Source organism: Streptomyces sp. NPDC001502 (genome assembly GCF_042894785.1).
In the GTDB taxonomy this organism is placed as follows: domain Bacteria; phylum Actinomycetota; class Actinomycetes; order Streptomycetales; family Streptomycetaceae; genus Streptomyces; species Streptomyces kutzneri.
In genome coordinates this window covers 397165-452906 of sequence record NZ_JBIAVW010000002.1, presented here as the reverse complement: position 1 = coordinate 452906, position 55742 = coordinate 397165, and the positions used below count along the sequence as shown (strand labels likewise).

At 73.1% G+C, this 55742-nt stretch carries 49 protein-coding genes and 1 pseudogene (2 of these 50 only partly in view); 18 read left to right on the top strand and 32 right to left on the bottom strand.

Annotation, left to right across the window (positions count from 1 at the left end):
- The 7 genes from ACFY0D_RS04445 to ACFY0D_RS04415 form a co-directional block, all read left to right on the top strand.
- Nucleotides 1-26: the 3' portion of a DUF3224 domain-containing protein gene (locus ACFY0D_RS04445; protein ID WP_390796894.1), read on the top strand. 400 nt of this gene lie to the left of the window's left edge; only the last 26 of its 426 coding nucleotides appear in the window; its start codon lies off the left edge, out of view; its stop codon occupies nucleotides 24-26.
- A gap of 58 nt (nucleotides 27-84) precedes the next feature.
- Entirely contained in the window at nucleotides 85-489 is a 405-nt protein-coding gene (locus ACFY0D_RS04440) for a hypothetical protein (RefSeq protein WP_390796893.1), read from the top strand.
- A 248-nt stretch (nucleotides 490-737) separates the two neighbouring features.
- Nucleotides 738-2021: a phenylacetate--CoA ligase family protein gene (locus ACFY0D_RS04435; protein WP_390796892.1), complete on the top strand. Its 1284-nt coding sequence runs from the start codon at nucleotides 738-740 to the stop codon at nucleotides 2019-2021.
- Nucleotides 2018-3358: an MFS transporter gene (locus ACFY0D_RS04430; RefSeq protein WP_390796891.1), complete on the top strand. Its 1341-nt coding sequence runs from the start codon at nucleotides 2018-2020 to the stop codon at nucleotides 3356-3358. Before ACFY0D_RS04435 ends, ACFY0D_RS04430 begins: the two co-directional genes overlap by 4 nt.
- A complete protein-coding gene (locus ACFY0D_RS04425) occupies nucleotides 3355-4497 on the top strand; it encodes a GNAT family N-acetyltransferase (RefSeq protein ID WP_390796890.1) in 1143 nt (380 codons plus the stop codon). Before ACFY0D_RS04430 ends, ACFY0D_RS04425 begins: the two co-directional genes overlap by 4 nt.
- Nucleotides 4498-4502: 5 nt before the next feature.
- Nucleotides 4503-5660 (top strand): acyl-protein synthase, encoded by a 1158-nt coding sequence (locus ACFY0D_RS04420; RefSeq protein WP_390796992.1) that lies wholly within the window; start codon nucleotides 4503-4505, stop codon nucleotides 5658-5660.
- Nucleotides 5657-8173, top strand: coding sequence for an acyl-CoA reductase (locus ACFY0D_RS04415; RefSeq protein ID WP_390796889.1), 2517 nt, complete (start codon nucleotides 5657-5659; stop codon nucleotides 8171-8173). Before ACFY0D_RS04420 ends, ACFY0D_RS04415 begins: the two co-directional genes overlap by 4 nt.
- Nucleotides 8174-8238: 65 nt before the next feature.
- Here the strand turns inward: ACFY0D_RS04415 and ACFY0D_RS04410 are convergent, their stop codons facing one another.
- Complete coding sequence (locus tag ACFY0D_RS04410) at nucleotides 8239-10971, bottom strand: DNRLRE domain-containing protein (RefSeq protein WP_390796888.1); 2733 nt, start codon at nucleotides 10969-10971, stop codon at nucleotides 8239-8241.
- A 185-nt stretch (nucleotides 10972-11156) separates the two neighbouring features.
- A complete protein-coding gene (locus tag ACFY0D_RS04405) occupies nucleotides 11157-11744 on the bottom strand; it encodes a helix-turn-helix domain-containing protein (RefSeq protein WP_033213866.1) in 588 nt (195 codons plus the stop codon).
- Between the two features lie 77 nt (nucleotides 11745-11821).
- Between ACFY0D_RS04405 and ACFY0D_RS04400 the strand changes: the two genes are divergently transcribed.
- A complete protein-coding gene (locus tag ACFY0D_RS04400; protein WP_390796887.1) occupies nucleotides 11822-13348 on the top strand; it encodes an MFS transporter in 1527 nt (508 codons plus the stop codon).
- On the opposite strand, the gene ACFY0D_RS04395 is transcribed toward ACFY0D_RS04400, so the two are convergent.
- Nucleotides 13272-15203: a glycoside hydrolase family 5 protein gene (locus ACFY0D_RS04395; protein ID WP_390796886.1), complete on the bottom strand. Its 1932-nt coding sequence runs from the start codon at nucleotides 15201-15203 to the stop codon at nucleotides 13272-13274. The genes ACFY0D_RS04400 and ACFY0D_RS04395 overlap by 77 nt on opposite strands.
- Nucleotides 15204-15474: 271 nt before the next feature.
- On the opposite strand from ACFY0D_RS04395, the gene ACFY0D_RS04390 reads away from it, so the two are divergent.
- Both ACFY0D_RS04390 and ACFY0D_RS04385 read left to right on the top strand, forming a co-directional pair.
- Nucleotides 15475-15783: a hypothetical protein gene (locus ACFY0D_RS04390; protein ID WP_189742644.1), complete on the top strand. Its 309-nt coding sequence runs from the start codon at nucleotides 15475-15477 to the stop codon at nucleotides 15781-15783.
- A gap of 141 nt (nucleotides 15784-15924) precedes the next feature.
- Nucleotides 15925-16386 (top strand): Crp/Fnr family transcriptional regulator, encoded by a 462-nt coding sequence (locus tag ACFY0D_RS04385; protein WP_189742646.1) that lies wholly within the window; start codon nucleotides 15925-15927, stop codon nucleotides 16384-16386.
- Between the two features lie 175 nt (nucleotides 16387-16561).
- Here the strand turns inward: ACFY0D_RS04385 and ACFY0D_RS04380 are convergent.
- Nucleotides 16562-16693, bottom strand: a pseudogene (locus ACFY0D_RS04380) (ATP-binding cassette domain-containing protein); the annotation flags it as partial.
- A gap of 412 nt (nucleotides 16694-17105) precedes the next feature.
- On the opposite strand from ACFY0D_RS04380, the gene ACFY0D_RS04375 reads away from it, so the two are divergent.
- Nucleotides 17106-17549, top strand: coding sequence for an SSI family serine proteinase inhibitor (locus tag ACFY0D_RS04375; RefSeq protein ID WP_390796885.1), 444 nt, complete (start codon nucleotides 17106-17108; stop codon nucleotides 17547-17549).
- A gap of 201 nt (nucleotides 17550-17750) precedes the next feature.
- Here ACFY0D_RS04375 and ACFY0D_RS04370 read toward each other — a convergent pair whose 3' ends face one another.
- From ACFY0D_RS04370 to ACFY0D_RS04360, 3 genes are read right to left on the bottom strand one after another with little or no spacing between them, the layout of a single operon-like run.
- Entirely contained in the window at nucleotides 17751-18593 is an 843-nt protein-coding gene (locus ACFY0D_RS04370; RefSeq protein WP_390796884.1) for a GNAT family N-acetyltransferase, read from the bottom strand.
- Nucleotides 18590-19546: an ATP-grasp domain-containing protein gene (locus ACFY0D_RS04365; RefSeq protein WP_390796883.1), complete on the bottom strand. Its 957-nt coding sequence runs from the start codon at nucleotides 19544-19546 to the stop codon at nucleotides 18590-18592. The genes ACFY0D_RS04370 and ACFY0D_RS04365 overlap by 4 nt, the downstream gene beginning before the upstream one ends.
- A 42-nt stretch (nucleotides 19547-19588) precedes the next feature.
- A complete protein-coding gene (locus ACFY0D_RS04360; RefSeq protein ID WP_390796882.1) occupies nucleotides 19589-20017 on the bottom strand; it encodes a hypothetical protein in 429 nt (142 codons plus the stop codon).
- 152 nt (nucleotides 20018-20169) lie between these two features.
- Here ACFY0D_RS04360 and ACFY0D_RS04355 point away from each other — a divergent pair, with 152 nt between their 5' ends.
- Nucleotides 20170-20898: an NAD-dependent deacetylase gene (locus tag ACFY0D_RS04355; protein WP_390796881.1), complete on the top strand. Its 729-nt coding sequence runs from the start codon at nucleotides 20170-20172 to the stop codon at nucleotides 20896-20898.
- Nucleotides 20899-20919: 21 nt separating this feature from the next.
- Here ACFY0D_RS04355 and ACFY0D_RS04350 read toward each other — a convergent pair whose 3' ends face one another.
- The 9 genes from ACFY0D_RS04350 to ACFY0D_RS04310 form a co-directional block, all read right to left on the bottom strand.
- Nucleotides 20920-21405 (bottom strand): VOC family protein, encoded by a 486-nt coding sequence (locus ACFY0D_RS04350; RefSeq protein WP_390796880.1) that lies wholly within the window; start codon nucleotides 21403-21405, stop codon nucleotides 20920-20922.
- A 125-nt stretch (nucleotides 21406-21530) separates the two neighbouring features.
- On the bottom strand, nucleotides 21531-25109 hold the full coding sequence (locus ACFY0D_RS04345; protein WP_390796879.1) for a CDP-glycerol glycerophosphotransferase family protein: 3579 nt from the start codon (nucleotides 25107-25109) through the stop codon (nucleotides 21531-21533).
- Nucleotides 25110-25304: 195 nt separating this feature from the next.
- Nucleotides 25305-25679, bottom strand: coding sequence for a hypothetical protein (locus ACFY0D_RS04340; RefSeq protein WP_150255694.1), 375 nt, complete (start codon nucleotides 25677-25679; stop codon nucleotides 25305-25307).
- Nucleotides 25680-25803: 124 nt separating this feature from the next.
- Nucleotides 25804-26223: a roadblock/LC7 domain-containing protein gene (locus ACFY0D_RS04335; RefSeq protein ID WP_390796878.1), complete on the bottom strand. Its 420-nt coding sequence runs from the start codon at nucleotides 26221-26223 to the stop codon at nucleotides 25804-25806.
- Nucleotides 26224-26294: 71 nt separating this feature from the next.
- Nucleotides 26295-27092, bottom strand: coding sequence for a transcriptional regulator (locus ACFY0D_RS04330; protein ID WP_390796877.1), 798 nt, complete (start codon nucleotides 27090-27092; stop codon nucleotides 26295-26297).
- Complete coding sequence (locus ACFY0D_RS04325) at nucleotides 27089-27529, bottom strand: hypothetical protein (RefSeq protein WP_189966848.1); 441 nt, start codon at nucleotides 27527-27529, stop codon at nucleotides 27089-27091. Before ACFY0D_RS04325 ends, ACFY0D_RS04330 begins: the two co-directional genes overlap by 4 nt.
- 161 nt (nucleotides 27530-27690) lie before the next feature.
- Complete coding sequence (locus ACFY0D_RS04320) at nucleotides 27691-27933, bottom strand: helix-turn-helix domain-containing protein (RefSeq protein ID WP_189742670.1); 243 nt, start codon at nucleotides 27931-27933, stop codon at nucleotides 27691-27693.
- Nucleotides 27934-28076: 143 nt separating this feature from the next.
- Entirely contained in the window at nucleotides 28077-28697 is a 621-nt protein-coding gene (locus ACFY0D_RS04315; RefSeq protein WP_390796876.1) for a DUF6461 domain-containing protein, read from the bottom strand.
- Nucleotides 28698-28753: 56 nt separating this feature from the next.
- The gene (locus ACFY0D_RS04310; protein ID WP_327387162.1) at nucleotides 28754-29317 is read right to left on the bottom strand and encodes a TetR family transcriptional regulator; all 564 of its coding nucleotides are present in this window, start codon (nucleotides 29315-29317) and stop codon (nucleotides 28754-28756) included.
- Between the two features lie 128 nt (nucleotides 29318-29445).
- On the opposite strand from ACFY0D_RS04310, the gene ACFY0D_RS04305 reads away from it, so the two are divergent.
- Nucleotides 29446-30747 carry a helix-turn-helix domain-containing protein gene (locus ACFY0D_RS04305; protein ID WP_390796875.1) on the top strand — a complete coding sequence of 434 codons (1302 nt, stop codon included), beginning with the start codon at nucleotides 29446-29448 and terminating at the stop codon, nucleotides 30745-30747.
- On the opposite strand, the gene ACFY0D_RS04300 is transcribed toward ACFY0D_RS04305, so the two are convergent.
- From ACFY0D_RS04300 to ACFY0D_RS04290, 3 genes are all read right to left on the bottom strand, one after another.
- The gene (locus tag ACFY0D_RS04300; protein WP_390796874.1) at nucleotides 30665-32605 is read right to left on the bottom strand and encodes an APC family permease; all 1941 of its coding nucleotides are present in this window, start codon (nucleotides 32603-32605) and stop codon (nucleotides 30665-30667) included. The two genes, ACFY0D_RS04305 and ACFY0D_RS04300, sit on opposite strands and share 83 nt — an antisense overlap.
- 126 nt (nucleotides 32606-32731) lie before the next feature.
- Nucleotides 32732-33187 (bottom strand): (2Fe-2S)-binding protein, encoded by a 456-nt coding sequence (locus tag ACFY0D_RS04295; protein ID WP_390796873.1) that lies wholly within the window; start codon nucleotides 33185-33187, stop codon nucleotides 32732-32734.
- Nucleotides 33188-33208: 21 nt separating this feature from the next.
- Nucleotides 33209-35437 (bottom strand): molybdopterin cofactor-binding domain-containing protein, encoded by a 2229-nt coding sequence (locus ACFY0D_RS04290; protein WP_390796872.1) that lies wholly within the window; start codon nucleotides 35435-35437, stop codon nucleotides 33209-33211.
- 489 nt (nucleotides 35438-35926) lie between these two features.
- Here ACFY0D_RS04290 and ACFY0D_RS04285 point away from each other — a divergent pair, with 489 nt between their 5' ends.
- Nucleotides 35927-37348, top strand: coding sequence for a PP2C family protein-serine/threonine phosphatase (locus ACFY0D_RS04285; RefSeq protein WP_390796871.1), 1422 nt, complete (start codon nucleotides 35927-35929; stop codon nucleotides 37346-37348).
- A gap of 154 nt (nucleotides 37349-37502) precedes the next feature.
- On the opposite strand, the gene ACFY0D_RS04280 is transcribed toward ACFY0D_RS04285, so the two are convergent.
- Complete coding sequence (locus tag ACFY0D_RS04280; protein WP_390796870.1) at nucleotides 37503-38999, bottom strand: hypothetical protein; 1497 nt, start codon at nucleotides 38997-38999, stop codon at nucleotides 37503-37505.
- Between the two features lie 231 nt (nucleotides 39000-39230).
- Here ACFY0D_RS04280 and ACFY0D_RS04275 point away from each other — a divergent pair, with 231 nt between their 5' ends.
- From ACFY0D_RS04275 to kstD, 3 genes are all read left to right on the top strand, one after another.
- The gene (locus ACFY0D_RS04275; protein ID WP_390796869.1) at nucleotides 39231-40355 is read left to right on the top strand and encodes an aminoglycoside phosphotransferase family protein; all 1125 of its coding nucleotides are present in this window, start codon (nucleotides 39231-39233) and stop codon (nucleotides 40353-40355) included.
- 130 nt (nucleotides 40356-40485) lie between these two features.
- Nucleotides 40486-40878: an MmcQ/YjbR family DNA-binding protein gene (locus ACFY0D_RS04270; protein ID WP_390796868.1), complete on the top strand. Its 393-nt coding sequence runs from the start codon at nucleotides 40486-40488 to the stop codon at nucleotides 40876-40878.
- Between the two features lie 126 nt (nucleotides 40879-41004).
- Nucleotides 41005-42798: a 3-oxosteroid 1-dehydrogenase gene (gene kstD / locus ACFY0D_RS04265; protein ID WP_390796867.1), complete on the top strand. Its 1794-nt coding sequence runs from the start codon at nucleotides 41005-41007 to the stop codon at nucleotides 42796-42798.
- A gap of 25 nt (nucleotides 42799-42823) precedes the next feature.
- On the opposite strand, the gene ACFY0D_RS04260 is transcribed toward kstD, so the two are convergent.
- The 11 genes from ACFY0D_RS04260 to ACFY0D_RS04210 all read right to left on the bottom strand — a co-directional run bounded on the left by ACFY0D_RS04260 (nucleotide 42824) and on the right by ACFY0D_RS04210 (nucleotide 53610).
- On the bottom strand, nucleotides 42824-43324 hold the full coding sequence (locus ACFY0D_RS04260) for a hypothetical protein (RefSeq protein WP_390796866.1): 501 nt from the start codon (nucleotides 43322-43324) through the stop codon (nucleotides 42824-42826).
- An 88-nt stretch (nucleotides 43325-43412) separates the two neighbouring features.
- Complete coding sequence (locus tag ACFY0D_RS04255) at nucleotides 43413-44174, bottom strand: maleylpyruvate isomerase family mycothiol-dependent enzyme (protein WP_390796865.1); 762 nt, start codon at nucleotides 44172-44174, stop codon at nucleotides 43413-43415.
- A 34-nt stretch (nucleotides 44175-44208) separates the two neighbouring features.
- Entirely contained in the window at nucleotides 44209-47076 is a 2868-nt protein-coding gene (locus ACFY0D_RS04250) for an ATP-binding protein (RefSeq protein ID WP_390796864.1), read from the bottom strand.
- Nucleotides 47077-47178: 102 nt separating this feature from the next.
- The gene (locus tag ACFY0D_RS04245; RefSeq protein WP_390796863.1) at nucleotides 47179-47586 is read right to left on the bottom strand and encodes an ACT domain-containing protein; all 408 of its coding nucleotides are present in this window, start codon (nucleotides 47584-47586) and stop codon (nucleotides 47179-47181) included.
- 112 nt (nucleotides 47587-47698) lie between these two features.
- Nucleotides 47699-48016 carry a hypothetical protein gene (locus ACFY0D_RS04240; RefSeq protein ID WP_390796862.1) on the bottom strand — a complete coding sequence of 106 codons (318 nt, stop codon included), beginning with the start codon at nucleotides 48014-48016 and terminating at the stop codon, nucleotides 47699-47701.
- A 144-nt stretch (nucleotides 48017-48160) separates the two neighbouring features.
- Entirely contained in the window at nucleotides 48161-48619 is a 459-nt protein-coding gene (locus tag ACFY0D_RS04235) for a hypothetical protein (RefSeq protein WP_390796861.1), read from the bottom strand.
- 363 nt (nucleotides 48620-48982) lie between these two features.
- On the bottom strand, nucleotides 48983-49210 hold the full coding sequence (locus tag ACFY0D_RS04230; protein WP_202505543.1) for a DUF397 domain-containing protein: 228 nt from the start codon (nucleotides 49208-49210) through the stop codon (nucleotides 48983-48985).
- Between the two features lie 145 nt (nucleotides 49211-49355).
- Nucleotides 49356-50522: a thiolase domain-containing protein gene (locus ACFY0D_RS04225; RefSeq protein ID WP_390796860.1), complete on the bottom strand. Its 1167-nt coding sequence runs from the start codon at nucleotides 50520-50522 to the stop codon at nucleotides 49356-49358.
- Entirely contained in the window at nucleotides 50519-51577 is a 1059-nt protein-coding gene (locus ACFY0D_RS04220) for a thiolase domain-containing protein (RefSeq protein WP_390796859.1), read from the bottom strand. The genes ACFY0D_RS04225 and ACFY0D_RS04220 overlap by 4 nt, the downstream gene beginning before the upstream one ends.
- Complete coding sequence (locus ACFY0D_RS04215; RefSeq protein WP_390796858.1) at nucleotides 51577-52536, bottom strand: Zn-ribbon domain-containing OB-fold protein; 960 nt, start codon at nucleotides 52534-52536, stop codon at nucleotides 51577-51579. The genes ACFY0D_RS04220 and ACFY0D_RS04215 overlap by 1 nt, the downstream gene beginning before the upstream one ends.
- A 273-nt stretch (nucleotides 52537-52809) precedes the next feature.
- The gene (locus ACFY0D_RS04210) at nucleotides 52810-53610 is read right to left on the bottom strand and encodes a crotonase/enoyl-CoA hydratase family protein (protein ID WP_390796857.1); all 801 of its coding nucleotides are present in this window, start codon (nucleotides 53608-53610) and stop codon (nucleotides 52810-52812) included.
- Nucleotides 53611-53808: 198 nt separating this feature from the next.
- Between ACFY0D_RS04210 and ACFY0D_RS04205 the strand changes: the two genes are divergently transcribed.
- The gene (locus tag ACFY0D_RS04205) at nucleotides 53809-55437 is read left to right on the top strand and encodes an acyl-CoA synthetase (RefSeq protein WP_390796856.1); all 1629 of its coding nucleotides are present in this window, start codon (nucleotides 53809-53811) and stop codon (nucleotides 55435-55437) included.
- A gap of 66 nt (nucleotides 55438-55503) precedes the next feature.
- On the opposite strand, the gene ACFY0D_RS04200 is transcribed toward ACFY0D_RS04205, so the two are convergent.
- Nucleotides 55504-55742, bottom strand: partial view of a hypothetical protein gene (locus ACFY0D_RS04200; protein WP_390796855.1) — the final stretch only. 289 nt of this gene lie beyond the right edge of the window; 239 of the gene's 528 nt are visible here — the last part of the coding sequence; its start codon lies off the right edge, out of view — the gene reads right to left on this strand; the stop codon is at nucleotides 55504-55506.

The window sequence follows — 55742 nt, the reverse complement described above, 5'->3', positions numbered from 1 at the left end:
ACTTGGGGGAGATCCGGTCCCGCTGAGGGACCCGGGCGTACCCGGGTGTCACCGGCCCCCCGGCCGGTGGCACCGGCGTTGTCAGTGGGTCCCTCCAGCGTCTCGGACCTGACGCGGACCGCACATGCCTTCACCTACGCACGCCCCTCCTCGCTGACCGCCTCCGGGGCGGGTCAGGCCCTCGACCTGGAGACGGCGGGCGGGCTGACCCCGGCCGGGGCCGATGCCCACCCCCAGTTCTTCACCGGGTTCCTGAGTGCCCCTCAGGCGCCCGCGCGGGCCCTGCTCGCCGTCGCGGACGTGGCCTCGGCGCGCTACCAGGAACCCGCACAGCGCCGGGCGCTGCTCGCCGGGCTGAAGGGGCTGCGCGGCGAACTGCGTTCCTCGCGGTGGGAGCGCTGGGGGGCGCGGCCGCCCACCGCCGCGCTGCTCGACGTACTGTCCGGCCACCTCCGCCGCAACGAGGAGGTTCCCGCCGCGGGCAACTGAACGGGTTGCCGTAACGGAAAAACTGTTGAACTTTGTCCCACTGTCCGTAAATATGCGGCCAATTTGGCGATGACGGGACTGATGTTTCATCATCATGACCGCACGTCAGCTTTCGGCGTGCGTCAGAGGGAGACGGGGGCGCCGGGGGGTCCCCCGTTCACACCGGCCCGACTCCGCAGGCGAGTTCCGTCTCTCGCCGCGCCCCGCCGCGATTCCCGTTCCCGTTCCCGTCATCCAGGCAAAGGCTCATGTCCGCCCAGCAGCTCTCGGACCTCATACGTTTCGCCCGCAACAACTCGCCCTACTACCGGGACCTCTACGCATCCCTGCCACCACACGTCGACCGCCTCACCGACCTGCCAGTGGTCGATCAGGAGGAGTTCTGGGCGGCCAACGCCCTGCACGACAGCCTCGTGCTGACCGGCCCGCTCAGTGAGGCCACGGTCTACAAGACCGGCGGCACCACCGGGTCCCCCAAGTTCTCCGTCTACACCCGGGACGAGTGGCGCACGTTCGTCACCGCCTTCGGCCAGGGGCTCGTGGACACCGGTCTGCGCCCGGGACACCGCGTCGCCGACCTCTTCTACGCCGGGGAGCTGTACGCCAGTTTCCTCTTCGTCCTCGACTCGCTCGCCCACGCGCCCGTGGACAACGTCCGCCTGCCCATCGGCGGCGGCGCACCGCTGGAATCGACGATCCCGACGCTGCGCGATCTCGCCGCCCAGGTACTGACCGGCACGACCACCACCCTGTGCCGGCTCGCCGAGCAGGTCCTCTCCTCCGGCGTCCCGCTCGGTTCGGTGGAGTTGCTCCTCTTCGGCGGCGAGGCCCTCTTCGACGACCAACGGCGGCTGCTGGCCGCCGCGTTCCCCGGCGCCGAGGTCCGTTCCGTCGGATACGCCAGCGTCGACGCGGGCCTGCTCGGGCGCCCGGTACCCGGCCCCGACGCCCGGGTGCACCGGGCCTTCACCCCGTACGCGGTCGTCGAGATCCTCGACGACTCCACCGGTGAACCCATCACCGAACCGGGGCGGCCCGGCCGGGTCGTCGTCACCAGCCTCTTCCGCCGCCTCATGCCGATCATCCGCTACCCGGCCGGCGACCGGGCCGAGTGGACCGGCACCGGGCCCGGCCACTTCAGGATCCTCGGGCGCGCCGAGGAGGGCGTGCGCGTGGGCCCCGTCTCCCTCTACACCCAGGACGCCCAGGACGCCGTGGCCGCGGCGGACACCGAGGGCCGCGTGGTCGGCATGCAGCTCGTCGTCCGCCGCTGGGACGGCCGCGACGGGCTCGTCCTGCGGCTGGCGACGGCCCCCGGTGACGACGCCGGCGACCAGGTCGCGGGCGGGCGGGCGGCGCTGGCCGAAGCCGTCGTCACGGAGCTGGAGACCGTACGGCCGCTGTATCCGGACAGTGTGCGTGCCGGGTTCGTGCACCCGCTGTCCGTGGAGTGGGCACGCCACCGCGACCTGGCCGTCAACCCGCGCTCGGGCAAGCTCGTCCGCGTCCTCGACGAGAGGCCGACCGCGTGACCGCCGCACCCATGGCCGACACGGCCGACATGGCCGAGTCGGAGACCGAGACGCAGACGCAGCCGCGGACCGGGGCCGGCCGCCGGCGCGCTCCGCTGATCCTGCGCAACCGTGCCTTCGCCGCGGTATGGCTCGGGCAGGTCCTCACCCAGGCCGCCGTGCGCATGTTCCAGGTCGGCGTGTCCTGGTGGATCGTCGCCTACGCCGTGCCCGAAGCCCGGGGCCTGGCCTCGGGGCTGTTCATGGCGGTCTGCACGCTGCCCGCCGTGGCGCTCGCGCCCGTCGTGGCCGGGGCCGTCGCCCGCATCGCGCACCGCTCGGTGCTGCGGACCGCCGCCGCCGTGGCCGGGGCCGCCTCGGCCGCCCTCGCGCTGTGGGCGTACGGCGGCGGCCTGCCGCTCACCGCCGTGTACGCCGCCGGTCTCGCCCTGGCCACCTGCCAGGCGTTCTTCGACCCCTGTCTGACCACTTCGGTCCCCGAACTCGTCGACGACGCCGACATCGAGACGGCCACCGGCTTCGAGCTGTCCACCCAGTCCCTGGCCGGCCTCGCGGGAGCGCTGCTCGGCGCCCTGACCGTCGACCGGGCGGGCGTGTCCGGGCTGGCCGCCGGCTGCGCGGCCGCCTACCTGGGCGCCGCCGTGCTCGTCGCGAGCGCCCGGTTCCGTACCGCCGCCGCAGACGCCGCAGACGGCGCGGACGGCGCGGCGGCCCCGCCCCGGCGGCGCCCGCTCCGCCGCATCCTGGCCGAACTGCCCTCCGTGCGACGGATCCTGATCTGCTTCACCGCGGCGAACCTGTTCACCGCCGCCGTGTTCGTCGTCATCCCCCTCTACACCCGCTCGGTCCTCTTCGGCGGGGGCGGCACCGTGGCCCTGCTGGAGGCCTCCCTCGGCACCGGTGCGCTCGTCGGGGCCTTCACCGGCACCCGCGTGCCGGGACGGCCCACGGTCGCCGGCGCCTGGTGCCTGGGTCTGATGGCCCTCGCCCTGGCGCTGCCCGGGCTGTTCGCACAGCGTCCGGTCGTCGCGGGCTGCCTGGCCGTGGCCGGCTGGTGCGCCGGGGCCGTGAGCGTGCGCTTCGTCGCCCTGTTCCAGCGGATGGTGCCGACGGCGGACAAGCCCGGCTTCTTCGCCGTGATGCAGGCCGTCCTGGGGGCCTCCCTGCCGGTGGCTTCCCTGGTGTTCGGCTCCGCCGGTGACTTCCTCTCCCCGCAGACGCTCTGCCTCGTACAGGGCATCGGTCTGCTCCCGGCGGCCTGCGCCCTGGCCCTGCTCGGGTCCCGTACGCCCGACCCGGCCGTGGCGGAACCCGCGCCGACCGGAGGCGAGCGATGAGCCCCGTGATCACCCCGGCCGTCCGCGCGGACATCGCCGAACTGCGCCAGCTCTACTACGCCGTCTACGGTCCGCACTACCCCGTGGCCCTCGGCACCGACCCGGCCGAGATGGCCCGGCTCATCGCGGACCCGCACTCCCTGTGGCTCGTCACCCGCTGCGCCGACACCGGGGCCCTGACCGCGTCCGCCGCCATCCACGGCGAGGCGGGCAGCCGCACCGGCCGCCTGGAGGGCATCGCCGTGCACCCCGAGCACCGCTCGGCGGGCCTGGCCGCCGCCCTCACCGAGGCCCTGTGCGCCGGGATGCTGGACACCGGCCGCCTGGACTCGGTGTACGCGACCGTACGCACCGTCAGCGCCGGCCCCCAGCGCGTCGTCGCCCGCAACGGCTTCCGTCCGCTGGGCATCCTGCCCAACGCGGTGGATCTCAGCAGCCGCGAAAGCCTCGCACTCTACGCGCGTCACGCCGCCGGAGTGCTCGACCGCCGGATCCCCGTCACCGAAGTACCGGCCCCGCTGCTGCCGTTGCTGCGCACGGCCGAGGCCGCGCTCGGCATCGGCTACCCCGGGGTCAGGGCCGCCGGCCCGCTCCCGGCGCCCTCGCCGCCCGCGGCCGCCGAACGGCTGGAGGTGATCGAGGCGCCGGCCTTTGTCCGCCGGCGCTTCCGTGAGCGGTTCCCGGGCGCCGAGGGCTGGTTCTACCCGCTGCACACCCCGAACGTGCTGCTCACCCCCGAGGACGGCCGGTTCGAGGTCTACGCCTACCTCAACCGTGCCGGCGGGTACGGCTCCCTGCTGACGGCCCATCCCGACCCGGCCGCCGCGGCGGCCCACCTCGAACCCGTCACCCGGGCCCTGGCCCGCGCGGGCGCCGGCTACGTCGAGGCCCTGGTGCCGCTCGCGCACCACGAGGCCCTCTCCGCCTTCCTCGCCCAGGGGTTCGTCGCCGGGGCCCTCTACCCGGCCATGCGCGCGGACGGCGACGGCTTCCACGACTACGCCGTCCTGTCCCGTTCGGGCGAACGCATCGACTTCCGCGGCGTCGCCGTCGAACCGCCCCTCCAGCCGTACCTGGACTGCTACGTGTCGGCCTGGGCGTCGACACACCTGCCCACATCATCCGAGGTTTCCTCATGAGCCCCATGGACCCCATGAACCCCCATCTCGCGCCGGTCTCCGTACCCGACCCGGCCCTGCTGCCGCACGTACAGGAGCTGTGCGACCTGACCGACCCGTACGCCTTCGGACCCGCGCAGGACGAACTGTTCGCCGCGGCCATGGCGGAGACCAACGCCTGGCACACCGAGCGCTCCGCGTTCTTCCGCTCCCTGTACGAGGCCACTCCCCCGGCCGAGCCGTACCGTACGCCGCTCGTCCACGCGAACTTCTTCAAGCGGCACGAGGTGCTCTCCGTCCCCCGCGAGGACGTCGAGCTGCACCTGACCTCCTCCGGCACCACCGGCCAGAAGTCGCAGATGTTCTTCGACCGGTGGACCATCCGCTCCGCCCAGCGCATGGTCGCCCGGATCTTCGAGCGCAACGGCTGGATCACCCCCGGCCAGGAGGTCAACTACCTCCTCTACAGCTACGAACCGGCCCCCTCGCTGAACCTCGGGACCGCCTTCACCGACAACTACCTGTGCGATTTCGCGCCCGCGCGCAGCGTCGCGTACGCGCTGCGCAACACCGGAGGCGAGCACGAGTTCGACCCCTTCGGCTGCATCGCCGCACTGCGCCGCTTCGAGCGGGAGGACGCCCCGGTCCGCATCCTCGGCTTCCCGGCCTTCCTCTTCTTCACCCTGGAGCGGATGCGGGCCATGGGACTGCCTCCGCTGCGCCTGCCCGAGGGCTCCCTGGTCGTCCTCGGCGGCGGCTGGAAGGGGCACGCCGACCGGCGCATCGGCAAGGAGGAGCTGTACTCCCGCGTCACCGAGCAGCTCGGCATCGCGGGTGAGCGGATCCGGGACACCTTCGGGTCGGTCGAGCACTGCATCCCGTACATCGAGTGCGACCACCACCGGCTGCACGCTCCCGTCTGGTCGCGGGTGACGATCCGCTCCACCCGCACGCTCGAACCCCTGCCCTACGGGGAGCGGGGCTACCTGCACCTCGTGTCGCCGTACATCACCTCGGTGCCGGCGCAGAGCGTGGTCATGGGCGACCTCGCCTCCCTCCAGCCCGGCAGCGCGTGCGGGTGCGAGCTGGAGACCCCCTGGTTCACCGTCCACGGCCGTGCCGGGGTGAGCCGCAACCGCAGCTGCGCGGTGGCCGCAGCGGAACTGATGAAGGGAATGGCGTGACCGTGAGCGTGCACCACCACTACTGGCAGGGCGAGTTCATCGGCGACGAGGAGGCCGGCCGCCGGCTCGCCGAGCTGCCGGCCGCCGTCGAGGCCGCGCTGTCGGAGGGCCTGGAGACCGAGACCGTCCTGGCCGCGTGCGACGCCCTCGCCACCGCACTGTGCGACCCCGGCCATCCCGTACGGGCCCGTCTCGCCGCGCACCTGCCCGAGGGTGAGGACCCGGCCGTCCTGGCCGAGCTGGGCGGTCTCCTCGGCCGGCGGGAGCTGACCCGCAAGCTGCGCCGGGAGCTCGGCAGTGCGACTCCCGGCCGGCTGAACCGGGCGGATCCGCGCGAGACGGTCTACGAGGCGTGGGCGCCCGTCGGCCTGGTCGCCCACATCGCGCCGGGCAATGCCGCGACGGTGGCGCCGCTGAGCCTCGTCGAGGGGCTGCTCGCCGGGAACGTCAACGTGCTCAAGACCAGCAGCGACGACACCCTCCTGACCCAGCAGCTGATGGCGGAGCTCGCGGCGCTGGACCCCAGCGGCGCACTGGCCGCGCGGATCGTCGTCCTGCGTTTCCCCTCCTCCCGGCAGGAGTGGCTGCGCCTGATGTGCGCGCCCGCGGACGCCGTCGCCGTATGGGGCGGTGAAGCGGCCGTCGAAGGGGTGGCGGCCCATGTGCCCGCCGGCTGCCGACTGGTGGAGTGGGGGCACCGGATCTCCTTCGCGTACCTGACGGCCGACGCCTGGTCGGACGCCCGCACACTCGACGCCCTGGCGGACGACGTCTGCCTGCACGAGCAGGAAGCGTGCTCCAGCCCGCAGGTGGTCTACCTCGACACCGAGGACGAGGAGGAGGTCTTCGGTTTCGCCGAGCGGTTCGCCGCGGTCCTCGCCGCCCGGCCGCCGGCCGCGGCGGGCGCTGCGGCGGGCGAGCCGGACCCGGCGGAGGCGGCCGAGCTGACCACCACCGAGCTGATGGCCCGGCTGGAGGAGCACCTGGGCCTGACCCGGGTGTTCGCCGCTCCCGACGGCTCGTGGCGGGTCATGGCCGACACCCGGTCCCCGCTGACCGCCTCGCCGCTGCACCGCAGCGTGTGGGTCAAGCCGCTGCCCCGCAAGCGGCTGATCGCCACCCTGCGGCCGATGCGCCGCTATCTGCAGACGGCGGGCCTCGCGGGCAGCGCGACGGACATCGCCGAGCTCTCCCGCACCGCCCTGGCCGCGGGCGTCACCCGTGTCACGCCGGTCGGCGCCATGCTGGAGAGCTACGCGGGTGAGCCCCACGACGGGGTCTACGCGCTGCAGCGCTACAGCCGCCGCGTCGCGGTCCAGGCCGATCCGGCCGCCTTCGCCACGACCGCCTGCCTGGACGACCTGGTCCGGCCCGTGGTGCTGCCGCTTCCCGCGGGACCGCTGCTGGGCAAGGAGGACGTGCAGGAGCCGGCCCGCCGGCTGGCGCGGGCCGATGCCGAGCTGTACTTCCGCAGCGGCGGCAGTACCGGCGCACCGGCGCTGTCGGTCTTCAGCTACGACGACTACGACACGCAGATGCACGCCGCCGCCCGCGGCCTGCTGGCCGCCGGCTACGACCCGGCCTCGGACCGGACCGCCAACCTGTTCTACTGCGGTGCCATGTACGGCAGCTTCATCAGCTTCTTCTCCGTGCTGGAACGGCTCGGCGGCGTGCAGTTGCCTCTGTCGGCGGGCCCCGACCACCGGGCGACGGCGCAGGCGCTGATCGACCACGGGGCCGACACCCTCTTCGGCATGCCGTCCTACCTGTGGCAGCTGCTGCACGCCGAGGAGGACGCGCTGCGCGCGTACGGAGGCCTGCGCAAGGTGTTCTACGGCGGCGAGCACTTCACCGAGGAACAGCAGCGCACCCTGAAGGACACCTTCGGCATCGAGACCGTCCGCTCGATCACCTACGGCAGCACCGACCTCGGCCCGCTGGGCTACCAGTGCACCGAGAGCTCCGGCGGGGTCCACCACCTGCACGCCGACCTCCACACGATGGAGATCCTGGATCCGGCCGAGGACCGCCCGGTGGTCCCGGGCGAGACGGGCCGGCTGGTCTTCACCACGCACGCCCGGCGCGGCCAGCACCTGGGCCGGTACGTGATCGGGGACCTCGGCCGGGAGGTCCCGGGCCGCTGCCCGTGCGGACGGCACGCGCCGCGCTTCGAGCTGCGGGGGCGCACCGGCGACGTGATGCGGGTGGCGACGTACTTCCTCAGCCACCGCCGCTTCCTGGACCTGGCCGAGGAACAGGGCGGTCACCGGGGTGAGGTGCAGATCCGGCTCGACTCCGCCGACGCGCGCGAGCTGCTGACCGTACGGGTGGAGCGGGCCGCGGCGACGGATCCGGAGCGGCTGCGGGAGGTCTTCCTGGCCGGCTACCCGGAGCTGCGCTCGGCGGTGGCGGAGCGGCTGCTGGAGCTCGCGGTCGAGGCGGTGGACGGCGCGTCGCTGGACCGCAGTCCGACGAGCGGCAAGCTCCTCGCCGTGGTGGACGCGCGCGGCTGAGACGGGAGGGGGCGCGGGACGGCCGTCAGGCCGTCCCGCGCCCCCTTGTCCATCGGGCCGTCAGGTCACGGCGCGCCGAAGGTGAGCGTCAGCTGCGGCGTCCCTTCGTTCGCCTGTGCCTCGGAGGACCACAGCCACAGGGCGTCCGTGCCGGTGCTGGTGAGCGCCAGGCCGTAGCTGCCGCCGAGCGCCGCCGCGACGCTCGTGGTGGTCAGCCCGGTGGTGTGCACCGCCGAACCGTCCGGGATCCCGGCGAAGGTGCCGAGCGCCGGACCACCCGTCGCGGGGCGGTTGTTGTACGTGGTCCCGCCTTCGGTCCACGAGCCGGTGACCGGGAGCACCGAGACGGTGTCCGTGGTGCCGGCGCCGCTCTGCGTGCTCGTCTTCACGCTGAGCGCGGCCGACTTCAGCACCGTGCCGGCGGGTGCGGCGGGCAGGTCGAAGCGGAGGTAGCTCGCGTAGAAGGAGGTGCCGCGGACGGCGAGCGATCCCGAGGTGCCGTAGTTGGTGGCGGGCGCCCCCGCGTTGGCGTAGGTGTCCTCCGCGGCGGTCACCTGGACCACCGAGTCGGCCGGGGCGGTGGCGAGGGCGTAGTGGTTCTGCACCTGCGCGGCGCTGAGCACCGTGGGGTAGACGGCGCTCTCGTCGAGCCGGCCCGCCCAGTACTCGCTCGTCGGACGGTCGGGCCAGCCGCCGAGGCTGTCGCCGCCGGCGTGCCAGTAGCCCGAGAAGTTCTCGTGGGTGGTGACGGCGAGGGTGCCCTTCTGGGCACCGTCCACGTAGAGGGTCATCCCGCCGGGGCCCTGGGTGGCGACGACGTGGTGCCACTGGTTGTCGTTGTAGGAGCCCGTGGTGGTGATGGTGCGGGTGGCTCCGGTGTAGACGCCGTAGACGAGCCGGCCGTTGTTGGTCATGTAGATGTGCTTGTCGTACTGACTGCTGCCGCGGGTCTGGTTGTTCCCGAAGCCGATGAGCTTGCCGCCCCGGGTGGTGTCCGTCCGGAACCAAGTCTCGATGGTGTAGGTGCTGCCCACGGTCTGCCGCGTGTCCCCGTACACCTGGGTGTCCGTGCCGTTGAAGCCGATCGCCGTGCTCGCGCCGGACACCGCGCCGGGCGTCTGCCGCAGGGCGGGGGCGTTCAGGTGCGTGCCGCTCCGGTTGCCGCCGGCCGAGGAGTCGGCGGCGAAGGGCAGGGCCGATTCGTCGTAGCGCCAGTACTGCTGGGCCCCGTCGGTGCGGACCTGGTTCGGGTAGCCCTCCACCGTGGTCGGGACGGTCACGCTCGCCGTCGCGGACAGGGCGCTGGTGTTGCCGGCCGCGTCGGCGGCCGTCACCCGGTAGGTGTACGACTGGCCCGCCGCCGCGGTGGTGTCGGTCCAGGAGGCCTGCGGCCGCTTGAAGAACAGCGAGTCGGCGGTGACCGTGGCGATCGGCGTGGCCGCGCCGTTGCGGTAGATCCGGTAGGTCAGCGCGCTGTCGTCGAGGTCGAGGCTGGTGCGCCAGCGCACCTGGACCTCACCGGGTCTGAAGCTGACCGCGCTCGCCACGGGCACGGTGGGTGCGCCGGTGTCCCCGGTGGAGGCGAAGCGCGTCAGGCTCTGCTGCGCCGCGCCGTTGACGGTGGTGAACTCCCCGCCGACCCACAGGTACTGGACGCCGCCCTTGGAGCCGACCGTCATCACGCGCGGCCCGATGCCCTCGCCGATGCCGTCGTTGGTGTCGGGGGCCCAGCCGAGCTTGCCGGTGCCGCTGGTGGGCTGGGCGAGCAGGTGGTGGCGCTGGCCGTCGGGGAACTCGCCGACGCTGGAGCAGTCGTGGGCGTGCGAGGCGCTGTAGAGCACGTTCTGGTAGGGCAGCACGGCCTGCGTCGCGCCGAGGCAGGTGTCGCGCCAGCGCTGGCCGAAGTCGCCGAGATTCAGGGCGATCCGGCCGTCGAAGACCCCGCCGCCCGTGCCCTCGTTGGCGGTGTAGAAGCCGGTGGCGTCGGTCGCGATGTCCTTGACCACGGAGTTGGTCTCGATGAATCCGGCGTACGACCTGGTGAGGGCGCCGCTCGTGGCGTCGACGACGGCCAGTGCGTGGGTGTTCGTACCGTTGACGGTGAAGAAGTCGCCGCCGAGGACCACGTTGTTGCCGTCCGGGGTGACCTCGACGGCGCGCCCGGGCTCGTCGGCGTCGGCGGTGAAGGGCTTCAGGGCGCCGTCGGCCGCGCCGACGGCGGCGAAACGCTCGCGCGGCTGGCCGGCGACGCTGAGGAAGTCGCCGCCCGCGTAGACGGTGTCGCCGGTGACGGCGAGGGCGCGGACGGTGGCCGCGAAGGCCGGGCGGAATCCTTGTTTCACGGTGCAGCTCGCCACGTCGACGGCGGCGAGGCTGGAGACGGGGGTGCCGTTGACGGCACCGAAGTAGCCGCCCGCGTACAGGGTCGCCTTGTCCGGCGAGAGGGCGAGCGCGCGGACCGTGGCGCTGCCCGAGCCGACGGTGAAGGACAGCTCGCAGGAGGTCGGGGCGCCGGTCGCCGCGTCGAGCACGGCGAAGTTCACGGCCGAACGCTCGCTTCCGGAGCCTCCGGCGGGCGGGCGCACGGTGGAGAAGGTGCCGCCGACGAAGACCTGGCCGCCCGCCTCGGCGAGGGCCCAGACGACGCCGTCGGGCTGCCAGGTGGCCAGCGGGTCGGCGGTGAACGCGACGGGCGGGGTGATCGCCGCCGCCTGCGGGGCGAGGCCGAGGCCCACCCCCAGGGCGGTGCCGGCCAGGGACAGGGCGAGCGCGGCCGCCGGCCCTCGGGATCTGCGCATGAATCCCCCAGTTCGGTGTGCGGTACGGCCGTGAGGTGCGGCCGCGTGAGTCATGGCCGAAAACCACCGAACAGCAGTCCACAGCCGTGCCTACGGGCGCACCCTAGAGCGATTCGCGGCTCGATTCATCCCACTTGACGTATCGGATGCGAAAGAGCGCCGGCCCGGCACATCTGCCCCCGTCGTCACGCGCGGGGCTTCGCCCGGACGTGCATGCGCTCGCCCTGCCGCCCGAAGAGGCTGAGGATCTCCACCGGCCGGCCGTCCGCGCTGGTGAACCAGTGGGGCAGCCGGGTGTCGAACTCGGCGGCCTCGCCGGGGCCGAGGACCAGGTCGTGCTCGGCGAGGACGAGGCGCAGCCGGCCCTCCAGCACGTACAGCCACTCGTAGCCCTCGTGCGTCCGCGGCTCCGGCTCGCCGCCCCGGTCGGGAATGAGCATCTTGTACGCCTGGAGCGGACCCGGGCCGCGGGTCAGCGGGACGGCCGTGCCGCCGTTCGGAAGGGTGCGGGGGGTCAGCCGCACCCGGGGATCCCCCACTTCGGGAGCGCCCACCAGGTCGTCCAGGGGCACCTGGTAGGCGGCCGCCAGCGGCAGCAGCAGTTCCAGGCTGGGGCGGCGCTGCCCGGACTCCAGCCGGGACAGGGTGCTCTTCGAGATGCCGGTCGTCTCGGAGAGCGCGGCCAGGGTGAGACCGCGCCGGGCGCGCAGCCGTCTGAGCCGGGGGGCGACCTCGTCGAGGACCGCCTGGTGGGGGGATGGCTTGTCGTCCATACGGCCATTGCACCCGGCCGTCCCGGAAACGGCAACAAGGTTTGCCGTCCGCTGCCGGGCGCCCGCACCCTCCCGGCATGAGCCCGCACAGTGATTCCGCGACCGGACACCGACAGCACCGCACCGGCGGCGAGGACGGGACGGCGTCCACCGGCGCGCACCGGCCCGCGGTCCGGTGGGCACTCGCCGGTCTCTCCCTCTCCGTGCTGCTGTCCTCGCTCGGCACCGGCATCGCCCACGTCGGCCTGCCGACCCTGGCGCACGTGTTCTCCGCGTCGTTCCAGGAGGTCCAGTGGATCGTCCTCGCCTATCTCCTCGCCGTCACCACCCTGGTCGTGGGCGTCGGACGCCTCGGCGACCTCGTCGGCCGCCGGCGGCTGCTCCTCGCGGGAATCTCCTTGTTCACCGCGGCCTCGGTGCTGTCCGCCGCCGCGCCCACGCTCTGGCTGCTGGTCGGCGCCCGGGCGGCGCAGGGCCTGGGAGCCGCCGTGATGACGGCCCTCACCATGGCGTTCGTGGGTGAGACGGTCCCGAAGGAGCGGACGGGCAGCGCCATGGGGCTGCTGGGCGCCATGTCCGCGGTGGGCACCGCTCTCGGTCCCTCGCTGGGCGGGGCCCTGCTCGCCGGGTTCGGCTGGCGGGCGCTCTTCCTCGTCAACGTGCCGCTGGGGATCGTGGCGTTCCTGCTCGCCCACCGCCATCTGCCCGCCGACCGGCGGGAGAGCGGGCCCGACCGGGCCCGTTTCGACCACCTCGGGACGCTGCTGCTCGCGCTGACCCTCGCCGCCTACGCGCTCGCGATGACCCTCGGTGGCGGCCGTTTCGGCCCGCTCAACACGTCGCTGCTGCTGGCCGCCGCCTGCGGGGTCGCCCTCTTCGTGCGCGCCGAGGCGAGGGCGGCCTCCCCCTTGGTGCAACGGGCGCTCTTCCGCGATCCGGTGATCGGTGCGGGCCTCGCCTCAAGCGCACTCGTGTCGACGGTGATGATGGCGACGCTGGTGGTCGGGCCGTTCTACCTCTCCCGGACGCTCGGACTCGGCGCGGCCCCGGTCGGACTCGTCCTGTCCGTCGGTCCGCTGGTCGCCGCGGCGACCGGGATGCCCGCCGGCCGTCTCGCGGACCGGTTCGGCGCACAGCGCATGACCCTGCTCGGGCTCTCGGCGATGACGGCCGGGGCCGTCACCCTGTCCATCACTCCGGCTTCGCTCGGTGTCCTCGGGTACGTCGCCCCGCTCACGGTCGTGACCGCGGGCTACGCGGTGTTCCAGACGGCCAACAACACCGCCGTCATGGCGGACGTGGGTCCGGACCGGCGGGGCGTCGTCTCCGGCATGCTGGGCCTCTCGCGCAACCTCGGCCTGGTCACCGGCGCCTCCGTGATGGGCGCCGTGTTCACGCACGCCTCGGCGTCGGCCGACATCGCCTCGGCGCCCCCCGGGGCCGTGGCCACCGGGATGCGGTTCACCTTCCTGGTCGCGACGGCCCTGATCCTCGTCGCGCTCGCCGCCGTCGCCGCGGTGGGGCGTGTCAGCCGGCGGCCGGACCCGGCAGGGGACGGCACAGCAGCGCGGCCGGGGAGGGGCGGGTGGCGGCGCGGGTGGTGAAGGCGATGCCCGCCGCGTACTCGGTGGGCAGGCACTGGCCCTTGTGGTTCCCGTAGGCGAAGTCGCCACCGGGGCCGCCCGCCGGGCGGTTGTCGCCCCGGTCGAACCACACCGTCCGGCCGCCTGCGGGAAGCGCCGTACGTGCCGGGGCGCACAGCGCCGCCGAGACCCGCTCGCCGCGCAGGCTGTACCCGATCAGGAACTGGCCGGCCGGGCACTGGAACTTGGTGTACCCGGTGGCCCAGTCGCCGCCCGCCGGGACGTACCTCTCGTCGCGGACCACGGTGTGCCCGCCCGTCGGGGCACGCAGGTCGGAGGTGGTGCACAGGCCGCGGCCCCCGGTGTGGGCGAGGCCGGTGAGGCCGGCGCCGTCGGGGCAGACCGCCTTGCGGGCCCCGCTGTCCCAGTCCCCGGCGGCCCGGGTGCGCAGCGAGGCGTTGTGGTCGCGGTGGTCCGTGGTCAGCTGGTACCAGGCGGGGGTGGCGGGGACCGGCCCGGTGCGGCCGGGGGTGGTGGTGAGCGGGGACCAGCGGGCGGTGCGCCAGTCCCCCGCGTCCAGGACACCGGAGCGGCGGCCGGCCGTGTCGTAGCGCAGGAGCGCCCAGGTGTCGCCGCCCGGGGTGCCCTGGGCCGTGGTGCTCCAGCCGACGAGGGGCCAGTACGCGAAGTCGGCGTCGGAGCGCGTCAGGTACCCGGTGAGCCGGTCGAACCAGGCGCGTGGGGCGGCTCCGCTCTCGTCGGCCCCGATGCCGAACTCGCTGATCCACACGGGGGCGGTGAAGTGCGTGCCGGTCTCCGCGGACACGAAGAAGGCCTGGTCGTAGAGGGTCTGTTCGAGCTCCGCGGCGGTCATGTCCTGGTAGCGGAGGTCGCTGGTCTCGCCGATGCCGGTCGCGCCGCTGTGCCGGGGGCCGGTGTAGCCGTAGAAGTGGGCGGAGTAGACCAGCTTGTTGGAGGTGACCAGGGTGTGGGAGAGCGTGCGTACCGGGGTGAGGGTGGGGCGGCCGTGCGGGAAGCCGTCCACGGGGAGGCCGAACCAGTTGACGCCCTCGACGACGATCAGCAGCCGGGGGTTGGCCTCGGTGAGGATGCGGTCGGCGGCCTCCTGGGCGGCCGCGTGCCAGTCGTGGTTGTCGCCGAGGCCCCAGTTGGGGTCGTCGAAGACGTCGCGGCGGACCTCGTTGTAGAGATCGGCGCCGACCACGCGCGGGTTGTCGCGGTAGCGGCGGGCGAGGAAGACCCAGTCGTCGGCCCACTGGGCGGTGGAGCGGCCGCTGTTCCAGCGTTCGTTGCCGTCGAGGCCGCAGCACCAACGGGTGGTGACGGTGTGGTTGTTGAGGATGACGGCGAGGCCGGCGTCGGTGAGGGCCGCGACCACGGCGTCGTAGACCTGGAGGGGTGTGCGGCCGCGCAGGGCCGGATTGGCGGCGACGGCGGAGTCCGGGACGGGCGCTGAGTCGCGCAGCATCTCGTTGGAGAAGGGCAGCCGGATGCTGTTGAGCCCCGCGGCCCGGAAGTCGGCGAGCAGGGTGGGCAGGGGTACCCGGTCCAGGCCGATCGGGATGCCGTGGGCGTTCTGCCCGCTGTGGTGCGTGGCGGGGTCGTCGCGGTCGCCCGAGCCGTTCCAGGATCCCTGGGCTCCGTCCCAGTTCCCGGAGCGCAGGCGGAAGCGGTTGCCCTGCGCGTCGACGATGTACCGGCCGCGGGTGGACAGCGGCGGGGTCCAGGCCTCGCCGGTGCCCGTGGCGGCCACGGACGGCGGGGCGGCGGCGTGAGCGGGCTGCACGGACGGCGCCGACAGGGCGCCGGCCACCAGCAGGAGCGCGCACAGGACCGCGCGTAACAGGCTCTTCATCTCGCTCCTGCCGGAAATCGGCCGTCCCGGCGGGCGGCTGCCGCGGGCAGGTTACCGGCGGGTCGCTTCCGGGGGAAGGTGCCTGCGGGACGCTTTCCGGCGGGGCCGGGCCCGTGGGTGACCCGTGGCCGGCCCCGGACGGCGCGCCCGCCGGATTCAGCCGGTCGACGCCCGGTCACACTCCGTCACCCTGGCGAAACGGCCCCGCGCGGGGCCGCGCCCCTCTACCGTGCCCTGAGGTGATGTGGCACGGCACCGGAGGGCGGGGCGGATGGACGACGACGAAGACATGCGGCTGGCGGGAATGACGCCGGAGATCTCCCGCCGCACCCTCACCCTGTTGCGCGGTCTGGCGGGCCTCGAACCGCCCGAGCAGGTCCCCGAGGAGGCCATGGTCGTCGCCGACGCGGTCCTGGCCGAGCACGGCACCGACGGGCTCCGGGTGCTGGTGATGACGCTGGCTGCCTGGGCGACGGCCCAGATCGAGAATGTCGCCGAGCTGAGCGGGCGCAGCCACGAGGCCGTCCTCGACGCGATGGAGCTGGCCTGCCTGGAGGCGAACGCCGAGGACACCCCCTGAACCATGGGCCGCGGAAGGGCTCAGGAGCCCCGTTCCCCGATCGGGTGCGGAAGAAACCGTGCCCGGTCCGGCCGCGATTCGGCGGGCTTCGGCGACACTGGGAGAGCAGGAGCGTCGTGGGGGGTCTGATCGGAGGCCGTCGTGAGCACACCTTCCCCCATCCGGATCGCCGCCGTCCTGTCCACCGAGCACCGTGGACGGCTGATGTCCCAGGCCCGTGAGGTCAATTTCCCGGAGAGCGCGCGCATCTTCGACGAGGGCACCCGGGCGGATTCCTTCTGGATCGTGCGTTCCGGCACCGTGACCCTGGAAATCCCCGTCGCCGGCCGCCGGCCCGCGCCGGTGGAGAGCCTCGGCCCCGGTGAGCTGGTGGGCTGGTCCTGGCTGTTCCCGCCGTACGTGTGGCAGCTCGGCGCGGAGGCGATGACGCCGGTACGGGCGTACGAGTTCGACGCCGCGACCGTCCGGATGCTGATGGACGCCGATCCCACCTTCGGCTCCGCGATCGGGCACTGGGTCGGGCGCGTGCTCGCGATGCGCCTCCAGCAGACCCGCACCCGCCTGCTGGAGCTGTACGCGCCCCGCCTCAGCAGCACCGCCTGAACAGCCCTGGGGGGGGTGCCTTGCCGTGCGCTCGGCGCCCGGGACGGGGACGCGCAGCACGTCGTCGCCCTTGACGACGACGGGGGCCTGGGCGAACCGCTCCGGGAGGCGCTGCGGGGCGTTCGGCGTGGCGGCGAGTCCGAGGCCCATGGTGGCGATGAGGCCGACGCCGAGCGCCGGTCCGCGCGTCCAGGGCGCCGGTGGGTTCGTCGCCGAAGAGCACCTCGGGGCGGGTGATCAGGGCCCGGGCCAGGACTACGCGCTGCTGCTGCCCGCCGGACAGCTGCGCGGGCCGGTGGCGGGCCCGAGACCCGGTCGAGGGCGGTGACGGCCCGGTCGCCGGCTCCGAAGACCCGGGTGACGTCCTTGAGTTGGATCGCGTCGTTTTCCAAGCCCCCAGCCAACCGTCGGGGGCGGCGCGGCACAGCGGGCCCAGGCCGTGTCCCGGGGGTGGGGCCGGCCCTACCCCGGGAGGGGGTCCAGCCCACGTCCGGGCAGATCACAGGCGTGGTGCGGCAGGTTTCGGGGAGGTGTCCCGGTCGGTGTTCGGCCGATTCGGCGGCCCGTTCCTCCACAGGTCAGCCCGCCCGCACGGCTGCGGTCTGCAGTCATTCGTACACGATCGGTGACGAAAAATGGGGGTCCGAACGGGCGTTCACGGCTCGGGTGGGCAAGACTGCGTCCGCTATCCGAAACACCAACCCAAGGGAGTGTTCGAAATGCGGTCCATCGCAAAGGGTCTCGGGCTCGGTTCCGCCGCCATGGCGCTCACCGCGCTCACCGCGCTGGCCTGGCCGGGTACGGCCGGAGCCGCACCGACCGGTACGGAGAGCCTGTACGCGCCGTCCGCGCTGGTGGTCAGCGTGACGGCCGGGCCCGATGCCGAGACGGGCACGGTCATGCGCGCGGTGACCCTCGTCTGCTCGCCGACGCCCGGCGGGACGCACCCGCACCCGGCCGCGGCGTGCGCCGAATTACGTGCGAACGGCTCGCAGCTCGACCCGCTCGCCGCACCGGCCGCCGGCGCCCTCTGTACCAGGGAGTGGAACCCGATGACGGTGGCGGCCGTCGGGGTGTGGCAGGGCCGGCGGCTCAGCTACACGTACACCTTCGCCAATCCGTGCGGCCTGCGGAACACCTCCGGCGCGCTGTTCGGTTTCTGACCCCTCGTGAAGCGGTGGGCCGGGCGGCGCCGTGCGACCGCCGCCCGGCCCGGCCCGCAGGGGGGTTGCCACCGCCCATGTCGAGGGCGCGCCCGGGCCGGAAGAACCGCTTGGCGAAGAAGCGTCCGCGCTGCGCGGGCGCCCCCGGCGGCCGCCGCGGCCTCGGCCTGCTCCAGCGAGGCGGACAACACGGCTGCACGCTCATCCCAGTTCGAGACTGGTCACCCCGAAAAGCTCCGGCAGGGGGAGGTCCGGTGCCGGGCCGGTGTACATCCGGGCCGTCTCGAAGGCCGGGGCCAGGCCGAGGCGTTCGAAGAGCGCGCCGGCCGCCGGGTTGGCGTCCGGTACGTCCACGGACACCAGCCCGTCGGGGGCCTGCCGGGCCAGCCCCCGCAGCAGGGCCGCCGCCACCGCCGGGGTGGCCGCGTAGAGCGGGCCGATCCGGTGGGCGGCGCTGGAGGGGCGGATCACACCGAGACCCTCGATGCGGCCGTCCCGGACGGCGGCCAGCGCGGTGCGGCCGGGCAGCCCGGTCCAGGCGGACAGGAAGGCATCCCGCGGCGCGGGGAAGAACCGCCGGTCGTAGGCGGCGAGCCGGCCGAAGGGCAGGGTTCCCGCGTCCACGATCTCGACCGCGCCGTCGTCGTCCCCCTGCGGGGTGCCTTCGTAGCGGAAGTTGTTCCAGGCCCAACGGAAGCCTGATTTGCGATAGTTGCCCTGCTGGTCGACGACCCCGTCCAGCCCCACGAGCCGCCCGTCGAGCCGTTCCATCCCGGCGTGCCACAGCCGGATGCCGTACCCCTGGCCGCGGACGGCCGGCCGGGCGATGTAGAAGCCGATGAAGCCGAAGCCTCCGCCGTACCGCACGGCGGAGATACAGGCCACCGGCTCGCCGTCCAGCCGCCCGATGAGGAACCCCTCCGGGTCGGCGACCGCGAAGGCGAACCGGTCCGAGTCCCCCGGGTTCCAGCCCTCCTCGTCGGCCCAGTCGCGGATCAGCTCCATGTCGGCGGCGCTCGCGCCGGCGATCTCGAATCCCGTCATGCCGGTGTTGTACCAGATGGGGCCGTTGTACGCAGGGGGGCCTGATCAGCCGTCAGAATGCGGACGAACGCGGCCTGATCGGCCTCCCGGTGAAGGTCGCTGACCTGACCGTCCCCCACTTCGACGACCCGCCAGACCCCGTCCGCGCGCCATGCGAGGTCGGTGGTCACGAAGGGGCAGCCCAGGGCCTCGACGGCCGCCCGGACGGGTTCGAGGGCCGGTTCGAGGGCCGCTTCCGGGATCTCGGTGACCGGGCTGTCGGGGTGGGCGGTGACCAGCCGGGGCGCCCCGTCCCGCCACCACACCCGTATCTCCGCGGCCGCCGCCTCCGGCGTGACGAAGTGCTCGAAGGCCCGCAGCACCACCCCGCCCGCCAGGAACTCGCCCTGCAGTTCGACGAAGCGGGCGACGACGCGGTGCAGCGCGGCCGGGTCGGCGAGGTCGGGCACGTAGCAGGCCTCGTCCCACTCGTGCTTGCGGGACTTCACGTAGTCCTTCACGACGGCGGCTCCCGGCGGCAGGCCCGCCGCGAGGGCCGCGAGCCCCTCCGGGTCCGGGACCGCCCCCGGCCCCGCCGGCAACCAGCCGCTGACCGGAGTCAGGCCCGCGAAGGTCTCGTACCAGCCGGGGAGTTCGTGCGCCCGGCGGTACGCCTCCGGGGTGACGACGAGCTCGCCACCGCGCCGGCGCAGGGCCGCGTCCAGTGCGGCGTACCGGCCCGCGGGGATCATCCAGCCCCGGTACCAGACGGCTCCGGTCCCCTCCGGCACGCGTGCGACGGCCCGCTCGGTGTCCCCGGCGAGCAGCGCGTCGTGGTCGATGAGCAAGGCCGTGCCCCCGGCGGCGCGCAACTGCCGGGCCTCCGCCGCGAAGTGGGCGTCGACCCGGCGCTCGTTCAACGGGTCGCTGCAGTGGAGGACGGTGGTGGTGGTGGTCGCGGTTGTCGTAGCCATGCGCCCACCCTACGAACGGCCCCGTCGCTCACCGTACGGATTTCAGCCCGCGCAGATCACGTCGTCGAGCCGGATGGGGCTGGAGTCGAGGCGCACGTACGCGGTGAAGGTGTCGGTGGTGCCGGAGGCCCAATGGGTGGTCACGGTGGCCCAACCCACCGAGGCGGTCTTCGCGACGGTGACCGGGCCGACGCTGATGTCCTGCGGCTCGTCGTGGGCGCAGAGCAGGACGTCGACCTCCTCATTGACCTGCTGTCTCTCTTTGAGGATCTGCGAGACCTGGTTCTCCCGATCCTGTACGGAGGGACCGTGGTCACCGTAGAAGCCGATGAGGAAGTCGCTGATCTGGGCAGCGGTGTGTCCCCTCCCCGCGAGGGCGGCGGGCGCGGCGAGCGCGGGAACGGACGGCATGACCGGGAGCACGAGCAGGGTCAGCAGCAGGGCACCGAGGCGGTACGGCTTGAGCATCATGTCCGGTCTTGTACCCGCCGGGCCGGTGGATGGGGAGGGCAGGGCCCGGATCTCACTCCTGTGGGGGGCGGGATTCACCGCAGAAACGACCCTCCGGCCGGTGCGCGGAAATGGGCTCGCGGGCGACCCTCACCCGTACGTAGGGTCGATGCATGGGGAAGCCACTTGTCGCAGTGTTCAGCGGGGCCGGAATGTCCACCGACTCCGGAATTCCGGACTACCGGGGGCCCCAGGGCCTGTGGCGGCAGGATCCCGACGCCGAGAAGCTCGTGACGTACGCGTACTACATGGCCGATCCGGAGATCCGGCGCCGCTCCTGGCTGATGCGTGCCGAGATCGGCGCGCTCGGAGCACGGCCGAACGCCGCGCACCTGGCCGTGGCGGAGCTGGAGCGCGGTGGCACCCCGGTGCGGGTGATCACCCAGAACGTGGACGGGCTGCACCAGCTCGCCGGGCTGCCCGACCGCAAGGTGTTCGAGCTGCACGGCAGCGCCCGGTCGGTGGTGTGCACGCACTGCCACGCCCGGTCGGGCATGGACCAGGCGCTGGCCCGGGTGGCTGCCGGGGAGCCGGATCCCGCCTGCCTGGCGTGCGGCGGGATCCTCAAGTCGGCGACCGTGATGTTCGGCCAGCGGCTCGACCCCGAGGTGCTGGGGCAGGCGATCGCCGTGGCCAAGGGGTGCCAGGTCTTCATCGCCGTCGGGTCGACCCTGCAGGTGCAGCCCGCCGCGTCGCTCGCCGGGATGGCCGCGGAGGCCGGGGCCCGGCTGATCATCGTGAACGCGGAGGAGACCCCGTACGACCCGCTGGCCGACGAGATCGTCCGGGAGCCGATCGGCGCCGCCCTCCCGGCCCTGCTGGCCAGGTTCGCCGCGCCCTAACCCTGGCCCCGGCCCCGGTCCCTAGCCCTCCGCGTCCGCCGCCCGGCGCATCTCCGCCACGTCCAGCTTCTTCATCTGCATCATCGCGGCGGTGGCCCGGGCGGCCCGCCCCGGGTCCGGGTCGGCGATCAGGTCGATGGCGCCCGGCGGGGTGACCTGCCAGGACACGCCGAACCTGTCCTTGACCCAGCCGCAGACGCCCTCCTCGCCGCCGCCGCTGGTCAGCGCGTCCCAGTAGTAGTCCGCCTCCGCCTCGTCGGCGCAGCGGATCTGGAAGGAGATCGCCTCGGTGAAGGGGAACTGCGGGCCGCCGTTGAGGCCGATGAACTGCTGGCCGTTGATCTCGAACTCCACGACCATCACGGAGTCGGCCTGGCCGGGGCCCGCCTCCGTGTACCGGCCGATCCGGCCGATCTTGCCGTCCTTGAAGACGGACAGGTAGTAGTCGGCGGCCGCTTCCGCGTTGCCGTCGAACCACAGACACGTGGTGAATCCGTTGCCGCTCATCTCTGCCTCCGGGCCGGTGCGTGGACGGTGGACACCGTCCCTCACATACAGACCGGCCCCGGACCCGAAATTCATCGGTGGGTCCGGGGCCGGTTCGCATTCAGCCGGTAATTCGCCCGTTCGGCCTACTTGGCGGGCGCCGCGCCCATCGCGAGCATGCGCTCTACGACGCGCTCGGTGGCGTTGCCGTCGTCCAGGTCACAGAACTCGGCGCGGAACGCCGCGCGCGCCCCGGCGTACTCCGCCCCGACCGCGTCCGCGTTGCGCACGGCCTCGATCAGGCTCGCCGAGTCCGCCAGCAGCGGTCCCGGCGCCTTCGCCTCCAGGTCGAAGTTGAAGCCGCGCAGCGTGCCGCGGTAGTGCTCCAGGTCGTACGTGAAGAGCAGGATCGGCCGGTCGGTGTGCGCGAAGTCGAACAGCGCGGAGGAGTAGTCCGAGATCAGCACGTCGGCGACCAGCAGCAGGTCGGCCGCGTCGGGCCAGCGGGACACGTCGACGACGAACCCGTCGCGAACACCGTCACGGACCTGCTCCGTCACGTGGTGGTGGCCGCGGATCAGCAGGACGTGGTCCTCGCCCAGCTCGCGGCGGGCCTGGTCCAGATCGATCCGCAGATCGAGCTTGTAGCCGCCGGAGAAGCCCTCGTTGTTCTCGCGCCACGTGGGCATGTAGAGGACGACCTTCTTGCCCTCGGGCAGGCCGAGCCGCCGCCGGATCTCGGCGATCCGCTGCGCGTCGGGCCGTACCAGAGCGTCCGTGCGCGGGCTGCCGGCCTCGATGACCTCGCCGTCGTAGCCGAGGGCGCGCTTGAGCAGGGGCGTCGCGTAGGAGCTCGGGGAGGCCAGCAGGGTCCACTGGGCGCTGTCGTGCTCCAGCCCCTCCAGGATCTCCGGGCTCGTGTAGTAGTCGTGCACGAAGTCGTGGCCGATCTGCTTGATCGGCGTGCCGTGCCACGTCTGTACGACGACCTGGCCGGCGCGGCGCTCGAAGCGCTGCGGCACGTTGTCGTTGGTCACGTAGTAGCGGGCGCGGGCCAGCACCTCCCACGACTCCACGCTGCCGTACTGCACGGCGCGGGCGGTCGCGGGAACCTCGGCGCGGCCGTCGCGGACCAGCCAGATGTGCTCCAGCTTCTCGCCGCGGCGCACCAGTTCCTCGTGGATGGCGCGCGGCGAGTCGCCGGCGCCCTGCCCCTGGAAGGTGTCGTAGACGACGATGTCCTTGACCGGCAGCGCGCGCTGCGCCGGGTAGGTCTCGAAGCGGGCGACGCGCTGCGCGTAGTGGGAGCGGTCGTGCGGGCTGATCAGCGGGTCGGCGACCAGCACCATGCGGTCGTAGAAGCGGGCCTCGACCCGCATCCGGCGGCCCTGGACGGTGAGCGGGTGCGGCCCGGCGAAGAGCAGGCCGGGGCCCATCTGTACGGGAGCGCCCCGGTCGACACCGAGCAGTCCGGCGGTGGTTCCGCCCTGGGCGGCCCGGCGCAGCGTCGGCCACCAGCGGCCCTCGGGGAGCGTGGTGCGGCCGGCGTACGCCTCGGGCAGCACGGGCTGGAAGACGGCCTCGAAGGCGTCCCCGTCACGGGTGACGGGGTAGCTGAACTCCACGCCGTGCGCGTCGTGCAGGACGAACTCGTACGGCTCGTCGGTCGGCGCGACGAAGCGGCCCCGCAGGGTGAGGGTGCCGTCCTCGGCGATGACCTCGTCGACCAGCGGCGGGGAGGGCTGTACGGAGAGGGTCAGGTGTCCGGTGTTGCCGCGCTTGGCGAAGAGGGAGCGGTCCCCCTCCTCACCGGGCAGGGGCAGGACGAGGCCGTCGAATCCACCGCGCTCGTCGTGGACCATGCGGTGCTCGGTGCCGTCGGGGCCGATGGCGGAGAGGCTCCACGGCTCGGGGGCCCACTCGCCGGGCTCGCACGCGGCGTCCGGTACGGCGGCCAGGTCGGCCAGCGGGACGCGGGCGGTGAACGAGGCGCGCCCGGCGCCGGACGCCGCGGTCTCCAGCGGGAAGGTGAGGACGGTGCCCGTGGTGACATGGACGGCCTGCAGCGCGGTGGATCCGACGGCCTCGGCGGAGAGTTCGCCGATGATCTCGACGGCGTCGTCACCCGCGGCGTGGACGTCCAGGGCGCGGGCGCGGGCGATCTCCACCTGGATGGTGAGGGCGCCGGAGACGGCCGGGACGATCCGGACGTCGGGGGCCACCCAGTGCGGGGGCGGGTTCTGGGCAGTGTCGTTCTCGCCGCCCCGCAGGCGGGCGCGGTGCAGGCCGCCGGCCCCGGTGACGGCGATGGACGTGGTCCATATGCCCTGGTTCCACTTGCCGCCCGACTGGAAGATCGAGGGGTCGACGACGGCCGTGAAGCCGGCCCAGTCGGCGTGCCGCAGCGCGAGGTGCGGGGCCTTCACCGTGGCCATCGGGGAGGCGACGGTACGGGTGCTGACGACGGAGCGGCGGCGCTTGTTCCCCTCGCGGAAGACCAGCATCTTGCGGGAGCCGAGGCGGCTCTCCGCACCGAGGTGGCCGGGGAGGGCGTATCCGCGCAGCAGCAGCTTGCCGTCGGCCCAGGCCGCCTGCTCCAGGCGGCTGACGACGCGGCGCTCGCGCGGGCCGAGGGTGAGGATCTTGGCCGGGACCGGCGGACGGCCCTGCAGGAAGGGGTAGTCCGCCTGCGGGCGGGCGAGGCCCTTGACCGGCACGCTGTAGTTGTAGTCGCGCTGGTGGTGCTGGAGCGCGATGAAGTCCTCGACGCGGCCTTCGCCGGCCAGGTACGCCTTGAGCCGGTCGGCGACGGTCAGGTCGGACCAGGGGCCGGGGCCGATCTCGCGGACGAGACCGCCGACCTCCTTGACGAACGCGGCGCGGAATTCGGGGCCGCCCTCGTCGACGTACTTGTAGATGAGCGGGAGTTCCTCGCTCAGCACGTTGTGGTCGTAGTCGCGCAGGTAGCGGGCGTACTTGGCGCCCTGCTTGGCCTTGAGGGACTCGCGGACCAGGCGTACGGACTTCACCCGGTCGATGAGGGAGATCGGGTCGGTGGAGCGCTGGGTGATGGAGCGCTCGCCGGTCTCGCGGACGCGCCAGTGGTAGACGCAGTCGCTGATGATGTCGACGCTGGAGGCGAAGTAGTGCGCGGGGATGCTGACCGGGGCGTCCTCGTAGAGGATGCCTTCCGGGTACTGGAAGCCGTGCCGGTCCCAGAAGCTGCGCCGGTAGACCTTGTTCCACGCGGTGCGGTCGGTGACCAGCGCCGGGAACTTCGAGATGTGGGTCTTCAGCTGGGTGCGGGCGAAGGCGGCCCGGTGCCCCCAGGACTGCTGCATGCCGACGGAGCGGAAGCGCTTCACATTGCCGCCCGCGAAGTCCGAACCCGTCTCGTCGAGTGCGTCGATGAGACGCTGGTAGGCGTAGTCGGGCATCGTGTCGTCACTGTCGACGAAGGCCAGGTACTCGCTGTCCTTGTCGGCGTGACGCGCGCCCACGTTGCGGGCCGCACCGAGGCCTGCGTTGTCCTGCATCACGACGCGGAAGCGCTTGTCCTTGGCGGCGAACGCCTTGGCTATGACGGCGCTGGTGTCCGTGGACCCGTCGTCCACGAGGATGACCTCGAAGTCTTCGAAGGTCTGGGATGCGATGGATTCCAGGCACTCGTCGAGGTAGAGCTCGACGTTGTAGACGGGGACGACGATACTCAGGCGCGGCGGCATGGGTGGCGGTTTCTCCAGCGTTTTATGCTTTGTCGATGATCAGCTACTCACAGCATCCTACTCTGTAACAGAGTCATAAACTCCACCCATATGGGGCATACGCAGCCAACCGCCAGGGCGGACGGCAAAGAATTCAGCCGTCCGCCACTTCGGCGATGCGGTTGGAGGCGGCCCGACCGTACCCGGCAGGGCCGGTCAGACCTCCAGGTCTGCTTCGATCTTCTTCAGTTGATGACGGGCCATCGCGAGGTTGGCGCGCCCCTTGTCGAGCGCCAGGTAGAGGAAGAAGCCCGTGGAACCGCGGGCCTTCATCAGCCGGATCAGGTGGTACTGGCTGCCGAGGGTGATGAGGATGTCCTCGATCTCGTCCTTGAGGCCGAGCATCTCCATCGTGCGGACCTTGGCGCGCACCACGTCCGTGTTGCCCGCCGCCGCGACCGCGAGGTCGAGGTCCTTGCCGCCCCCGATGGTGCCGAGGGCCATACCACTGCCGTAGTCGACGAGCGCGGCACCGATCGCGCCTTCGATCGTGGTGGTGGCTTCCTTGAGTGCGGTCTCCACATTGACCATGAGAGGGTCCTCTTTCTCGTTTCACTGTGACTGGGACGTGAGGGAATGTGACTGGCTGTAGCCGGGTGTGGCCGTGGCGGCACGCGCCGGACAGGTCGGGCCCTGCCGCCGGCCGGAACGCGGATCACCCGGGCGCGGCTCCGGGACCGCGTCGCCCGAGGGTGTGGTCGATCAGTTCTGCTATCCGGAGACTGGAACGCCGGGCCTCAAGGTGGAGGCGCCCGACGTTGACGCGCGGTTCGGCGGTCAGGGTGAGGACCGCCGCCAGTCCCGCCGCGTAGGTGGCGACGTAGCCGTCCTCACCGCGCACGAGCAGTTCGCGGAAGGCGCCCTGGCCGGTGCAGTCGCTGAGCCGCTGGGCCACCCCGAGGGCGGCGGCGGTCAGCGCCGCGATGGACTCGGCCTCGGTGGCGGCGCTGTCCTGGGCCAGCACGAAACCGTCGGCGCTCGCGGCGAGCGCGCCGGTGAGCTGGGGTACCCGGGCCCGCAGCCTGCGGAGCTCGGCGAGTATCTCGGCCTCCGTCTCGGGGGGCACCGTACTCATGTCGGCCTTTCTCCTTTCGGGCTGCCTTCGCTCGGAGCGGTCGGCACGCAGGGCCGGTCGCAGCGGGAGCCTCACAGACTTGCCTCCAGTGCGTCGCGTAACCGGCGGAGCAGCGCCACGTCCGGGGATTGGGCCTCGGTCATCCAGTCGGGCAGGGGCGCCACGGCCGGTGGCGGGGCCGGGGTGTGCGGGGTCTCGACCAGTCCGGCCGCCGCGAGGCGCCGTACGTCGAGCAGGGTGTGGAAGGCGGGCCGGCCCAGGACCCACGCGAGGTCGGCCGGGGTGCGCAGGCCGTCGGCCCGGCCCAGCAGGGCCCGCTGCCGGGAGGTGATCGTCTGGCCCGGCGCGGCCGCCCGGGGTACGACCGGGGAGGTGTCCAGCAGGGGGTACGGCCAGACCGCGTCGAGCAGGTCCCGGCGGCGCCGGGTCTCCCGTTCGACGGCGGCGGCGGGAACGGAACGGACGGAGCCGATCCAGTGGGTGGCTCCGCGGCGGAAGCGGGAGGGCCCGCTGCCCGGGGAGAGCGCGAAGAAGGCGGCGTCGAATATGGCGGCGAGGTGGCATATCTCCAGCTCCCCGTCGGCGAGCCCGCCGCTGTCCACGAGGAAGCGGGCGACCTGGCGGCGGGCACCGGCCCGGTCCACGGCCTCGCGCCAGCGCTCGGGGGCGAGGCCGCCGCCGGTGGTGAGCAGTACGTCGAGACCGGGGGTGGCCGGGCTCTCCGCGTGCACGATGCGGCCGTCCTCCAGGAAGAGGGTGCCGCGGTCGCGGAGCAGGGCGCCGGTGGCGCGCTCCGCGGCGAGTCGGGTGAGAAGGGGGGAGACAGCGGCGAAGGCGTTCGCGGCCGTGGCGGTGGCCGGGGTGGTCATCTGAGTACCAGCCCCTCCGCCAGGGCGCGGAGCCTGTGGCGCGCGAGGGCGAGATTGCCGTCGGCACGGTCGAGCCACAGGTGCAGGAATACGCTGCTGTCGAAGCTCGTCTCGACGAAGCGCAGTACGTGGTATCCAGTGCGGGTGGTGACGATCAGATCCTCGACAGGCGGGCCGGCCGGTAAGCCGGCGGACGAACCGGCGGAGGGAACGGCTCCGCCACCGTGTGCCGGGTCGGTCTCCGCCGGGGCGAAGGACTCGTACTCGGCTGCCGCCCGAGCCAGTTCGGCGGTCTCGGCGGCGGTGGTCTCGTGGTCGCCCACGGGCGACTCCCCCGCGGTGCCGAGGGCCAGTCCGCTGCTCCAGTCGACCAGCGCGGCCCCCCGCGCACCAGGCAGGGCCATGGCTTCGAGCAGGCATTCGTCGATCCCGGGCACGCGGGCTCCCCTCCCGGCCGGACGTGCTGGGGTGCACGGTCGTACGGCGCGACAGGAGGGAACTTACTCAAGTTCCCGTGCACGAAAGGGTGTTCTGGCATTTTCCGCTGGAACATGCCAGGAAGGGTGCGAGACCTTGGCCGGAACGCGTCGCTATTTGATCACGAAGCGAGCGGAAGATCGTCTGCGAGGCGGAACGACCCTCCCTCGCGCTGCACGTAGCCCTCGTGGGTGAGGGTGCGCAGCAGGTGATAGACGGTCGGCAGGGGGATGCCGGTGAGCCGGGCGAGCCGCTTGGCCGTCACCCCGCCCTCCGCGGACATCGCTTCCAGGAGGCGCAGTGCGCGCTGCACGGAGCCGATCAGGGTGGGTGTGCTGTCCTTCTGACTGTGGTCGGTGCCCATGACTAGTCCCCCTGCTCCGGTACGAGGCCTGGCAAACCCATCAAAGTGGCTCACCGGGCGCAAAACCAGCGGACTCGCGTAAACCTGAGCATAAGATCACCGCATCCCGGCGCCCCGGACCGCGCCGGCCCTGGCCCGGACCGCTAGCGCGTGCAGGTCACGTACGCCGGGAGCGGGGTGTCCGCGATCAGGTGGCGCGGCAGGGACAGCCCGAAGCGGCGTTCCACGACGGCGAGGGTGTGGCGGTCGCGGTCCGCGTCCGGTTCGCCGGCCGGGCGGGCGCACGCGCCGTCCGGGGTGAGGATGCCGGCCGCGATCAGCTCCGGGAGCAGGAAGTCCGGCCGGTGGCCGCCGCGCCAGCATTCCTCGCCGAGGCCGAAGCAGCACACGAGCTCGCCGTCCCGGGCGTACGCGAACTGCTTGGGCGGGTGGTCGGGCTGCGGGTCGAGGTGGACGGCCTCCACGCCGCCCCGGGAGACCTCGGCGAGCCGTTCCGCTCCGGCCGGCAGACCGTGTTCGACGGCGAAGGACCAGCCGCCCCACCGGCCGACCCGGGCCACGCCGTCGCCGTCCGCGGTCTCGGTGACCATGCTCCAGGCGTCGAGTGCGCCCAGCGGCCCGGGGTGCACCCCGGGGAGCGCGCCGAGCCGCGCGGCGAGTTCGTCGGGGGCTATCCCCCGGGCGAAGGTCAGACCGGCGAACCACTGGTCCCAGTGGGCCAGCCACCGTATCCCGTCCGCCACGTCCTCTGCGATGTCCGCCATGTCCGCACTCCCCACGGTTTCCCCACCCCGCCGGTGCTTGTTCACCGGCACGATAGTCAGTCCGCGGGCTTCTCCGGGAGGAGGCGCTCGACCATCGTGCGAATGAGCCCGTGCGCCGGGTGCGCCTCCAGCATGGCGGGCGCGGTCAGGTCGTCCACGATCAGACCGAGCATCGCCAGGTACATCAGGACCACGCCCTGCCGGTCCCCGGGCAGCCCCGCGTCCAGGTGCCACCTGATGTTGGCCTCGAGTTCCAGGCCCTGGAAGGACGCGAGCTCCGCCTGGAGTTCGGGGCGCCGGGTGCCCTCCAGCCGCAGCTCCAGCATGGCGATGTGCACACTGCGCTCGCGCCGCATGCGGTCCAGGAGCCGGGTGAGCAGGACCTCGGTGTCCAGCGGGCCGGCGAGGTCCGCCGGGTCCGGGACCAGCCGTTCCCGGGTGCGGTGCAGGATCTGCACGAGCAGCTGGGACCGGTTGGCGAAGTAGTTCGAGGCGGTGCCCGTGGGCACGCCCGCCTCGGCGTCCACCGCGCGCAGGGTCAGGCCGCGCGAGCCCTCGCGCGCCAGGACTTCGATGGCGGCGTCGAGCAGTGCGGCACGGCGCTGCGGGTTCTGGCGCATGGGCGGGTCCCTGGGTGTGGTGGGGCACATCGGGTGAGCACTGCAGGTGCAGTGATTCGCACACGGTAGCGGACGTGCCCGGTCCGGGCCCTCCCCACCGCCCCCTTCCCCGTGTCAGGCTGCGCGTCATGGAGCGGATCATCGAGGAGATACGCGAGGACCTGTCCCGCCGGATCGCCGTGGCGGCGGACCGGCTCGCCGACCGGACGCTGGCCGAGGACCCCGCCTACGCAGCCCTGCTGGGCCGGGCCGAGCTGCGCGAGCGGATCCACCACACCCTCCGCCAGGCCGTCGAGGGGCTGCTGCGCAGTTCCCGGGGCCTGCCGGTGGAGCTCGCCGACGCCCGGGCGCTCGGCACGCTCCGGGCCGAGCAGGGGCTGCCGCTCACCTCCCTGCTGCGCACCTACCGCCGTGGCGGCCGGCTGCTCTGGCAGAGCCTCACCGAGGCCGTGACCGCGCACGACCGGGCGGCGCTGCCCCGGCTGCTGCCCGGCGCGGCCGCATTGTGGGACGTACTGGACCAGATGACGGACGCCATGACCGAGTCCTACCGCAGGACGGAGGCCGCGCACGCGGACCGGGACCGGGAGCGCCGGGCGGCCCTGCTGGACGTGCTGCTCGACGGCGCGGACGGGCCGCCGGCCTCGGCCGCCGAAGCCGCCGAAGCCGCCGAAGCAGCCGCCGCGCAGCTGGGGCTGCCGGAGCGGGGCCGTTTCACGGTGGTCGTGCTGGCCGCCGCCGCGCCCGGCATCCCGGTCGTCCCCGTCGCGCCGGCCGCGCCGGCCGGGGAGCCCGGAACCGCCTCCGCTCCGCGCGTGCTGTGGCGCATCCGCGCCGACGGGGAGATCGGCCTGGTGGAGCTGGGCCACCATCCGCTGGAGTCCGTACGGGAGCTGCTCGCGCCCCTCGGGGTGCGGGCCGGGGTCGGTCCGGTCGTCGAGGCGCCGGCCGAGCTGGCCCGGGCACGGCGGCTGGCCGCCCTCGCGCTGCGCACCGCCCCCGAGTCCGAGGGCCCGCGCACCGCGCTGCTGGACGAACGGCTGCCGGCGGCGCTGGTCGCGGCCCAGGCCGAGCTCGCCGGCCGGCTGCGCCAGGTGGTGCTCGGTCCGGTGCTCGCACTGCCCGCGGAGGACCGGCGGACGCTCCTGACCACCCTGGGCACCTGGCTGGCCTGCCGGGGCTCGACCACGGACGCCGCGCAGCGGCTGTACTGCCACCGCAACACCGTCTCCAACCGGCTGCGGCGCCTGGAACAGCTCACCGGCCGCTCCCTGTCCGACCCCCGGCAGGTGGTGGAGCTGGCGCTGGCGCACTCGGCGGTGCTGCAGCGCGTCGAGGCGGAACCCGCTACCCGCCGTGCCGCGCCGGATCCGCGGGCCTCGCGGACTCCAGGAGGTACGGCACGTCGATCACCGCGACGCCCGGCGTGAAGAGCAGCCGGGCCTTCAGCCGCAGGGCGTTCTGGTTGTGCAGGGGCTGCTCCCACCAGTGACCCACCACGTACTCGGGGATCACCACCGACAGCATGTCCGTACCGGAGCGGGCGGCCAGTTCCTCGACGTGGGCCAGGATCGGGCCCACCACCTCCCGGTACGGCGAGTGCAGGATCTTCAGCGGCAGGCCGGTGTCGTGCTCGGCCCACGCCTCGCGCAGCCCGGTCGCCTCCTTCTCGTCCGCCGCGACGGTGACCGCCGTCAGGGTGTCCGGGCGCAGCCCCTGCGCGTAGCCGATGGCCTTGAGCGTCGGGGCGTGCACGGCGGCGACCAGGACCAGGACGTGGTGGCGGGCGGGCCTGCGCGGGGTGGCGTCGGGAGCGATGGCGACCTGGCGGGCGACCTGGTCGTAGTGGCGGCGGACGCCCTTCATGCCGAGGAAGAGCAGCGGCATGGCGATGACCACCAGCCAGGCGCCGTGGGTGAACTTGGTGAGCAGGACGATGACCAGGACCAGGGCGGTCAGGGTGGCGCCGACGGCGTTGATGGCGAGCCTGCGGTGGATGTGGATCCGCTCCTCGCGCGGGGTGGCGGGTGAGGCGAGGGTCTTCCTCCAGTGCCGGACCATGCCCGACTGGGAGAGGGTGAAGGAGACGAAGACGCCGATGATGTAGAGCTGGATGAGGCGGGTCAGTTCGGCGTCGAAGGCCACGATGAGGGCGATGGCGGCGAGTGCCAGGAGTACGACGCCGTTGGAGTACACGAGCCGGTCGCCGCGGTTGAAGAGCTGGCGGGGCGCGTAGCGGTCCTTGGCCAGGATCGAGGCGAGCATCGGGAAGCCGTTGAAGGCGGTGTTCGCGGCGAGGATCAGGACGCCCGCGGTGACGGCCTGGAGCAGGTAGAAGAGGAAGTGCCAGCTGCCGAAGGTGGCGCGGCCGATCTGGGCGAGGGCGGTGGAGGTCGCGGTGCCCGGGGGCAGGCCCAGTTCGGTGGGGTCGGCGGCGACGTGCACCTGGTACGACATGGCCAGCGCGGTGATGCCGGCGAACATCGTCACGGAGAGCGCGCCCATCGCGGCGAGTGTGGTCGCGGCGTTCTTCGCCTTGGGCTTGCGGAAGGCGGGGACGCCGTTGCTGATGGCCTCGACGCCGGTGAGGGCGGTGCATCCGGAGGCGAAGGCGCGCATCGTGAGGAACACCAGGGCGAGTCCGGTGTAGGTGTCGACCGGCGTGATCGGGAGCTCGGCGGACTCGGCGCGGATGGTGTCGCCGGTCCCGAGCCGTACGGCGGCGACGGCGAACATCAGGTAGATGACGAGGACGAAGCCGTAGGTGGGGATGGCGAAGACGCGGCCCGATTCCCTTACGCCGCGCAGGTTCATGAGGGTGAGCAGCACCACGAAGGCGACGGACAGGACCACTTCGTGGTCGCTGAGCGAGGGAACGGCCGAGGTGATGGCGGAGACCCCGGAGACGACGGAGACCGCGACGGTCATCACGTAGTCGACGAGCAGGGCGCTGGCGGCGGTGAGCGCGGCGGTCGGGCCGAGGTTCTCCGAGCTGACGACGTAGGCGCCGCCCCCGCCCGGGTAGGCGTGGCAGGTCTGCCGGTACGAGGCGACGACGACGACGAGCAGGAAGACGATGGCGGCGGCCGCGTACCAGGTGAGGTGCAGCAGTGCGACGCCGCCGAGGGCGAGGATCAGCAGGATCTCCTCGGTGGCGTAGGCCACGGAGGAGAGCGGGTCGCTGCAGAAGATCGGCAGGGCGAGTCTTTTGGGCAGCAGGGTCTCGCCCAGTCGGGAGGTGTCGAGGGGTTCGCCGACCAGCACGCGTTTCACATTGATGCGCCTCATTCGGGCATGATCGTGCATTTCATCAACGCATCACCCCTTTTGCGGCTTGTGTCACCCGGCGAGGTCCTCGGTCCGGCGGCCGCGGCCCGATCGGGCACGGGAGCGGGCCGGGGATCCCGCGGACGCTCACATCTTGCGCGCCGCGCTGCGGATGGCCTCCCGGATGCGGAAGTAGGTGCCGCAGCGGCAGATGTTGGCGATGGCGTCGATGTCCTCGTCCGTGGGCTCGCTCGTGCGCTTCAGCAGGGCGACGGCGGCCATGATCTGGCCGGGCTGGCAGAAGCCGCACTGGGCGACGTCCTGTTCGAGCCAGGCCTCCTGCACCGGGTGCAGGTCGTCCCCGTTCGCCAGGCCCTCGATGGTGGTCACCGTTCGGCCGGCGCACGCGGAGACGGGCACCATGCAGGGACGGATGTCGGCGCCGTCCAGGTGGCTGGTGCAGGCCTTGCAGACGTCCACCCCGCAGCCGTACTTGGGACCGCGGACGCCCAGCATGTCGCGGAGCACCCACAGCAGGGGCAGGTCGTCGGGCGCGTCCACGGTGACGCTCCGCCCGTTGACGGTGAAGGTGTGCGAGGGCACTGCGTACTCCTGGATCCGGGACTATCGGGGGTAGGGGGTGAAGTCGACGTCGAAGTCGAGGGGGAAGCTGCGCGGTTTGGAACCGGTGGCCCTGGCCCAGGCGTTGGCGATGGCGCCGACGGCGGCGGGCACGCCGAGCTCGCCCGCACCACCCGGCTCCTCGCCGGTGGCCGGCAGCACGAAGACCCGTACGTCGCGCGGGGTGTCGCGCTGCCTGGCCCAGTGGAACTGGCTGTAGCTGCCCTCCAGCGGAAGCCCCTTGTCGAGGTGCAGCCCGGCGCGCAGGGTGGTGGAGATCGCGTCGGTGAGGCCGCCGATCATCTGGGCCTCCAGTCCGCGCGGGTTGACCGGCAGGCCCACGTCCACGGCGATGACGGCCTTGGTGACGCGGACGTGGTCGGGGTCCCGGGTGTCGATCTCGACGAGGCACGCGGTGCGGGACTTGTACTCCTCGTGGAAGGCGATGCCCTGCGCACAGCCGGCCTCCATCGGCCGTCCCCAGTTCCCCTCCTGGGCCACCTTGTCGAGTACGGCGCGCTGGGCGTCGGTCTTCAGGAAGGTGCGCCGGAACCGGTACGGGTCCCGGCCGGTCCGCGCGGCGAGTTCGTCGACCACGATCTCCTCGGCTCCGCGCGTGTTGGCGGAGTAGACCGAGCGCCAGGAGGCCGTGGGGATCCCGGTGGGCACCTCGGTGAGGGCCTGGGTGGTGAGCCCGAAGTGGTACGGGGACTTCACCGTGGTCAGGAAGAGGGTCTGGGCGAGGGTGGCGTTGCCGATGCCCAGCGGCAGACTGGCCGCGGTGGCGGTGATGATCTCGCCCAGGCCGTGCCGGAAGTCGGTCTCGGCGGCGGCGACGCGGTGCTCGAAGCTGAGGACCTCGCCCAGCAGGTGGGTGGCGCGGATCTTGTGGTGGGTCGCGGGGCGCATCCGGCCGTGCCGGGTGTCGTCCACGCGGGTCCACATGAGCCGGACCGGGCGGCGGCAGGCCTTGGAGATGCGGGCCGCCTCCAGGGCCGCGTCGAAGAAGAGCCGCCGGCCGAAGGAGCCGCCGGCCTGGACCACGTGCACGGTGACCTTGGACAGCGGCAGGCCGAGATCGGCCGCGATGGTCTCGCGCGCCACGATCGGGGACTTGAGGCCGGACCAGATCTCGGCCCGGTCCTCGCGCACGTCGGCGATGGCGGAGTTGGTCTCCATCGGGGCGTGGCTGACGAAGGCGAAGTCGAACTCGGCGTCGACGTACGGGGTCAGCAGGGGCGGGACCAGCAACGGCGGGGTGGCGGCGCGCAGCTTGGCGCGGATCCCGTCGTCGGACAGCTGGTCGGCGGGTCCGGGGCCCCAGGTGACCTGGAGGGCGGTCTTGGCGTCGATGGCCTGCCCGAAGGTCTCGGCGACGACGGCGACCCCGGTCGGGACGGTCACCACGTGCAGCACACCGGGCATGGCCCGGACGGCGGCGAGGTTGGCGACGGTGCGGACGGTGCCGCCGAGGGTGGGCGGGCGGCGCACGACGCAGGGCTTGGCGCCGGGCACGTCGAGGTCGAGGGTGTACTGCAGGGCGCCGGTGACCATGGCGCGGGCGTCGACGCGGCCGGTCGGCCTGCCCACGAGGGTGTGCCGGGCCCGCTTCTTGGGGGTGGCGCCGAGGACGATCAGTGCGGGGTCGGCGGCGGCCGCGGCGAGGTCGCCGTAGTCGGCGGTGCGGCCGTCGGGGGCGCGGACGGTGCCGCCGGAGGTGGTCAGCGAGGCCGGGGCCAGGCTCCAGCGGTGGGCGGCGGCGGCGACGAGGCGGGCCCGGGCGGTGGCGGCGCACTGGCGGACCGGCCCGTAGAGGGAGCGGATGGAGTTGGAGGATCCGGTGAGCTGGTTGAAGAGCAGCTCGGGCCGGGCGTCGTCCAACTCGACGCGTACGTGGGCCAGTGGCGCGTCGAGTTCCTCCGCGACCAGCATGGCCACGGCGGTGGTGAGGCCCTGTCCGACCTCCTCGCGCGGCAGCCGGAAGCGGATGGTGCCGTCCGCCTCGACGGCGAGCGCCAGCAGGGCCGAGGTGGGTGCGCCGGCCAGGATGAACAGGTCGCCCAGGTCGATCAGGTCGGCGATGGCCGGCAGGGAGGGCACCACGGCGTGGGCGGGCTGGGGGGCCAGCGCGTCGGCGCCGGCCCGGGTGACCAGGGCCAGGGTCGGCGCGGCCACGAGGTAGGTGAGGAAGGAACGGCGGCTCTGCCCCGTGGCGTCGTTCTGCCCGGTCATGTCGTTGTGAGTCCCCACGCTGCGCGGGCCCGCCCGCGCAGACCTCCCCCGGTTTATTACCGGCACGTAGGGTAGCGACCCGGCAAGCCGATGGGAAGCCCCGATCACGCCGCGTCATCCACGGCGACATCACTCGTTCGGGGGTATCCCGGTGGCCCGCCTTGATCTGTTCCTTACCCAATTCCCGCGGCGGGCCGGGCTCGTACATCTCGGCCGTACGATCGAGCGACGGCCGCCGGATGGCCTGATTCCGGCCGCCGTTCCCGCGCCGGATCGACCCCCACCGGCTGATGCCGTTGCGGCGCCCCGGAGTTCGGCTGACCGGATTCGTTCGCACGCCGCGGACGGGTCGTAAGGCCTACGGCATATACCAGAAGCAAGAACGTAGCGGATGTTGCCAAACGCCTTACACACCGTCGCGCCCTGTGCAACAGTCGTTACCGGTCCTTCCTTCAGACTTGGCCGTGCCGCGCCTGTATCGGAGTTCTCATGCCGTCCCACCTGTTCGCGGACCGTCCCGCGCAGCCGCCCGAGCCGGGGTCGGTGGACGCGCTGATCTCGCAGACCCGGCGGCTGCGCGGGGAAGTGGACGCGGTCCGCCGCGACACCGTCGTCGACGACGACGACGCCCAGGGCCGCTGGCAGCGCGCACTGTGCGATCTCGCCGTCCACCACCTCGACGACCTCCGCGAGCACCTCGACCAGCTCAAGGAGGGCCTGCCGCCGGCGCCCGAGACCGCCGGACAGCCGCAGGCGGCGCCCGAGGCCGGGCCCGAGGCCCAGACCCGCGTCGGCAGCGCCGAGTGGAACCTGCTGACCGACGAGGTGAGTTGGTCCGACGAGCTGTTCCAGATCTTCGGCCGCTCGCCCGAGTCCGGCGCGCTCCCCCTCGACGAACTGGGCTCGACCCTCTTCTCCGAGGACCAGCCGCTGCTCACCGCGTGGGTCACCGCCTGCCTGGTGGACGGCAAACCGATCGACGGCGAGTTCCGCATCGTCCGGGCCGACGGCCGGGTCCGGACCTTGCACATGAGGGGCGAGCCGGTACTCGACTCCGACGGCTGTACGGCCTCGATGTGGGCCGTCCTGCGGGACGTGAGTGAACTGCGCCGGAGCCAGCGCGCGGTGCGCGAGTCACGTGACTCGCTGCAGCGCCAGCGGGAGATCGCGCAGACCGAGCGCCGGCTGGCGGTCGAGCTGCAGGAAGCCGTGCTCCCCCCGTGGCGCGGCTCCCTGCGGTTCCCGTACGGCAGCGCGGGCACGCTCGACGTGGCCGCGCACTACCTGCCCTCCGCGACCAGCGCACTGATCGGCGGCGACTGGTACGACGCGCTCGAACTCCCCGACGGCTGCTCGATGCTGACGGTCGGTGACCTGACCGGACACGGGGTGACCGCCACCTCCGGGATGGCGATGATGCTGGGCGCCCTGCGCGGCATGGCCATGGCGGGCATCGAGCCCGGCCCGCTGATGGGCTGGCTCAACCAGCTCCTGGAGACCTCCGTACAGCCGGCGCTCGGATCGGCCGTGTGCTGCCGCTACGATCCCGCGCGCCGCGTCCTCTCCTGGGCGCAGGCGGGCCACCCGGCACCCCTGCTGTTCCGCCGCGGGGCGGGGCGCTCCCTGCTGCCGCCGGAGGGTGTCCTGCTGGGCGCGACCTCCGGAGCCTCGTACGGGCAGGCCGAGGAACGCCTCGAAGTGGGCGACCTGCTGGTCCTGCACACGGACGGACTCACCCCGCGCAGCATCGAGTTCAGCCGGGCGGACGGGACCGAGCGGCTGCTGGCGCTCGCGCCGCGGTTCTCGGCGGCGCGGTCGGCGCAGGAGTGCGTGCGGATCGTGATCGAGGAGTTCGGCGAGAGCGAGCGCGAGGACGACGCCTGCATGCTCGTCGCCCGGATCGGCGGGTAACGGGCTCCGGACCGCAGGGCCGTAGGGCTGTAGGGCTGTAGGGCTGTAGGGCCAAGGATGTAAGGGCTTCAGGGCCGCGCCGGAAGGCGCGGCCTTTCTCGTCTCCGTACGGGGCTTCGTGCGCGGCGTGCGGGGGCCGGCGTGGGGCGTGGGACTACACCCCCGTACCGCGCGCGCCGCGCGGCGCCGGGTTGTCGGGGAGGGCCAGCTTGATCTCCTGGCGCAGGTCCTCGATGCGCGCGTACCCGGAGTACTGGGCGGTGAGCCGGTACATCTCCCGCAGCCGGTCCCAGGTCCGGTGCGAGGAGGTCTCGTTCATCGAGACCAGGGCGAGGCGCGCGTACCGGTCGGCCTGCTCCGGCTCGTCGGCAATGAAGCAGGCCGAGGCCATGGAGATGTAGTCGAAGATCTGCGAGCGCTGGTAGCCCTCGCCGCGCAGCCGCAGGGCCTCCTTGGCGTGGCGCGCGGCGATCGGCGCCGCGGCGGCGTCGTGGTCCGCGAGGGTCCGGTAGGCGAGGGCCTGCATGCCGTGCAGGTCGGCCTCGTCGAAATGCTGCATCCAGCTCGGCGGTGGCACATCGCCCTTGTCGGAGACGAACAGCTCCTCCGCCTCGCCCAGGGTACGGCGCATGGCCTGGCCCTTGCCCATGGCCGCCTGCGCCCAGGCCTCGATGGTGTGCAGCATGGCGCGCGTGCGCGGGAGGGTCTGCTCGCCGGATCCGGACTGGGCGAGCTTCATCAGGTCCAGGGCCTCGTTCGGCTTGCCCAGGTGGACCATCTGCCGGGCGGCGCGGGACAGCGCCTCGCCCGCCCGCGGCCGGTCGCCGCCCTCACGGGCCGCGTGCGCGGCGATGACGAAGTACTTCTGCGCCGTGGGTTCGAGCCCCACGTCGTGGGACATCCAGCCGGCGAGGACCGCCAGGTTGGCCGCCACCCCCCAGAGCCGCCGCTGGAGATGGTCGGGGTGGTGGTAGGCGAGCATGCCGCCGACCTCGTTGAGCTGGCCGACGACGGCCTTGCGCTGGAGTCCGCCGCCTCTGGAGGCGTCCCAGGCACGGAACACCTCCACGGATCGCTCCAGGGCCGCGATCTCCTGGGAACCGATCGGAGCGGCCTCGTAGCGGTCGTAGCCCGCTGGGTCGGCCTGGAAGGACTCCCCGAAGTTCCGGGCCTCCTCGGCCCGGGCGGGGTCGGTGTGCAGCCAGTCGTACATGGCGTTGCTGAGGGCGGAGCCGGCGGTGAGCACCGCTCCCGCGCCCATCAGACCGCGACGGTTGAGCATGAGGTCCATTCCCGTGAATTCGGTGAGGACCGCGGCTGTGCGTTCGGGCGCCCAGGGCATCCCGTCGGGGTTCTCACGAGCCCCGTCCGGCTGCCGTCTGGAGGTGCGCCGCTGCCGTACGAACCCGAGGTCCTCGATGGTCACGACACGACCGAGCCGCTCGGTGAACAGTGCTGCCAGTACCGTGGGCACCGGTTCGCGGGGGGCCTCCCCCATGTCGATCCAGCGCCGCACCCGCGAGGTGTCGGTGGCCAGCTGGGGGTGGCCCATGGCCGCCGCCTGCCTGTTCACCATCCTCGCCAGTTCGCCCTTCGACCAGCCGGCCAGGCCGAACAGGTCGTTCAAGCGGGTGTTTGGACCTTTGCTCACGTCAAGCCCCCAGGTTCTCGGCTGAGTTGACAGTAGCCCGCCGTCAGATGCCCAGCGACTATTCGCCAGGCTTCGCCAGGGCACGCCCGATGGTTCGCCACCTTGCGCTCGGTGTCAGGTAGGAATGCGCCTCCCCGACCCGGTTCACCGGCGGAACTCCCCAGGGTGAAGTACGGGATCCGGCGGGGCGGCGTACGCAACTCGTCGGCGCACGAAGGGATCCGTATCACCATGTACGCAGCAACGTCCTCCGTGTCCGCACCGGTCCGGCCGCACCGCACGCTCCCGGCTGGCGGCGGCCCCTACCTCGAACCCGGCCGCCCGTCGGCCCCGGCGCAGGGCGCCGCCCGGGCGCGGCGGATGCCGGGCACCGGGTCACTGCCCGTCAGCGGAAGAATCGACCTCTCGGGACCGCAAGGGGCGCAGCTGCGCACCGCGCTCGCCTCGGTGCAGCGGATCTGTCCGGAGTTCGCCCCGGTGCAGGTACTGCGGCGCAGCGGCCGTTCGGTCCTCCTGGTCGGCACCACCGGACGGATGACCGCCGTCGCGAAGGTCTTACTGGATCACTCGCCCGAGTGGCGTGAGCGCTACCGGCACGAAATAGCGGCATACCGGGCCTTCGTCCGGCACCGCCCGCCGGTCCGGGTGCCGCGGCTGATCGCCGCCGACCCCGAGAACTGCACGCTGGTGGTGGAGCGGATGGCGGGCCGGGTCGCGGCGCTGCAGCGGCACCCGGTGGAGCCGCCGCCGCGGGTGGACCTCCGGGCGGCCCTGGGCGCGGTGTGCCGGGTCAACCAGTGGCGGCCGCCGACGGAGTTGTTCGGCACCCCGATGAACTACGCACGGCGGATCGCCCGCGACTACGAGTTGGGCCTGCTGACCGATCGGGACCTCGGTGACCTGCAGAAGCTGCTGCACGGTGTGAAGCTGTCGGGCACGGCGCTGCAGTTCAACCACGGCGACGCCCTGCTGTCGAACCTGCTGCTGTCGCCGGCCGGTCCGGTCCTGCTCGACTGGGAGCACGCGGGCTGGTACCTGCCGGGGTACGACCTGGCCACGCTGTGGACGGTACTGGGCGACGCCCCGGCCGCCCGCGCCCAGATCAGCCGGCTCGCCCAGTCGGCCGGTCCGGCGGCGCGGGACGCCTTCCTGGTCAATCTGATGCTGGTCCTGACCCGGGAGATCCGGATGTCCGAGACGGCGGTGCAGCGCTCGATGCTGGCGACCGCCCCGACCCAGCCGCTGCCGGTGGGTGCCCTGTCCTCCGGTGAGGAGCAGCGGCTGCTGCTCCGCCGCCTGCACGACGATGCAGGGATGGCGCGCCGGGCGGTCCGCGCGGCGGTCGGCACGCGCTGACCGTCCCCCGATACGCGAAGTCCCGTGGCCCCCACCGCCACGGGACTTCGCCGTTCACGGGCGCGGAGGTACGGGAATGTCCCGCCGGGCTCCACTAGCGTGAGGAAACCATCGACGGGAGGCGCTGCTGATGAAGTCCGGAGTGCGCAAGTGGGAGGCGGTGCGGGAGTTCGCCCTCGGCCTTCCGGAGGCCAGGGAGGATCATCCGTGGGGGCCCGAGGACTGCGTGGTGAAGGTGAACAAGAAGATCTTCGTCTTCCTGGGCAACACCGACGGGCCCGGGCAGCCCGGCCTGTCCGTCAAGCTCAAGGACGAGGCGCTGCACGGGCACGCGATGGCCGCACCGGGAGCGGAGCCCACCGGGTACGGTCTTGGCCGCTCCGGCTGGGTGTCCGTCCCGCTGGCGGAGAAGGGGGCGCCCTCGGTGCAGGTGCTGTGCGAGTGGGTGGAGGAGAGCTACCGCACGGTGGCCCTCAAGCGGCAGGTGGGTGAACTGGACGCCCGGACGCGGGCACAGGACTGAGTGCTCGGCCTCATGCGGCGGCGCCGGATGCCTTGACATCACATGATCCCCCGAACACCTTTTCTGACTCAGCATCAGAAATGCTGGAGGCACTTCCCCTCCTCCCCACACCGCTGGAGCCTGCCCATGTCCGCAAGCGCTTCACGCACCAACCCCGCCCCCCTCCCGTCCAGACGTGCGGTCCTCGCCGGTACGGGGGCCGGGGTGCTCGCCGCCACCGTGCTGCCGTCCGCCACCGCCCGGGCCGACGGCGCCCAGGACGGGCCCCCGCTCGGCGAGTACGACGTCGTCGTGGTCGGGTCCGGGGCCGCCGGGATGACCGCCGCGCTCACCGCCGCCAGGCGGGGGCTGAGTGTGCTGGTGGTGGAGAAGGCCCCGACGTTCGGCGGATCGGCCGCCCGGTCCGGAGCCGGTATCTGGCTGCCCAACAATTCGGTGATCCTGGGTGCGGGGGTGCCGGACACCCCGCAGAAGGCCGCGACGTACCTCGCGGCCGTCGTCGGTCCCGGGGTGCCGGCCGACCGGCAGGCCGCGTTCCTCGCCAACGGGCCGCGGATGCTGGACTTCGTGATGGCCAACAGTCCGCTGAGGTTCCGCTTCATGGAGGGCTACAGCGACTACTACCCCGACCTGCCGGGCGGACTGCCGAACGGCCGCTCCATCGAGCCGGACCAGATCGACGGGAACATCCTGGGCGCCGAACTGGCCCGCCTGAACCCGGCGTACATGCCGGTCCCGGCCGGGATGGTGGTCTTCAGCCAGGACTACAAGTGGCTGAACCTGGCAGCGGTGAGCGCCAAGGGGCTCGCCGTGTCCACCGAGTGTCTGGCGCGCGGCACGAAGGCGGCGCTGCGCGGCGAGAAGCCGCTGACGATGGGCCAGGCCCTGGCGGCCGGGCTGCGCGCCGGGCTCCAGCGGGCCGGGGTTCCGGTGTGGCTGAACAGCCCGCTGGTGGACCTGGTCCTGGAGGGCGGCGCGGTCACCGGCGTGGTGGTGGAGCAGGGCGGCGTGCGGGGCACCGTACGGGCCCGGCGCGGGGTGGTCATCGGTTCGGGCGGGTTCGAGCACAACGCGGCGATGCGGGCGCAGTACCAGCAACAGCCCATCGGCACCCAGTGGTCGGTGGGCGCGAAGGAGAACACCGGCGACGGGATCCGGGCGGGACAGCGGGCCGGGGCCTCGCTGGCGCTGATGGAGGACGCGTGGTGGGGGCCGTCGATCCCGCTGCCCGGGGAGCCGTACTTCTGCCTCGCCGAACGGACCCTGCCGGGCGGGCTGATCGTGAACGCGAACGGCGCGCGGTTCGTCAACGAGGCGGCGCCGTACAGCGATGTGGTGCACGTGATGTACGAGAAGGACCGGGGCGCGGCCGGCTCGCACGTCCCGGCATGGCTGATCGTGGATCAGAACTACCGCAACAGGTACCTGTTCAAGGACATCCTGCCGACGCTCCCCTTCCCGGACTCGTGGTACCAGGCGGGGGCGGCGAAGAAGGCGTGGACCTGGGACGCTCTGGCGGGTCAGATCGGGGTCCCGGCGGCGGCGCTGCGGGCGACGCTGGGCCGGTTCAACGCGCAGGCGTGGAGCGGCAACGACGCCGACTTCCACCGGGGCGACACGGCGTACGACCACTACTACACGGACCCGAACGTGCACCCGAACTCGTGTCTGGCACCCGTCTGGGTCCCGCCGTTCTACGCGTTCAAGATCGTGCCGGGTGACCTCGGTACGAAGGGCGGCATCGTGACGGACGCCCGGGCGCGGGCCCTGCGCCCGGACGGTTCGGTGATCCCGGGCCTGTACGCGGCCGGCAACGCGAGCGCGGCGGTGATGGGCCACAGCTACGCGGGGGCCGGATCGACGATCGGCCCCGCGATGACGTTCGGCTACGTGGCGGCGAACGCCATCGCGGACGCGTGACGCCCGCGCTGGGGGATGCGGACGGTCAGCCCTGCTGGAAGAGCTCGGCGGGGAGCGGCTTCAGGAGGGCGTAGAGGTCATCGGTGATCGGGCGGTCCCAGCTGGCGATGGTGACCAGCACGTTGTCACTGCGGTCGAACTGGACGCAGGAGATGCGGGACTCCGACAGCTTGATCTTCCGGACGATGAGGAGGTTGTCGCCCTGCATGACGGGGCAGTCCTCGACGCCGGTGACCTCGACGTCCTCGTCGTTCTCCAGTGCGTCGAGGAGCTGGGCCACCTCGAAGGGGATCTGGCCGTCGGTGAGCTCCCGGGCCGGGGAGCCCTCCGGGAGGTTCCCGATGATCATCGCGGGGCCGCGTCCGCCGAACAGGTCGTAGCGGAGGAAGACACCCTGGCAGCTGCCGTCGGGCGCGGGCAGCAGCCCGGCCCCGAGATTGCCCGGCCAGTCCCCCGGGTCCATGGCCAGGACGTCGAAGTCCGGGCCGGCGGGTGTGGCGGCGCGGTGGCGGCGGAGGAAGGACATGCCGCCATGGTACGTGGCCGCGCGAGTTTTCCGGCCCGGGGGCCCGCATCCGGGGGCCTGTCCGGGCCGGGCCCGCCGGCCCGGCCCGTCAGACCGGGGGGACGAGCGTGAACCAGTGCGGAAGCAGGGCGGCGTCGCCTGTGACGCGCAGGGCGGTCGGCGGGAGGCGGCGCCAGAGGAACAGGGCGAGGTCGGAGGCGGTGCCGCAGGCCTCGACGTCCGCCGGGGCGGTGGTAGCGGGCTCCAGCAGGACCTGGTCCCCCGAGAGGACGACCGTCCAGGTTTCCGGTCCGTCGGTACGCCGGAAGCGGTACCTCTCCCCCGTGCCCGGCGGTGCCTGCTGCCAGCCGCGGCGGGCCGGGGCCATCACCTCGATCGTCTGGGTCACGGCGTCCGCGGCCACGGCCGGGTCGAGGCGGCCCGGCGTACCGGTCGCGGATTCGGCGTCCCAGCGGTGCACGGCCAGCTCGATCAGCTGCATCCGGAGCCAGAATCCCGTGGTCTGCTCCGCCGACCAGGTCCAGACCGCCGTGTCCGGCCCCAGCTCGTGGAGGAGCTCGGCCAGCTCCCGGGCGCCCTGCGCGAACCAGTCGGTCAGCGCGTCCGGGTCGCCGGGGACCTCGGGGAGGGTGAGGCCGGCCGGGTCGGGCGGGGCCGTGAGCCGTTCGCGCAGGACGTGCGCGAGGTAGCGGTGGACTCCGCCCAGGTGCCGGACGAGGTCGGTGACCGTCCAGCCGGGGCACGCGGGCACCGCGGGCACCGGCTCTCCGAGGTCGAACGCCCGGCGCACCGCCTTCTCGAACGCTGCCGCCTCGGTCCGGAAGGGGGCGAGTCTCTCGACGTGATCCATGGTTCCACCCCTGCCCACCGGGCGGCGGATCCGATCACGTTGAGCTACGGGCGAACGCCTCCAGTGCGTCCCTGAGCCCGGTCCGGTCGGTACCCAGCTTGCGGCAGGCCGCCGACAGTGCCCAGTCCGGCGCGGGCAGCACCACCGTCTCCGGCACGGGCTCCTTCTCGGCGCGCACCGCGAGGTCGGCCGCCTGCCGCTCCTCCTCCGTGAGCCCGTCCTCCCAGGCCAGCCCGCACGGCAGGGCGCCGCCCAGGCCCAGCAGGCTGTCGGTGGTCTCCGCGGCCAGCCCGTCCGCACCGCATTCCCGCGCCGTCACCACGGCCTGCATCAGCAGGTCCGCGTCCCGCAGCTCGGTGCCGAGCGCGGCCAGGGCGCAGGCCAGTTCGTAGCCCGCCGGTGAGGCCGAGAGCAGGGTGACCGCCTCCTGGAGGAGCCCGGCCCGCTCCTCGGGGGTGGCGACCTGCGCCGCCACCCGCAGGGCCTGGCCGATGCCCGAGGCGGCGCCGAAGGCGCGGGCCCGCCGGACGGCGTCGTCGGCGAGGGCCCGGGCCCGCTGCGGATCGTCCGCGGCGACCGCCCGGGCCAGGTGCAGCTGCCACGGGCACCAGGCCGGATTCTGGATGCCGCGCGGGGTCAGCCGCCGGTCGACCGCCTCCAGTTCGACGATCGCGGCCTGCACCTCGCCCCGGGACAGCAGCAGTTCGGCGTACACGGTCTGCGAGTCGGGGAAGACCACGGCCGCCGGGAAGGGGCTGCCGTACTCGTGCTCGCGGGCCAGCTCCCAGGCCTCTTCGGGCCGGCCCCGGGCGAGCAGGGTGGTGAGGAGGATGGCTATGGCGTACCAGTGCACGGGGGTACGCCGGCCCACGCGTTCGGCGAGCCGCAGCCCGGCCCGGGCCAGTTCCTCGGCCTCCACGAGCCGTCCGCGCCGGTAGCGGACGTAGGCCCGCAGGCTGTAGGCGAAGGAGAGGTGCGCCCCGCGCCAGCCGTGCCGCTCGAACTCGGCGGTGCCCGCCTCGAACAGCTCCTCGGCGCGTCCGGGCCGGTCGGTGTACATGTGGGCCATCGCGACCAGGACCGGGACCTCGAAGCCACGGTCCTCGTGGGCCCAGCTGAAGGGCCGCTCCAGCACCCGTCCGGCGTGGTGCAGCACCACGTCGACCGACTCGCCCCGCAGGCAGGCGTCCCAGGCGCGCAGCCCGATGATGTACCGCTCGGTGAGGTCGCGCCCGGTCAGCCGGTCGGCGAGGCGGGCGAGCCGGCGGGAGCGGGCCGGGGAGTCGGTCTCGGCGGCGTTGAAGGCGTCCCACATGAACTGCTCGGACTGCAGGCGCAGCCGGGCGCGTACGTCCTGGGTGTACGGGATCTCCCGTGCCAGTGATTCGGAGGCCTCGGCGAGCCGGTCGCTGTGCGCGAGGACCTGGGCGAGCCGGATGACGATGCCCTGGCGCAGGGCCGGGTCGTCGGAGGGCTCGGCGAGGGCGGCCCGCAGGTGGTTGACCGTGTTGGCGGGCTCGGTGAGCAGGGAGGCGCAGCCCAGTTCGTAGAGGACGGCGGCCCGTTCGTCGAAGTCCGGGGGTTCGAGCAGCGCGCGGGCGAGCTGGCGGCGGGCGGCCTCGGGGGCGCCGGCCCGCAGGTTCTCGCCGGCGGCCTCGCGCAGGGTGCGTACCACCCAGGGGTCGTTCTCGGGGTGGGTCTCCAGCAGGTGGCGGGCGGCGGCGGAGGAGCCGAGTCCGGCGTCGACGACGGCCGCCGCGGCCTTGCCGTGCAGGGCGACGCGGAGCGCGTCGGGGATGGCCCGGTAGATGGAGGTGGCGATGAGCGGGTGGACGAACTCCAGCCCGGCGTCGGCCTCGGGTTCCTCGGCGGCGGCCGCCGAGAGGATGCGGGCGTCACGCAGCCGCCGGGTGGCGTCCGAGGCCTCCTCGGCGCCAAGGGCGGCGACCCGGGCGGCGAGGTCCTGCGGAATGGCGGTGCCGAGGACGGCACAGGCCCAGGCGAAGCGGACGGTGGAGGGGCCGAGGCGTTCGAGGCGGGCGACGAGGCCGCTGCCGCGCTGGGCGGCGGCGAGGTCGCGCAGCTGCGGGGCGTTCGCCTCGACCGGGGTCAGGCCCTTGCCGCGGACCTTGGCGGTGAGTTCGACGGCCTCGAAGGGGTTGCCGGTGGTGACGGCCCAGGCCTCCTGGCAGAAGGCGTCGTCGGCGTGCGCGCCGACGGCCTCGCGGACCAGGGTGGCGACGGCGGCCGGGGTGAGCGGGGCCAGGGGCAGCGGGCGCTGTCCCGCCCGGCCGGGCAGCGTACGGAAGGCGTCGGCGTGCGCGGGCAGTTCGTCGGGGCGGTAGGCGACGACGAGGAGCAGCGGGAGGTGTTCGGCGCGTGGGGCGAAGGCGGCGAGCCAGCCGAGGGACTCGGGGTCCGCCCAGTGGGCGTCGTCGAGGACCAGGACGACGGGGGCGCGCTTGACGACGAGGTGGGTGAGCACCCAGTCGAGCCCGTCGCGCAGACCCTGGGGGTCGGGCGGGACGCCCTGTTCCGGGGCGCAGAGTCCGAGGGCCGGGCCGACGATGGGGTACCAGCCGCCGAGCGCGGCGCGCAGCTCCTGCTCGGAGGTGCCGGCGAGCTGGGGCTGGATGAGCTGGCGGGCGACGTGGAAGGGCTGGCTCTGCTCCTGTTCGCCGCCCCGGGCGGCGAGGACGGTGCAGTTGCGGGCGAGGGCGCGGCGGCGCAGTTCGGCGAGCAGGGTGGTCTTGCCGAGTCCGGCGGGGCCGGAGAAGGCGAGCAGCGCTCCACCCGCGTCCGGCCCGGGACCGGTGAGCTGGTCCAGGGCTTCGTCGACGATCGCGAGTTCGGCATCGCGTTCGACCATCGTGCGCCGTGTGCGGGTCCGGCGGTCCGTCATGGCTGGTACCCCCCAGGCCTGTTCGGGGGTTCAGCGTACGCCCGCGCGCAGCGCGAGGGATCCCAGTGCGGAAAAGAATCCGATCTTCTTTTCCGGGCGGCGTCAGTCGTGTACGGAACGGGCCGCGAGGCCCTTGAGGACGGCCACGGCCTCGGCGGCCCGGTCGGCGGCCACGAAGAGGTGGTCGTGGTGGTAGCCGGCGATGACGTTGCAGCTCAGACCGTGTGCGCCGAGTTCGGTGGCGAAGGCGGCGGTGAGCCCGACGGCGTCGAGGGCGGAGTGGATCCGCAGGGTGATCCAGCCGGCCGTGTAGTCGTAGGCGAGGCCGGCCGCGTCGGCGTCCTCCTGGCGCAGTACCAGGGTGAGGCCCTCGGGTTCACGGATGGTGGCGACGGGGGCGGTCCCGGCGGGGACGGCGGTGCCGTCGACGGTGCAGAAGACGTACCGCCCCTCGTTCAGCTCGGGCCGCATCCCGCTCAGGAGTTTCCGCAGGTCCTGCTCTCCGCTCATGCGGCCAAGCCTACCGATCGCCCCGGCGGTACCCGCTTCGCCGGGAGGCGGGCCACAGGTCCGTGCCGCAGGTCCGTGCCGCGCCCGGGGGCGTGCGTGAGGGGTCTTCGGCTCATGCGGGATCCTCCGAGTGGTGCCAGGAGCCGCCCCACACCTCGGCGAGCTCCTGCCGGTCAGCGGCCGCGAGGCGCGCCGCGAGGCGGTCCGCCTCCGCCTCCGGGTCCCCGTCGCCGACGTCCAGGGTCACCCCGAACTGGAGCCACGGCCGGCCCTCCCGATCCGCTGCGGCATCGGGGTGGATGAGCACCAGCTCCAGGCGGTTCCGCTCGGCCTGGTCGGTCCAGACCGCGTCCAGCTCGCACTCCCACCGCCGCGACCAGCCCGGAGCCGCCCGGCGACGGCGATGCCGCCCGCCCCCAGAACGACCCACGGGTCCTCTCCCGACCACGCTTCCCACAGCTCCGCCAGGACGTCGCGCCCGTCGACCACGGGTCGCACCTGCACCCATCCCCGCACCGGCGCCACGATCCGCAGCTCCAGCACCTGGCGCCGTCGCGCTCCCATCGTTCTCCTCTCACTCGTACACGTACAACCGCCGGTGCCACCACGGGCGCGGGCTCCCCGACCGGTCCGTGGTGGCGGCGTCCCGGTCGAACACCGTCCGTCTGCGGAACTCCGCGTCCAGGAGCCTCAGTACGCGGCCCAGCGCGCGCCTGGCGTCGGGCGGCAGGGTCCGGTAGGCGTCGGCGAGCTCGTCCCGGACCGCGGCGACGTCGTCGAGCGCGCACAGCGGGGCCGGGCAGACTGCGGCGGTCAGTCGCAGGCGGGAACCGGGGCTCCGCAGGAAGGCGCGGTAGCGCCTCAACAGGTCCGCGAGCGGGTGGAGGCGGTTCGAGGCCGTCCAGTGGACCTCCGCGCTCGCGGCGGGGGACAGCCGGTCCACGGGCGGCAGTTCGCGCGCCCAGGCGGGTGGCCGCCGGCCTGCGTGGGTTCCTCGTACGGCGCGCAGCGCGCCGGGCCGGCTACGCGGCATCGCCCTTTCGGCGGATGATCGTCACGGCCCCATCCTGCCGGGCCGCGCCGCGGCGCGCAAAGGGATTCGGCGGCCCACCGGGGCGGCGGCTCCCGCCCGGTGGTGCGCCGTCTGCTGGATGCCCGCGGCCTGGCCGGGACGTCTCTTCCGGATCCTGCCGGGCCCGCGCAGCCCGCCGGCCCCGCACCTCATCCCCCGGGCTTCGTCCGGGGGACCCCCAGGTTGTCGGGCCGGCCCGAGCACGTCCGGTACCCGGGCGGCCCTCCGCCCGCGATGCTTCTCCTCGGCCCTGCGGGCCCGGGGAGACCCGATGGCACCGGACGGACGCCGCGGGCCCGACCGGCACGATCCGGAAGAGACACCCTAGGTCAGGTCGAACTCACCGCCCCGCGCGTTCAGCACGAACTTGTGCCACTCGTCCGGCGAGAAGATCAGTGAAGGGCTCTCGGGACGCTCGCTGTTGCGCATCGCGATGAAGCCCTCGACGAAGGCGATCTGGACGTCGCCCACTCCCCGGCTGCTCGACTGCCAGTCCGCCTCGGTGAGATCGAGGTCCGGCTTCCCCCAGCCAGCGAGGGGCTGTGAAGTCATGCTCTCGGCCACGTGCGTGCTCCTCCCGGTACGTCGTCCGGGGGCAAGGTTAACCACCGCAGCGGGTGCCGGACAGGCCACGGTGAGTCACCCGTGGCCGGTCCGGCTCCCCGGCCGGCCCCTCCGTCGTCGGCCGGGCCTGTGTTCAGGAGGTCGGCTCCTGTGCCCCCACCAGCCACATCGCGAAGAACTGCGCGCCGCCGCCGTACGCGTGCCCCAGTGCCCGGCGGGCTCCCGGAACCTGGTGTTCCCCGGCCTGACCGCGGACCTGCAGGGCCGCCTCCGCGAAGCGGATCATGCCGGAGGCGCCGATCGGGTTGGTGGACAGCACGCCGCCCGACGGATTGACCGGAAGGTCCCCGTCGAGTTCGGTGACCCCGGCCTCCGTGAGCTTCCAGCCCTCGCCCTCCGCCGCGAAGCCGAGGTTCTCCAGCCACATCGGCTCGTACCAGGAGAACGGTACGTACATCTCGACCGCGTCGATCTCCCGCCGCGGGTCGGTGATGCCGGCCTGGCGGTAGACGTCGGCCGCGCAGTCCTTGCCGGCCTGCGGCGAGACGAAGTCCTTGCCGGCGAAGAGGGTGGGCTCGCTGCGCATCGCCCCGCCGTGCACCCAGGCGGCCGGCTTCGGCGAACGGGCCGCGCCCGCCCGGTCGGTGAGGATCATCGCGCACGCGCCGTCCGAGGAGGGGCAGGTCTCCGAGTAGCGGATCGGGTCCCACAGCATCGGCGAGGCCTGGACCTTCTCCAGGGTGAGGTCGTGCTCGTGCAGGTGCGCGTACGGGTTCTTGAGCGCGTTGCGCCGGTCCTTGTACGCCACCAGCGAGCCCACCGTGTCCGGCGCGCCGGTGCGCCGCATGTACGCGCGCACGTGCGGGGCGAAGAAGCCGCCGGCGCCCGCGAGCAGCGGCTGCTGGAAGGGGACGGGGAGCGACAGGCCCCACATGGCGTTGGATTCGGACTGCTTCTCGAAGGCGAGGGTGAGGACCGTGCGGTGGACGCGGGCCGCCACCAGGTTCGAGGCGACGAGGGCGGTGGACCCGCCGACCGAACCGGCCGTGTGCACGCGCAGCATGGGCTTGCCGACCGCGCCGAGGGCGTCCGCCAGGTACAGCTCGGGCATCATCACCCCCTCGAAGAAGTCGGGGGCCTTGCCGATGACGACCGCGTCGATGTCCGCCCAGGTCAGTTCGGCGTCCGCGAGGGCGCGCGCCGCCGCCTCGCGGACCAGTCCGGCGATGGAGACGTCGTGGCGGGCCGCCACGTGCTTGGTCTGGCCGATCCCGACGATGGCCACGGGCTCTTTACTCACCTTGCGTCCCCTTCCAGGACGGCGACCAGGTTCTGCTGGAGGCAGGGGCCGGAGGTGGCGTGGGCGACGGCCCGGTGCGATGCGCCGCGGTGGATCCGCGCGGCCGCCTCGCCGATGCGGATCAGGCCGGCGGCCATCATCGGGTTGGCGGCGAGGGCTCCCCCGGAGGGGTTGACGGTCACGTCGTCCGCGAGTCCGAGTGCCTTGCGGAGCACGACCTCCTGGGAGGAGAACGGCGCGTGCAGTTCGGCCGTGTCCACCGGGGCTTCGAAGACGCCCGCGTGCTCGGCGGCGAGCCGGGTGGACGGGGAGTCGGTGAGGTCGCGCAGGCCCAGGCTGTGGGCCTCGATGCGGTGGTCGATGCCGGTGATCCAGGCGGGGCGTTCGCACAGCCGGCGGGCGAGGTCGCCGGCGGCCAGGACGACGGCGGCCACGCCGTCGCCCACGGGCGGGCAGTCTCCGGTGCGCAGCGGCCTGACCTGGTAGTCGCCCTGGGGGACGGGGCCGCGGAGCTGGGCGTGCGGGTTGGCGGCGGCCGCGTCCCGGCTGCGTGCTCCCACGGCGGCCAGGGCGCTCTCGTCGGTCTCGCCCGCGTCGATCAGGGCCTGGGCCTGGAGGGCGGCCAGGGCCACCGCGTCGGGCCAGAGCGGGGCGACGTAGTACGGATCGAGCTGACGGGTCAGCACGTCGCGCACCGATCCCGGGGAGGACTTCCCGTACGAGTAGACGAGCGCGGTGTCGGCCTCGCCGGTCTGGATCTTGACCCAGGCCTCGTAGAGGGCCCAGGCCCCGTCCATCTCGACGTGCGACTCGGAGATCGGCGGCCAGGCGCCGACCCCGTCGAGGGTCATGGTGAAGGAGAAGGCCCGGCCGGCCAGGTAGTCGCTGGAGCCGGAGCAGGTGAAGCCGATCTCGCCGGCCTTCAGGCCGGTGGCGGCCAGCACCTGGTGGAGGACGGGCATGACCATCTCGACTTCGCTGAGCTCGTCGGTGCGGCGCAGGTGGTCGCTCTGCGCGAAGGCGACCACCGCGACCTCGCGGGCGTATCGGGCCATCAGATGAGCTCCTTGTACGCGTCGTAGTCCGCGTCCGGTTCGCCGGTGGGCCGGTAGTGGTCGGGGTAGCGGCCGCCCTCGGTCCATACGGGCTCGACGCGCAGGCCCATGCGGACCTGGTCGTAGGGGATGCCGCCGATCCGGCCGTGGAGGGCGAGGCCGGCGCCGTCGAGGGCGATGTGGGCGTAGACGTAAGGGACTTCGATGTCCAGGTTCTTGGCCTTGATGTTGACGATGCAGTAGGTGGTGACCGTGCCGGCCGGGCCGACCTCGACGCGGTCGGTGGTGGCCACCCCGCAGGTGGGGCAGGCGCCGCGCGGCGGGACGTACACCTTGTGGCAGGAGGGGCAGCGCTCGCCGACGGTCCGCCGCTCGGACAGGGCGTTGATGTACGCGGTCTGGGCGCGGCCGGGGCTGTAGACGTAGTCGAGGCGGGCCTCGGCGACGATGCCCGTGACGGCGTCGGCGAAGCCCCCGTCGTGCGGGACGGCCTCCCCGCCCGCGGGGCCGTCGTACGGTTCGAAGCAGGCGATGTCGGTGATGGCGCCGGCGCGCTCGGCGGCCCAGCGGACGCGGACGCGCATGCCGGTGCGGACGGCGTCGGGGCCGGGTGCGTCGAGGGCGTGCAGGAGGGCGGTGTCGGCGCCGTCGAGCTTGACCAGCACCCAGGCGAAGGGGGTGTCCAGGGGCTGTTGGGGGCGGGGCCGGTCGTTCCAGGCCCAGGTGGTGACGGTACCGGTGGCGGCGACCTCGACGAGCTCGCGGATCTCCTCGGCGGTGACGGGGTCGTACTCGACGGGCGGGACCATCACCTTGCCGTCGGAGGTCTTCACCCCGAGGACGGTGCCCTCGCGCAGCCCGGTGAGGAAGGCGCTCTGGACGGGCCCGAGGGACCGGGTGAAGGGGAACTCGACGATGAGGGGCGCGCGGAGCACCTCCGGTGGGGAGGGAGCTGTCATGGCGATTCTCCGATGCGATCGATTCCGGTGTTGTCAGCCCCGCCGACTCTTTGCGGCCCCGCCGGCACTTTCAGCCCCGCCGGCGATTGAGGCGCGGGGTCGGGGGCGGAGCCCCGATCTCTCAGCCCCGCCGACACAATCTCAGCCCCGCCGGCGATTGAGGCGCGGGGGTCCGGGGGCGGAGCCCCCGGCAACGGCGCCGCACCCGCACCCGCACACGGCCACGGCCACGGCCACGGCCACGGGCACAGGCACGGGCACGGCGTGCCCGAACTACTCGCGCCGATACACCGCGGGCCGCTTCTCGGCGAAGGCCCGCGCCCCCTCCTTCGCATCGGCGGTGTCGAAGATCGGCCACCCGCGCAGGAGTTCCGAGGCCAGTCCCTCCCGCTCCGTCATCTCGGCGGTCTCGTAGACCGACGCCTTGACCGCCTCCACCGCCAGCGGCCCGCACGCGTTGATCCGCTCGGCGATCTCCAGGGCCGCCGACAGCGCCGTACCGTCCGGCACCACCCGCCCGACCAGCCCGATCCGCTCGGCCTCGGCGGCGGAGTACGGGCGGCCGGTCAGCAGCATCTCCAGGGCGTGCGTACGCGGGATCTGGCGCGGCAGCCGCACCGTGGAGCCGCCGATCGGGAAGAGTCCGCGCTTGACCTCGAACAGCCCGAAGGTCGCGCCCTCGGCCGCCACCCGGATGTCCGTACCCTGCAGGATCTCGGTCCCGCCGGCCACGCAGTAGCCCTCCACCGCCGCGATCACCGGCTTGCGCGGCCGGTGGTGGCGCAGCATCGCCTTCCAGTGCAGGTCGGGGTCGGCCTTCAGGCGGTCCCGGTACTGGTCGCCGGCCATGCCCTTCCCGGCCAGGGCCTTGAGGTCCATTCCGGCGCAGAAGTCCCCGCCCGCGCCGGTGAGGACCACCGAGCGGATCCCGTCGTCGGCGTCCGCCTCCAGCCAGCCGTCGTACAGCCCCACCAGCAGCGGCAGCGAGAGCGCGTTCTTCGCCTCGGGCCTGTTCATGGTGAGCACCAGCGTGGCGCCGTGCCGATCCACGGTCAGGTGTTCCGTCCCACCCATTGCCGTCCTCCCGTCTCAAGACCTAGAACAGGTTGCAGTAGGGGAGGGTGCAGTTCAATAGTTTTCTGACACTCAGTCAGATTTCTTGGATGCCGCCCTTCCCAGTTGCCGTCTCCGGCGCTGTAATGACCGCCGGAGCAGGCCGGCCACATGGCCGGTCGTCGGGAACTCCGGGAACATCCAGGGTCAGGAGGAACGGTGGAGTACAACCTTGCCGACCTGTTCGAGTCGGTCGTGGACGTGGTCCCGGACCGTGAGGCCCTCGTGTACGTGGACCACCCCGGGACCGGCGCCGAGCGCCGCCTGACGTACGCGGAGCTCGACACGGCGGCGAACCGGATCGCCCACCACCTGCTCGACAGCGGCTTGACGGCCGGTGAGCACCTGGGCCTTCACCTCTACAACGGGATCGAGTACCTGCAGACGGTGCTGGCCTGTCTGAAGGCCCGGCTCGTCCCGGTGAACGTCAACTACCGGTACGTGGAGGAGGAGCTGGTCTACCTCTACAACGACGCCGATCTCGCCGCCCTCGTCTTCGAGGGCGAGTTCACCGAGCGGGTCGCGGCCGCGCTGCCGCAGACGACGAAGCTCCGGCACCTGATCCGGGTCGGCCAGGCCCCCGAGGGCGCCCCCGAGCCGTCGATCGCGCCCGTCCCGTACGCGGACGCCGAGGCGGCCGGATCACCCGGGCGCGGGTTCCCGCCGCGCAGCCCCGACGACCTGTTCATCATCTACACCGGCGGCACGACGGGCATGCCCAAGGGCGTGATGTGGCGGGCCGAGGACCTCTTCTTCGCCGGGCTCTTCGGCGGCGAGCCCTCGGGCGAGCCGGTGAAGCGGCCCGAGGAACTGGCCGAGCGGGTCGCGGCGCGCGGCGCCGGGCTCACCTTCTTCCCGGCGCCCCCGCTGATGCACGGCACGTCGACGCTGACCTCGTTCATCGCCTTCAACTACGGCCAGCGGGTGGTCATCCACCGCAAGTACGCGCCGGAGGAAGTGCTCCGGACGATCGAGAAGGAGAAGGTCTCCAGTGTGTCGCTGGTCGGCGACGCGATGCTGAGGCCGTTGATCGACGCCCTGAACGGCCCGCTCAAGGGCACGGACCTGTCGTCGCTGTTCAGCGTCTCCTCGTCCGGGGCGATCATGTCGGAGACGGTCCGCGCCGAGTTCCAGCGGCTGGTGCCGAACGTGCTGCTCCTGAACAACTTCGGGTCGTCCGAGTCCGGGTCCAACGGCCGGGCGGCGGACGACTCCGGCCCGGAGAAGGGCTTCCGCCTGGTGGTCAACGACCGGACGCAGGTGGTGGATCCGGTGACGCACGAGCCGGTGGCGGTGGGCGAGCCCGGTCGCCTGGCCCAGCGCGGACACGTCCCGCTCGGGTACTACAACGACCCGGCCAAGACCGCCGAGACCTTCTTCCAGAAGGGCACGGAACGCTGGGTGCTGCTCGGCGACATGGCGACCGTCGACGAGCAGGGCATCGTCACGGTGCTCGGCCGCGGCTCGCAGTGCATCAACACGGGCGGCGAGAAGGTGTATCCGGAGGAGGTCGAACAGGCCCTGAAGTCCCACCCCGACGTGTACGACGCGTTGGTGGCGGGGGTCCCGGACCCGACCTGGGGCAGCCATGTGGCCGCGGTGGTCCAGGTCCGGGCGGGCGCCGAGGCGCCGTCCCTGGACCAGATCCAGAGCCACTGCCGCACCAGGCTGGCGGGCTACAAGATCCCGCGGCAGCTGGTCATCGCGCCCGCCATCCAGCGGTCCCCGAGCGGCAAGGCGGACTACCGCTGGGCGAAGGCGGTGGCGACGGAGGCGGACACGGCCTGATCGTCCGCCCCGGCCGCCCCGGCCGCCCCGGCGGGCGAGCCGTACGGGTCGCCGGCCGGCGCTCGATCAGGGCGACGCGGGCGCGGGTGCGGGTGCGAGGGCCGGGGCGGAAGGTGCCGTGGGGGCGGTGGCGGTGTCGTCGCCGTCCACGCAGGTCAGCGACATGATGACCGGTACCGGCAGACCCGATATCGGCTCACCCAAGAGGCCGGAGGTGACCGTCCAGTTGCCCTTCGTCAGGGTCAGCGCCCGCTCGCCCAGGTCGGGGCCGTCCTGCCAGCCGTAGTCGGAGCGGGCCCGCGCGA

Coding starts and splice junctions, on each gene's coding strand:
- ACFY0D_RS04435 (WP_390796892.1), top strand. CDS start 738: ATGTCCGCCCAGCAGCTCTCGGACCTCATACGTTTCGCCCGCAACAAC.
- ACFY0D_RS04425 (WP_390796890.1), top strand. CDS start 3,355: ATGAGCCCCGTGATCACCCCGGCCGTCCGCGCGGACATCGCCGAACTG.
- ACFY0D_RS04420 (WP_390796992.1), top strand. CDS start 4,503: ATGGACCCCATGAACCCCCATCTCGCGCCGGTCTCCGTACCCGACCCG.
- ACFY0D_RS04410 (WP_390796888.1), bottom strand. CDS start 10,971: ATGCGCAGATCCCGAGGGCCGGCGGCCGCGCTCGCCCTGTCCCTGGCC.
- ACFY0D_RS04405 (WP_033213866.1), bottom strand. CDS start 11,744: ATGGACGACAAGCCATCCCCCCACCAGGCGGTCCTCGACGAGGTCGCC.
- ACFY0D_RS04400 (WP_390796887.1), top strand. CDS start 11,822: ATGAGCCCGCACAGTGATTCCGCGACCGGACACCGACAGCACCGCACC.
- ACFY0D_RS04395 (WP_390796886.1), bottom strand. CDS start 15,203: ATGAAGAGCCTGTTACGCGCGGTCCTGTGCGCGCTCCTGCTGGTGGCC.
- ACFY0D_RS04390 (WP_189742644.1), top strand. CDS start 15,475: ATGGACGACGACGAAGACATGCGGCTGGCGGGAATGACGCCGGAGATC.
- ACFY0D_RS04375 (WP_390796885.1), top strand. CDS start 17,106: ATGCGGTCCATCGCAAAGGGTCTCGGGCTCGGTTCCGCCGCCATGGCG.
- ACFY0D_RS04370 (WP_390796884.1), bottom strand. CDS start 18,593: ATGACGGGATTCGAGATCGCCGGCGCGAGCGCCGCCGACATGGAGCTG.
- ACFY0D_RS04365 (WP_390796883.1), bottom strand. CDS start 19,546: ATGGCTACGACAACCGCGACCACCACCACCACCGTCCTCCACTGCAGC.
- ACFY0D_RS04360 (WP_390796882.1), bottom strand. CDS start 20,017: ATGATGCTCAAGCCGTACCGCCTCGGTGCCCTGCTGCTGACCCTGCTC.
- ACFY0D_RS04355 (WP_390796881.1), top strand. CDS start 20,170: ATGGGGAAGCCACTTGTCGCAGTGTTCAGCGGGGCCGGAATGTCCACC.
- ACFY0D_RS04350 (WP_390796880.1), bottom strand. CDS start 21,405: ATGAGCGGCAACGGATTCACCACGTGTCTGTGGTTCGACGGCAACGCG.
- ACFY0D_RS04345 (WP_390796879.1), bottom strand. CDS start 25,109: ATGCCGCCGCGCCTGAGTATCGTCGTCCCCGTCTACAACGTCGAGCTC.
- ACFY0D_RS04340 (WP_150255694.1), bottom strand. CDS start 25,679: ATGGTCAATGTGGAGACCGCACTCAAGGAAGCCACCACCACGATCGAA.
- ACFY0D_RS04335 (WP_390796878.1), bottom strand. CDS start 26,223: ATGAGTACGGTGCCCCCCGAGACGGAGGCCGAGATACTCGCCGAGCTC.
- ACFY0D_RS04330 (WP_390796877.1), bottom strand. CDS start 27,092: ATGACCACCCCGGCCACCGCCACGGCCGCGAACGCCTTCGCCGCTGTC.
- ACFY0D_RS04320 (WP_189742670.1), bottom strand. CDS start 27,933: ATGGGCACCGACCACAGTCAGAAGGACAGCACACCCACCCTGATCGGC.
- ACFY0D_RS04315 (WP_390796876.1), bottom strand. CDS start 28,697: ATGGCGGACATCGCAGAGGACGTGGCGGACGGGATACGGTGGCTGGCC.
- ACFY0D_RS04310 (WP_327387162.1), bottom strand. CDS start 29,317: ATGCGCCAGAACCCGCAGCGCCGTGCCGCACTGCTCGACGCCGCCATC.
- ACFY0D_RS04305 (WP_390796875.1), top strand. CDS start 29,446: ATGGAGCGGATCATCGAGGAGATACGCGAGGACCTGTCCCGCCGGATC.
- ACFY0D_RS04300 (WP_390796874.1), bottom strand. CDS start 32,605: ATGAGGCGCATCAATGTGAAACGCGTGCTGGTCGGCGAACCCCTCGAC.
- ACFY0D_RS04290 (WP_390796872.1), bottom strand. CDS start 35,437: ATGACCGGGCAGAACGACGCCACGGGGCAGAGCCGCCGTTCCTTCCTC.
- ACFY0D_RS04285 (WP_390796871.1), top strand. CDS start 35,927: ATGCCGTCCCACCTGTTCGCGGACCGTCCCGCGCAGCCGCCCGAGCCG.
- ACFY0D_RS04275 (WP_390796869.1), top strand. CDS start 39,231: ATGTACGCAGCAACGTCCTCCGTGTCCGCACCGGTCCGGCCGCACCGC.
- ACFY0D_RS04270 (WP_390796868.1), top strand. CDS start 40,486: ATGAAGTCCGGAGTGCGCAAGTGGGAGGCGGTGCGGGAGTTCGCCCTC.
- kstD (WP_390796867.1), top strand. CDS start 41,005: ATGTCCGCAAGCGCTTCACGCACCAACCCCGCCCCCCTCCCGTCCAGA.
- ACFY0D_RS04260 (WP_390796866.1), bottom strand. CDS start 43,324: ATGTCCTTCCTCCGCCGCCACCGCGCCGCCACACCCGCCGGCCCGGAC.
- ACFY0D_RS04255 (WP_390796865.1), bottom strand. CDS start 44,174: ATGGATCACGTCGAGAGACTCGCCCCCTTCCGGACCGAGGCGGCAGCG.
- ACFY0D_RS04250 (WP_390796864.1), bottom strand. CDS start 47,076: ATGACGGACCGCCGGACCCGCACACGGCGCACGATGGTCGAACGCGAT.
- ACFY0D_RS04245 (WP_390796863.1), bottom strand. CDS start 47,586: ATGAGCGGAGAGCAGGACCTGCGGAAACTCCTGAGCGGGATGCGGCCC.
- ACFY0D_RS04235 (WP_390796861.1), bottom strand. CDS start 48,619: ATGCCGCGTAGCCGGCCCGGCGCGCTGCGCGCCGTACGAGGAACCCAC.
- ACFY0D_RS04230 (WP_202505543.1), bottom strand. CDS start 49,210: ATGACTTCACAGCCCCTCGCTGGCTGGGGGAAGCCGGACCTCGATCTC.
- ACFY0D_RS04220 (WP_390796859.1), bottom strand. CDS start 51,577: ATGGCCCGATACGCCCGCGAGGTCGCGGTGGTCGCCTTCGCGCAGAGC.
- ACFY0D_RS04215 (WP_390796858.1), bottom strand. CDS start 52,536: ATGACAGCTCCCTCCCCACCGGAGGTGCTCCGCGCGCCCCTCATCGTC.
- ACFY0D_RS04210 (WP_390796857.1), bottom strand. CDS start 53,610: ATGGGTGGGACGGAACACCTGACCGTGGATCGGCACGGCGCCACGCTG.